This is a genomic window from Aerosakkonema sp. BLCC-F183 (assembly GCF_041929145.1).
Lineage (GTDB): Bacteria > Cyanobacteriota > Cyanobacteriia > Cyanobacteriales > Aerosakkonemataceae > Aerosakkonema.
The window spans coordinates 1-55,936 of record NZ_JBHFNU010000119.1 but is presented as its reverse complement, the minus strand read 5'-3'; the positions used below and the strand labels follow the sequence as shown (position 1 = coordinate 55,936).

Annotated in this window: 59 protein-coding genes and 1 pseudogene; 30 read left to right on the top strand and 30 right to left on the bottom strand. The window is 44.7% G+C overall.

Translation table 11 applies throughout. From position 1 onward, the window contains the following. Positions 1–89: 89 nt before the first annotated feature. Positions 90–1,580 carry a M16 family metallopeptidase gene (locus ACE1CD_RS35240; protein WP_374827765.1) on the bottom strand — a complete coding sequence of 497 codons (1,491 nt, stop codon included), beginning with the start codon at positions 1,578–1,580 and terminating at the stop codon, positions 90–92. Between the two features lie 711 nt (positions 1,581–2,291). On the opposite strand from ACE1CD_RS35240, the gene ACE1CD_RS35235 reads away from it, so the two are divergent. Beyond that, positions 2,292–2,906 carry a TetR/AcrR family transcriptional regulator gene (locus ACE1CD_RS35235; protein WP_374794368.1) on the top strand — a complete coding sequence of 205 codons (615 nt, stop codon included), beginning with the start codon at positions 2,292–2,294 and terminating at the stop codon, positions 2,904–2,906. A 65-nt stretch (positions 2,907–2,971) separates the two neighbouring features. Here the strand turns inward: ACE1CD_RS35235 and ACE1CD_RS35230 are convergent. Beyond that, a pseudogene (locus tag ACE1CD_RS35230) lies at positions 2,972–3,121 on the bottom strand (DUF4332 domain-containing protein); the annotation flags it as partial. 168 nt (positions 3,122–3,289) lie between these two features. Between ACE1CD_RS35230 and ACE1CD_RS35225 the strand changes: the two are divergent. After that, positions 3,290–4,492: an RNA-guided endonuclease InsQ/TnpB family protein gene (locus ACE1CD_RS35225; RefSeq protein WP_374827749.1), complete on the top strand. Its 1,203-nt coding sequence runs from the start codon at positions 3,290–3,292 to the stop codon at positions 4,490–4,492. On the opposite strand, the gene ACE1CD_RS35220 is transcribed toward ACE1CD_RS35225, so the two are convergent. Further along, complete coding sequence (locus ACE1CD_RS35220) at positions 4,472–4,825, bottom strand: DUF4332 domain-containing protein (protein ID WP_374794283.1); 354 nt, start codon at positions 4,823–4,825, stop codon at positions 4,472–4,474. The two genes, ACE1CD_RS35225 and ACE1CD_RS35220, sit on opposite strands and share 21 nt — an antisense overlap. 74 nt (positions 4,826–4,899) lie before the next feature. Here ACE1CD_RS35220 and ACE1CD_RS35215 point away from each other — a divergent pair, with 74 nt between their 5' ends. Then, positions 4,900–6,357, top strand: coding sequence for an aminopeptidase P family protein (locus ACE1CD_RS35215; protein WP_374827748.1), 1,458 nt, complete (start codon positions 4,900–4,902; stop codon positions 6,355–6,357). Positions 6,358–6,487: 130 nt separating this feature from the next. Here ACE1CD_RS35215 and ACE1CD_RS35210 read toward each other — a convergent pair whose 3' ends face one another. From ACE1CD_RS35210 to ACE1CD_RS35200, 3 genes are read right to left on the bottom strand one after another with little or no spacing between them, the layout of a single operon-like run. Next, positions 6,488–7,639 (bottom strand): acyltransferase family protein, encoded by a 1,152-nt coding sequence (locus ACE1CD_RS35210; protein ID WP_374827746.1) that lies wholly within the window; start codon positions 7,637–7,639, stop codon positions 6,488–6,490. Between the two features lie 43 nt (positions 7,640–7,682). Beyond that, on the bottom strand, positions 7,683–7,940 hold the full coding sequence (locus tag ACE1CD_RS35205; protein WP_374827745.1) for a hypothetical protein: 258 nt from the start codon (positions 7,938–7,940) through the stop codon (positions 7,683–7,685). 41 nt (positions 7,941–7,981) lie between these two features. Further along, positions 7,982–8,527, bottom strand: coding sequence for a hypothetical protein (locus ACE1CD_RS35200; protein ID WP_374827744.1), 546 nt, complete (start codon positions 8,525–8,527; stop codon positions 7,982–7,984). Positions 8,528–8,706: 179 nt separating this feature from the next. Between ACE1CD_RS35200 and ACE1CD_RS35195 the strand changes: the two genes are divergently transcribed. The 3 genes from ACE1CD_RS35195 (at position 8,707) to ACE1CD_RS35185 (ending at position 10,044) form a co-directional block, all read left to right on the top strand. Beyond that, a complete protein-coding gene (locus ACE1CD_RS35195; RefSeq protein WP_374794278.1) occupies positions 8,707–9,261 on the top strand; it encodes a hypothetical protein in 555 nt (184 codons plus the stop codon). 202 nt (positions 9,262–9,463) lie between these two features. Continuing rightward, positions 9,464–9,757, top strand: a complete 294-nt coding sequence (locus tag ACE1CD_RS35190; protein WP_374827743.1) for a hypothetical protein — start codon at positions 9,464–9,466, stop codon at positions 9,755–9,757. Further along, on the top strand, positions 9,754–10,044 hold the full coding sequence (locus ACE1CD_RS35185) for a type II toxin-antitoxin system RelE/ParE family toxin (protein WP_374827742.1): 291 nt from the start codon (positions 9,754–9,756) through the stop codon (positions 10,042–10,044). Before ACE1CD_RS35190 ends, ACE1CD_RS35185 begins: the two co-directional genes overlap by 4 nt. A 118-nt stretch (positions 10,045–10,162) precedes the next feature. Here the strand turns inward: ACE1CD_RS35185 and ACE1CD_RS35180 are convergent, their stop codons facing one another. From ACE1CD_RS35180 to ACE1CD_RS35170, 3 genes are read right to left on the bottom strand one after another with little or no spacing between them, the layout of a single operon-like run. Then, positions 10,163–10,432, bottom strand: coding sequence for a type II toxin-antitoxin system YafQ family toxin (locus ACE1CD_RS35180; RefSeq protein WP_374827741.1), 270 nt, complete (start codon positions 10,430–10,432; stop codon positions 10,163–10,165). After that, positions 10,425–10,643 (bottom strand): hypothetical protein, encoded by a 219-nt coding sequence (locus ACE1CD_RS35175; RefSeq protein ID WP_374827740.1) that lies wholly within the window; start codon positions 10,641–10,643, stop codon positions 10,425–10,427. Before ACE1CD_RS35175 ends, ACE1CD_RS35180 begins: the two co-directional genes overlap by 8 nt. 47 nt (positions 10,644–10,690) lie before the next feature. Next, positions 10,691–11,236 (bottom strand): hypothetical protein, encoded by a 546-nt coding sequence (locus ACE1CD_RS35170; RefSeq protein WP_374794277.1) that lies wholly within the window; start codon positions 11,234–11,236, stop codon positions 10,691–10,693. Between the two features lie 182 nt (positions 11,237–11,418). Here ACE1CD_RS35170 and ACE1CD_RS35165 point away from each other — a divergent pair, with 182 nt between their 5' ends. After that, entirely contained in the window at positions 11,419–11,856 is a 438-nt protein-coding gene (locus ACE1CD_RS35165) for a DUF1036 domain-containing protein (protein ID WP_374827739.1), read from the top strand. A 120-nt stretch (positions 11,857–11,976) separates the two neighbouring features. Here the strand turns inward: ACE1CD_RS35165 and ACE1CD_RS35160 are convergent, their stop codons facing one another. Together ACE1CD_RS35160 and ACE1CD_RS35155 are read right to left on the bottom strand one after the other, a co-directional pair. Continuing rightward, the gene (locus ACE1CD_RS35160; RefSeq protein ID WP_374827737.1) at positions 11,977–12,390 is read right to left on the bottom strand and encodes an HNH endonuclease; all 414 of its coding nucleotides are present in this window, start codon (positions 12,388–12,390) and stop codon (positions 11,977–11,979) included. Then, entirely contained in the window at positions 12,391–12,600 is a 210-nt protein-coding gene (locus ACE1CD_RS35155) for a hypothetical protein (RefSeq protein WP_374827736.1), read from the bottom strand. It lies immediately after the preceding gene. A gap of 193 nt (positions 12,601–12,793) precedes the next feature. Here ACE1CD_RS35155 and ACE1CD_RS35150 point away from each other — a divergent pair, with 193 nt between their 5' ends. Further along, positions 12,794–13,156: a hypothetical protein gene (locus ACE1CD_RS35150; protein WP_374827734.1), complete on the top strand. Its 363-nt coding sequence runs from the start codon at positions 12,794–12,796 to the stop codon at positions 13,154–13,156. 322 nt (positions 13,157–13,478) lie between these two features. Here the strand turns inward: ACE1CD_RS35150 and ACE1CD_RS35145 are convergent, their stop codons facing one another. Genes ACE1CD_RS35145 through codB form a run of 3 tightly spaced genes read right to left on the bottom strand, consistent with a single transcriptional unit; the run spans position 13,479 to position 16,363 of the window. After that, on the bottom strand, positions 13,479–14,864 hold the full coding sequence (locus tag ACE1CD_RS35145; protein ID WP_374794285.1) for an AtzE family amidohydrolase: 1,386 nt from the start codon (positions 14,862–14,864) through the stop codon (positions 13,479–13,481). Continuing rightward, a complete protein-coding gene (locus ACE1CD_RS35140; RefSeq protein ID WP_374827733.1) occupies positions 14,864–15,067 on the bottom strand; it encodes a DUF4089 domain-containing protein in 204 nt (67 codons plus the stop codon). Before ACE1CD_RS35140 ends, ACE1CD_RS35145 begins: the two co-directional genes overlap by 1 nt. A 15-nt stretch (positions 15,068–15,082) precedes the next feature. Continuing rightward, the gene (gene codB, locus ACE1CD_RS35135) at positions 15,083–16,363 is read right to left on the bottom strand and encodes a cytosine permease (protein WP_374827732.1); all 1,281 of its coding nucleotides are present in this window, start codon (positions 16,361–16,363) and stop codon (positions 15,083–15,085) included. Between the two features lie 558 nt (positions 16,364–16,921). Here codB and ACE1CD_RS35130 point away from each other — a divergent pair. From ACE1CD_RS35130 to ACE1CD_RS35110, 5 genes are read left to right on the top strand one after another with little or no spacing between them, the layout of a single operon-like run. Next, positions 16,922–18,427, top strand: a complete 1,506-nt coding sequence (locus ACE1CD_RS35130) for a PAS domain S-box protein (protein WP_374827731.1) — start codon at positions 16,922–16,924, stop codon at positions 18,425–18,427. Continuing rightward, positions 18,418–18,891 (top strand): response regulator, encoded by a 474-nt coding sequence (locus ACE1CD_RS35125; RefSeq protein ID WP_374827730.1) that lies wholly within the window; start codon positions 18,418–18,420, stop codon positions 18,889–18,891. Before ACE1CD_RS35130 ends, ACE1CD_RS35125 begins: the two co-directional genes overlap by 10 nt. Before the next feature lie 17 nt (positions 18,892–18,908). Continuing rightward, a complete protein-coding gene (locus ACE1CD_RS35120; RefSeq protein ID WP_374827729.1) occupies positions 18,909–21,701 on the top strand; it encodes a PAS domain S-box protein in 2,793 nt (930 codons plus the stop codon). 51 nt (positions 21,702–21,752) lie between these two features. Further along, complete coding sequence (locus tag ACE1CD_RS35115; RefSeq protein WP_374827728.1) at positions 21,753–23,225, top strand: hypothetical protein; 1,473 nt, start codon at positions 21,753–21,755, stop codon at positions 23,223–23,225. Between the two features lie 9 nt (positions 23,226–23,234). Further along, positions 23,235–23,468, top strand: a complete 234-nt coding sequence (locus ACE1CD_RS35110) for a hypothetical protein (RefSeq protein WP_374794265.1) — start codon at positions 23,235–23,237, stop codon at positions 23,466–23,468. A gap of 321 nt (positions 23,469–23,789) precedes the next feature. Here ACE1CD_RS35110 and ACE1CD_RS35105 read toward each other — a convergent pair whose 3' ends face one another. Together ACE1CD_RS35105 and ACE1CD_RS35100 are read right to left on the bottom strand one after the other, a co-directional pair. After that, the gene (locus tag ACE1CD_RS35105) at positions 23,790–24,068 is read right to left on the bottom strand and encodes a hypothetical protein (RefSeq protein ID WP_374794264.1); all 279 of its coding nucleotides are present in this window, start codon (positions 24,066–24,068) and stop codon (positions 23,790–23,792) included. Between the two features lie 11 nt (positions 24,069–24,079). After that, complete coding sequence (locus ACE1CD_RS35100; RefSeq protein WP_374827727.1) at positions 24,080–24,574, bottom strand: ureidoglycolate lyase; 495 nt, start codon at positions 24,572–24,574, stop codon at positions 24,080–24,082. 116 nt (positions 24,575–24,690) lie between these two features. On the opposite strand from ACE1CD_RS35100, the gene ACE1CD_RS35095 reads away from it, so the two are divergent. Further along, positions 24,691–25,776, top strand: a complete 1,086-nt coding sequence (locus ACE1CD_RS35095; RefSeq protein WP_374827726.1) for a BMP family protein — start codon at positions 24,691–24,693, stop codon at positions 25,774–25,776. Positions 25,777–25,867: 91 nt separating this feature from the next. Beyond that, positions 25,868–27,370 (top strand): ABC transporter ATP-binding protein, encoded by a 1,503-nt coding sequence (locus tag ACE1CD_RS35090; RefSeq protein WP_374827725.1) that lies wholly within the window; start codon positions 25,868–25,870, stop codon positions 27,368–27,370. Between the two features lie 289 nt (positions 27,371–27,659). Here ACE1CD_RS35090 and ACE1CD_RS35085 read toward each other — a convergent pair whose 3' ends face one another. After that, complete coding sequence (locus ACE1CD_RS35085; protein WP_374794260.1) at positions 27,660–28,004, bottom strand: hypothetical protein; 345 nt, start codon at positions 28,002–28,004, stop codon at positions 27,660–27,662. 90 nt (positions 28,005–28,094) lie between these two features. Here ACE1CD_RS35085 and ACE1CD_RS35080 point away from each other — a divergent pair, with 90 nt between their 5' ends. The 4 genes from ACE1CD_RS35080 to ACE1CD_RS35065 all read left to right on the top strand — a co-directional run bounded on the left by ACE1CD_RS35080 (position 28,095) and on the right by ACE1CD_RS35065 (position 31,186). Then, the gene (locus ACE1CD_RS35080; RefSeq protein ID WP_374827724.1) at positions 28,095–28,715 is read left to right on the top strand and encodes a hypothetical protein; all 621 of its coding nucleotides are present in this window, start codon (positions 28,095–28,097) and stop codon (positions 28,713–28,715) included. A gap of 11 nt (positions 28,716–28,726) precedes the next feature. Continuing rightward, positions 28,727–29,791, top strand: a complete 1,065-nt coding sequence (locus tag ACE1CD_RS35075) for an ABC transporter permease (protein ID WP_374794258.1) — start codon at positions 28,727–28,729, stop codon at positions 29,789–29,791. 93 nt (positions 29,792–29,884) lie between these two features. Further along, positions 29,885–30,838: an ABC transporter permease gene (locus ACE1CD_RS35070; RefSeq protein WP_374794257.1), complete on the top strand. Its 954-nt coding sequence runs from the start codon at positions 29,885–29,887 to the stop codon at positions 30,836–30,838. Positions 30,839–31,018: 180 nt separating this feature from the next. Then, positions 31,019–31,186: a hypothetical protein gene (locus tag ACE1CD_RS35065; protein ID WP_374827723.1), complete on the top strand. Its 168-nt coding sequence runs from the start codon at positions 31,019–31,021 to the stop codon at positions 31,184–31,186. Positions 31,187–31,463: 277 nt separating this feature from the next. Here ACE1CD_RS35065 and ACE1CD_RS35060 read toward each other — a convergent pair whose 3' ends face one another. Continuing rightward, positions 31,464–32,786 carry a PQQ-dependent sugar dehydrogenase gene (locus ACE1CD_RS35060; RefSeq protein WP_374827722.1) on the bottom strand — a complete coding sequence of 441 codons (1,323 nt, stop codon included), beginning with the start codon at positions 32,784–32,786 and terminating at the stop codon, positions 31,464–31,466. Positions 32,787–32,863: 77 nt separating this feature from the next. On the opposite strand from ACE1CD_RS35060, the gene ACE1CD_RS35055 reads away from it, so the two are divergent. Beyond that, positions 32,864–33,967 (top strand): acyltransferase family protein, encoded by a 1,104-nt coding sequence (locus tag ACE1CD_RS35055; RefSeq protein ID WP_374827721.1) that lies wholly within the window; start codon positions 32,864–32,866, stop codon positions 33,965–33,967. 251 nt (positions 33,968–34,218) lie between these two features. Here ACE1CD_RS35055 and ACE1CD_RS35050 read toward each other — a convergent pair whose 3' ends face one another. The 3 genes from ACE1CD_RS35050 to ACE1CD_RS35040 all read right to left on the bottom strand — a co-directional run bounded on the left by ACE1CD_RS35050 (position 34,219) and on the right by ACE1CD_RS35040 (position 36,162). Continuing rightward, on the bottom strand, positions 34,219–35,157 hold the full coding sequence (locus ACE1CD_RS35050; protein ID WP_374827720.1) for an MlaE family lipid ABC transporter permease subunit: 939 nt from the start codon (positions 35,155–35,157) through the stop codon (positions 34,219–34,221). 214 nt (positions 35,158–35,371) lie between these two features. Beyond that, positions 35,372–35,551 (bottom strand): hypothetical protein, encoded by a 180-nt coding sequence (locus ACE1CD_RS35045; RefSeq protein ID WP_374794252.1) that lies wholly within the window; start codon positions 35,549–35,551, stop codon positions 35,372–35,374. 38 nt (positions 35,552–35,589) lie between these two features. Further along, the gene (locus ACE1CD_RS35040; RefSeq protein WP_374827718.1) at positions 35,590–36,162 is read right to left on the bottom strand and encodes a Rieske 2Fe-2S domain-containing protein; all 573 of its coding nucleotides are present in this window, start codon (positions 36,160–36,162) and stop codon (positions 35,590–35,592) included. A 386-nt stretch (positions 36,163–36,548) separates the two neighbouring features. Between ACE1CD_RS35040 and ACE1CD_RS35035 the strand changes: the two genes are divergently transcribed. The 3 genes from ACE1CD_RS35035 to glmU all read left to right on the top strand — a co-directional run bounded on the left by ACE1CD_RS35035 (position 36,549) and on the right by glmU (position 40,240). Next, positions 36,549–37,433: a tRNA (5-methylaminomethyl-2-thiouridine)(34)-methyltransferase MnmD gene (locus ACE1CD_RS35035; RefSeq protein WP_374794250.1), complete on the top strand. Its 885-nt coding sequence runs from the start codon at positions 36,549–36,551 to the stop codon at positions 37,431–37,433. Positions 37,434–37,690: 257 nt separating this feature from the next. Further along, positions 37,691–38,806 carry an HD domain-containing phosphohydrolase gene (locus ACE1CD_RS35030; RefSeq protein ID WP_374794249.1) on the top strand — a complete coding sequence of 372 codons (1,116 nt, stop codon included), beginning with the start codon at positions 37,691–37,693 and terminating at the stop codon, positions 38,804–38,806. A gap of 63 nt (positions 38,807–38,869) precedes the next feature. Next, on the top strand, positions 38,870–40,240 hold the full coding sequence (gene glmU, locus ACE1CD_RS35025; RefSeq protein ID WP_374827717.1) for a bifunctional UDP-N-acetylglucosamine diphosphorylase/glucosamine-1-phosphate N-acetyltransferase GlmU: 1,371 nt from the start codon (positions 38,870–38,872) through the stop codon (positions 40,238–40,240). 569 nt (positions 40,241–40,809) lie between these two features. On the opposite strand, the gene ACE1CD_RS35020 is transcribed toward glmU, so the two are convergent. The 6 genes from ACE1CD_RS35020 to tnpA all read right to left on the bottom strand — a co-directional run bounded on the left by ACE1CD_RS35020 (position 40,810) and on the right by tnpA (position 45,419). Beyond that, positions 40,810–40,962, bottom strand: coding sequence for a hypothetical protein (locus ACE1CD_RS35020; RefSeq protein WP_374827716.1), 153 nt, complete (start codon positions 40,960–40,962; stop codon positions 40,810–40,812). A 107-nt stretch (positions 40,963–41,069) separates the two neighbouring features. Beyond that, entirely contained in the window at positions 41,070–42,281 is a 1,212-nt protein-coding gene (locus ACE1CD_RS35015; RefSeq protein WP_374827715.1) for a hypothetical protein, read from the bottom strand. A gap of 765 nt (positions 42,282–43,046) precedes the next feature. Beyond that, a complete protein-coding gene (locus tag ACE1CD_RS35010) occupies positions 43,047–43,649 on the bottom strand; it encodes an IS607 family transposase (protein ID WP_374801097.1) in 603 nt (200 codons plus the stop codon). A gap of 109 nt (positions 43,650–43,758) precedes the next feature. Beyond that, a complete protein-coding gene (locus tag ACE1CD_RS35005; RefSeq protein ID WP_374827714.1) occupies positions 43,759–44,721 on the bottom strand; it encodes an isoaspartyl peptidase/L-asparaginase in 963 nt (320 codons plus the stop codon). Between the two features lie 52 nt (positions 44,722–44,773). After that, a complete protein-coding gene (locus tag ACE1CD_RS35000) occupies positions 44,774–44,920 on the bottom strand; it encodes a DUF2256 domain-containing protein (protein ID WP_374801093.1) in 147 nt (48 codons plus the stop codon). Between the two features lie 61 nt (positions 44,921–44,981). Then, complete coding sequence (tnpA, locus tag ACE1CD_RS34995) at positions 44,982–45,419, bottom strand: IS200/IS605 family transposase (RefSeq protein ID WP_374827713.1); 438 nt, start codon at positions 45,417–45,419, stop codon at positions 44,982–44,984. 85 nt (positions 45,420–45,504) lie between these two features. Here tnpA and ACE1CD_RS34990 point away from each other — a divergent pair, with 85 nt between their 5' ends. The 3 genes from ACE1CD_RS34990 to ACE1CD_RS34980 all read left to right on the top strand — a co-directional run bounded on the left by ACE1CD_RS34990 (position 45,505) and on the right by ACE1CD_RS34980 (position 49,660). Then, complete coding sequence (locus ACE1CD_RS34990) at positions 45,505–46,869, top strand: RNA-guided endonuclease InsQ/TnpB family protein (RefSeq protein ID WP_374827712.1); 1,365 nt, start codon at positions 45,505–45,507, stop codon at positions 46,867–46,869. Positions 46,870–46,915: 46 nt separating this feature from the next. After that, positions 46,916–47,683 carry an RNA methyltransferase gene (locus tag ACE1CD_RS34985; RefSeq protein WP_374827711.1) on the top strand — a complete coding sequence of 256 codons (768 nt, stop codon included), beginning with the start codon at positions 46,916–46,918 and terminating at the stop codon, positions 47,681–47,683. A 96-nt stretch (positions 47,684–47,779) separates the two neighbouring features. Continuing rightward, positions 47,780–49,660, top strand: coding sequence for a serine hydrolase (locus ACE1CD_RS34980; RefSeq protein ID WP_374801089.1), 1,881 nt, complete (start codon positions 47,780–47,782; stop codon positions 49,658–49,660). 193 nt (positions 49,661–49,853) lie between these two features. Here the strand turns inward: ACE1CD_RS34980 and obgE are convergent, their stop codons facing one another. Then, entirely contained in the window at positions 49,854–50,852 is a 999-nt protein-coding gene (gene obgE, locus ACE1CD_RS34975; protein WP_374801087.1) for a GTPase ObgE, read from the bottom strand. Positions 50,853–50,930: 78 nt separating this feature from the next. Continuing rightward, complete coding sequence (locus ACE1CD_RS34970; RefSeq protein WP_374827710.1) at positions 50,931–51,638, bottom strand: Mo-dependent nitrogenase C-terminal domain-containing protein; 708 nt, start codon at positions 51,636–51,638, stop codon at positions 50,931–50,933. 166 nt (positions 51,639–51,804) lie between these two features. Between ACE1CD_RS34970 and ACE1CD_RS34965 the strand changes: the two genes are divergently transcribed. Next, positions 51,805–52,173 carry an EamA family transporter gene (locus tag ACE1CD_RS34965; RefSeq protein WP_374801083.1) on the top strand — a complete coding sequence of 123 codons (369 nt, stop codon included), beginning with the start codon at positions 51,805–51,807 and terminating at the stop codon, positions 52,171–52,173. A 64-nt stretch (positions 52,174–52,237) separates the two neighbouring features. Here ACE1CD_RS34965 and ACE1CD_RS34960 read toward each other — a convergent pair whose 3' ends face one another. Beyond that, complete coding sequence (locus ACE1CD_RS34960) at positions 52,238–53,329, bottom strand: class I SAM-dependent methyltransferase (protein ID WP_374801081.1); 1,092 nt, start codon at positions 53,327–53,329, stop codon at positions 52,238–52,240. Between the two features lie 239 nt (positions 53,330–53,568). On the opposite strand from ACE1CD_RS34960, the gene ACE1CD_RS34955 reads away from it, so the two are divergent. The 3 genes from ACE1CD_RS34955 to ACE1CD_RS34945 all read left to right on the top strand — a co-directional run bounded on the left by ACE1CD_RS34955 (position 53,569) and on the right by ACE1CD_RS34945 (position 55,774). Continuing rightward, a complete protein-coding gene (locus ACE1CD_RS34955) occupies positions 53,569–54,405 on the top strand; it encodes a sulfurtransferase (protein WP_374827709.1) in 837 nt (278 codons plus the stop codon). A gap of 29 nt (positions 54,406–54,434) precedes the next feature. After that, positions 54,435–55,382, top strand: coding sequence for a putative 2-dehydropantoate 2-reductase (locus ACE1CD_RS34950; protein ID WP_374827708.1), 948 nt, complete (start codon positions 54,435–54,437; stop codon positions 55,380–55,382). Positions 55,383–55,522: 140 nt separating this feature from the next. Continuing rightward, positions 55,523–55,774 carry a hypothetical protein gene (locus ACE1CD_RS34945; protein ID WP_374801074.1) on the top strand — a complete coding sequence of 84 codons (252 nt, stop codon included), beginning with the start codon at positions 55,523–55,525 and terminating at the stop codon, positions 55,772–55,774. Positions 55,775–55,936: the final 162 nt, after the last annotated feature.

The window sequence follows — 55,936 nt, the reverse complement described above, 5'->3', positions numbered from 1 at the left end:
TCTTCGGAATTTGACACCCATGGGTGTCAAATTTTCCCGGACTCCAGTTTTTTTGGTTTTCTGCATCAGTTGCGGTGGCATATCGATCGTCACTCTTTCGGCAGAAGACGCCCAATGGTACGATTTTGGGGTTGGAATGTTGCTTGTGCGATTCGCTGGATATCTGCGGGGGTGACAGCTGCGATCGCATCCAGTTGCTTGAACAAGTTTTTCCAGCTACCGGTTTTAACTTCGTATTCCACTAATGCAGATGCCATGCCATCATTGGAATCGAGGGTTCCCAACAAACCCGCACGCGCTTGGGTTTTCACCCGATCCAATTCCTCTGGGGAGACTGGTTCGGTTTTGAGTCGATCGATTTGCGATCGCAACCCCTTCGCCACTTCCTCTACAGTATGACCGGGAGCTGTCAGCGCGTAAAACAGCATCATTGTAGGATACTTATCTCCTGGAAAACCGCTGAAACCCTGTGCGGTGAGTGCGATTTGCTGCTTTTCTACCAAAGATTTGTACAGGCGGGAAGTTCTACCGTCGCTGAGAATGCTACCGATAATCTCGTAAATCGCGTTATCGGGATGATTCATTGCTGGCCTGTGGTATCCTTCTAAATACCAAGGTTGCGAAGGCAGTTGCAAGGTTATTTCTCTGGTTTCCGTTTGGTTTGGTTCCGCAGCTAATGTTTCCGGTGCTGTCGGTTTGGCTTTGTAGCGACCGAAGTAAGTTTGGGCTAATTTTTTGACTTCTGCTGGGTTGACATCGCCGACAATTGCGATCGTCAATTTGCTGGGAACGTAGTGTGTGTCGAAAAACTCCTGCACGTCTTCTCGCGTCAGATTGCGGATATCTCCGTCATACCCGATCACCGGACGCCGATAGGGATGTACTTTGTAAGCTGTGTCGATAAATGCTTCCAGCATTTTACCGATGGGCGAGTTATCGACGCGCAGCCGTCGTTCTTCTAAGATGACATCTTTTTCTTTATAAAATTCTCGCATCACTGGGTCGAGAAACCGTTCCGATTCTAGGGACATCCACAGTTCTAGCTTGTTGGAGGGGAAGCTGTAGAAGTAGCGGGTGGCGTCTGTGGAAGTTGTGGCGTTGAGTCCCTCGCCTCCCGCTTGCTCAACTATGCGACCGAATTCGTTTTGCTTGACTAACTCGGCTGCTTGCGCTTCCACTTTTTTGAATTGGTCTTGTAACTGTGCAACTTCTGCTTCTTTTCCTGTGGCTTTAGCAGCTTGAATTTGTTGCGATAATTTATCGAGATCGTCCAGTAGCGGCTTTTCTGCTGCGTAGTTTTTTGTGCCTATGCGCGTGGTTCCTTTGAAAGCCAAATGTTCCAGAAAGTGCGCTACGCCTGTTTTGCCATCAGGCTCGTTTGCACCGCCGACATCGGCATAGGTGAGAAAGGAAACTACTGGTGCTTGATGTCTTTCCAAAACGATGAATTTCATGCCGTTATCGAGCCGAAACTCGGTGACGCGCTGCATGACTCGATCTAAATACGGCTGAATTGATGCAGCTGCTACTCTGTTTTCGCTACGCGCTAAAGCTGCTTGTGGTTGGAGTCCCAACCACATCATCCCGACACATAAAAATGTGGCGATCGCTTGACGCCACCAGCTTTTTTTTATTTGCATTGTCAACTGAAGTAACCACGCAGGCGATATCATAGATTAGATTGAATTTTTGACTTTACAAAAGATGAATTTGGTCGCTGACGCTTTTTTACCATATTGCACGGACACGCATATGGAATCCTGCATTGAAATTAAGGTACTCGCTCATTATACCCGATCTTAATTAGTTAACGCGAAAATACATTTTTCTACTCTATAATTAGTTATTATCATCTTTAGAGCGAAGCCAAATATATCTAAAATATCCCCGATTAGCAACTAACATTTTCCCTTTCCGATTGTGCATGGCTCGCTGTTAATATTTGATGGGATGCGATTGAAATCGCGGGCGTGGGTTTCATCCCCATGTCTAAAGCCAGGTGCTTTGACGCAGGTTTTCAGGTAAAGAGATGTATAGAAATTTTACAGTTAAGCAAATTTGTTAAGTTACAGGGCTGAGCTAGGAGCCAAAGAAGCAAAAGGGGGATAAGATGAAAAAATTATAGCTTCTCTAAGTGGCGAAACCTGCGGTTGGTGCTGCGTTAGTCTCCAGATGAAATGGAGAAAAATGAGCCGATCGGGTAAAAATTAAGGCGCGATCGCATCTGGGAAACCAGGAAATAAAGCCAATAGAATGACTTCGGGTTGTATACAGGAAACAAAAAGAATTATATGGGAATTTTGCAGCGAACCACTCAGTCAGAAGAAGCGACGCGCACTCGCATCGTCAAAGCAGCGCAAAAGTTGTTTGCCCGTCAAGGTTATGATGGTACGACGACTCGCGATCTAGCGGCGGCGGCGGGAGTGGCGGAAGGAACTTTGTTTCGACATTTTGCCAACAAAAAGGCGATTTTGGTGGAAGTGGCGACAGAGGGATGGGTAGAAATACTGACCGACTTGCTGACAGAACTGAGCGAAATGGGCAGTTACGAAGCTGTGGCGCAGGTAATGCGACGGCGGATGATGAATTTTCACTCGAATGCGGATATGATGCGGGTTTGCTTTATGGAAGCCCAATTTCACCCAGATTTGCGCGATCGCGTACAGTCGGAAGTAATTGCCAAAATGACGGATGTAGCCGAAGCATTCTTTGAAACGGCGATGGATAGAGGTATTTATCGCCGGATGAACCCCAAAATTGTCGCCCATGTGTTTGTGGGAATGTTTGCGATCGCAGGTTTTAGCCACGATACCATTATGGAGCCAGGAGCTTCACCCCAAGCGATCAAGGAAATGGCAGAGGGAATTGCCGACATTTTCCTCAATGGCGTACTGGCTAAAAGTTAGCGCTATTTTAGCAAAATCCAGATCGATCGGCGATGGCAAATAGCAAACAATCCAAAATCCAAAATCTAAAATCTCAAATCCCAAATCGATCGCGCTTGTTGAATCCACAGCGAAACTTGCTCTACAGAGGGACAGAGGTCGCGGCGCTGCATCGTGGCTACCTGGAATCGCAAAATTTGTTGATGTAATCTGTGCGGGGGAATCTGAGCCAGTTGGGTTACCTAAAGAAAATTAGGAGCATGAAAGCCACCGTAATTTATTCGGTGGATGCCATGCGACGGGCGCGAATTTATAATGCCTACGGCACGAAGAAAGCGAACGCCGTCAGACTTGACTAGAAAAAAAACGTTACGCTATTATAACGGCATAAGGAGATTGAGCCAATGCTGGTGTACGAATTTAAACTCAAAGGCAAAGCGCAGCAGTATCGCCTAATTGATGAAGCGATTAGAACCGCTTTGTTTATCAGAAATAAGTGCATTAGATATTGGTTGGACAACTCCAAAATTGGTAAGTATGACCTCAGCGCCTACTGCAAAGTTTTAGCATCTGAATTTAGCTTTGCTAAAAAACTAAATTCAATGGCCAGACAAGCATCCGCAGATAGAGCCTGGGCAGCAATTTCACGGTTTTACGATCACTGTAAACAGAAAATTGTAGGTAAAAAAGGATTTCCTAAATTTAAAAAACGCGGTCATTCCGTTGAGTACAAAACTACCGGATGGAAGCTTTCAGTTGATAGGAAGCATTTAACCTTAACTGATGGCTTTGAGATTGGCCAACTTAAACTGCTGGGAACTTATGACCTGCATTTTTATCAGTTATCAGACATTAAACGGATTAGGTTAGTCAGAAGAGCAGATGGATATTATGCTCAATTCTGTATAGCCTACAACCGTGAAATCGAGACAGAGCAAACTAAAAGGATGATTGGGCTTGATGTTGGGCTGACTCATTTTTATACGGATTCCGATGGAAATAAAGTAGATAACCCTAGATTTTTACGTCGTGCAGAAACAGCATTAAAACGACTACAAAGAAGGGTGTCTAGAAAATTACGTCGGGGTCAGAAGCGATCGAGTAACTACATCAAAGCCAAACAGAAATTAGCTAGATTTCACCTAAAAGTTAGTAGGCAGCGTAAAGATTGGGCTTGTAAATTAGCTCAATGCGTAATTCAGTCTAACGACTTGATTGCCTACGAGGATTTGCAGGTGAGAAACATGGTTAAGAATCACAAACTAGCTTTATCCATTAGCGATGCAGCTTGGTATCAATTTCGAGTATGGTTGGAGTATTTTGGAAGGGTTTACGGGAAAATAACTGTAGCTGTTCCGCCTCAATACACTAGCGCTAATTGCTCTTCTTGTGGTAAGGAAGTTAAGAAAACGCTTAGCACTAGGACGCATAAATGTAGTTGTGGATTAGTGCTGTGTCGTGATACCAACGCGGCGATTAATATCTTGATAAAAGCATTAAGTACGGTAGGGCATACCGGAACTAGGGCGCAAGACGCTCTCAACGCTTGGGAAGAGTTGTCCCTCTATCAAGAATCAGCAATGACTCTAGACAAGGACTCTCGTTGAACCAAGAATCCCCGCATCTTGATTAGCGGGGAGTGTCAAAGAACAAACACCGACGTGCAATAATAGTCCGCAATAATGGCAGCCAACGCTGGGGACGCGAGCCAGATCCGCCAAAGCAACCCATTTATTAACGTACTGAACGTGGATCTGTAACTGATTCGCCAGTGCCTGCCTACTAGCGGGAGAATTGGCCCAAAGAATTAGCTGCCCAGTTGTGGCAATGCCGCATTCCAGCAGTTGAGACTGGTTTTCGCGGCTTAACCCAGGCAGTTGAGCTAGAGGCCAATCCCCAAGCAGCATAGCGCTTTCACAATTGTTGGGTTTAAAAGACATCTTTATTAGTCTGTCGAATTTAGACTCTTTTGGTATTCTGACAAGAGTGAGATGCTCCCGGATTGTACCTTTCTATGATGCAAGTCACGACCGAGATGCCTATTGCCTTGGACATAGCTTCGCTAACGGCGTCGCTAAAAAATTCTCATTCCGACACGCTTGGTGAAGCCAAAACCCTGGCAGACACACTCCGCAAGCGGCGGAAGCGACTTTTCGAGCTGATTGATTTCCCCGTGGTTCTCTGGTCAGGATGCGCCCCATCTCGCAATTATCCGGCAAATAAATTGCCGTTCCGCGCCAGCAGTCACTTTCTCTATTTTGCGGGGCTACCTCTGGAAAATGCAGCAATTCGTATGGAGGCGGGCAGACTGGAACTGTTCGTGGATGACCCGAATCCGGAAGATTCCCTGTGGCATGGAAAACAGCCGACGCGAGAGGAAATTGCTGAGTTGATCGGGGCTAACACAGCTCACCCGATGGGAGAACTGAGGTGGCGATCGCAAGGTTGTGCGACAATTCCAGTGCAGGATGTGATGCTCAACCACCAACAATCTGGTATACTCAATCGCTGGTTGTATTCGGCATCTTCCCTGAGTTGGATAGATTGGGATTTAGCATACGCGATCGTCAAATTGCGCCTTCAGCAGGATGCCGGTGCTTTAACAGAGTTGCGAAAAGCGGCGGCTACTACAGTTGACGCTCATAAATCCGGGATGGCTGGAACGCGCCATTGCAAAACGGAAGCGGAAGTGCGATCGGCAATGGAAAGCGTCATCATCGCTCGGAACATGACTTGTGCTTACAATAGTATTGTCACGGTTCGCGGGGAAGTTCTCCACAACGATCGCTATCACAACCCCCTGCAACCGGGAGATTTGCTGCTGGCGGATGTAGGTGCGGAAACGGCGATGGGTTGGGCATCTGATGTGACCCGCACTTGGCCGGTTTCTGGTAGATTTTCCCCCACTCAACGCGCTATTTACGAAGTGGTGCTGGCAGCTCGCGATGCTTGCATTTCTAAGATACGTCCCGGTGTGGAGTATAAAGATATTCATATGCTGGCCGCAACTACCCTCACCCAAGGGCTGCTGGATCTGGGCATTATGAAGGGGGATGTGGAAGAATTGGTGGAAATGGACGCTCACACGGCATTTTTCCCTCACGGCGTCGGTCATCCGATCGGTTTGGATGTCCACGATATGGAGGATTTGGGAGATTTGGCTGGGTACGAGTTGGGACGAATTCGCAGCGATCGTCCCGGTTTGAAGTTCCTGCGTCTGGATCGACCTCTACAAGCTGGTATGCTGGTGTCGATCGAACCCGGTTTTTATCAAGTCCCGTCGCTTTTGAATTACCCAGACAAACGCGAACAATATCAAGAAGTTGTGGATTGGGATCGTTTGGCTGAGTTTTCCGATGTGCGAGGAATTCGCATTGAAGATGATGTCTTAGTCACCGAGTCGGGTAGCGAGGTAATCACAGCCGATTTGCCGTCTCATCCAGATGCGATCGAGCATTTTATGGGTGGGTGATAGGTAATGGGTAATGGGTAACGGTAAGAAATTTTTACCATTGCCAATTACCTCTTATCTTTTCTGCAAGCTAATTTTTAGCTCATCCACTAACCGACGCTTTTAGACGATCGCGAGCTTAATGCCCAATTTAGATTTCTTGTTTACTGTTGAGGTTTTTTTCTAGTAATCTTTTAGCTATGCTCTGTCTGTAGGCTTCTATCGGTTCTACCAGTAGTTTAATTAACAAAATAGCAAGCCAGGTTGTTAAAAACAAAGCCGCGATTCCTAAAAAGTTATTCAAAATCCAATCCTGTTGCCCTTGGAGTACTTTCTTTAAGAAAGTACTTAATACTATTCTTTCAATTAAAACAATTACAAAAACATGAGCTATGTAGATGGGATAAGATAATTCTCCCAAAAGTCGATCGGCTCTACTTCTTTGGGTATAGATAAACATAAATGGGATGCTCACCATTATCATTATGTAATACAACCATTGTTTGATGATAACTCCTGGCATAAATGGGAATAAAATTGTCAAAGCATATACAAATAAAGTTAAATACAAAAGGTTTTGGTGTTGGAATTTATGGGTTTTAAATTTGCTATAAATTCTATAAGAGATGATTCCACACATAAAAAACGCTAATTCTGTCGGAAAAAACCTATAAGTCCACGGGTCGTAATTTAGACCTACTGAATAAAGGCTTATTCTTAATAACAAACTCAGCGATATCAGTATTACTATAACAAATGAACTTTGCCTTACAAGTAAAGGCGCAATGCAATAAAATAGCAATTCTATACTGAGAGACCAAGCTTGAGGTATAAGCAAAAATGTATGGACTTGAGGTTGAGATTGTGTAAAGTTTGAGGTAAAGAAGAGCCAGCCATCTGGTTGATGCAGCTGCAAAAACATGACAATATCTTGTCCAAATATAAAAACATTAGTAAATAATAAATAAATTTTTGAAAATATGTTTACCGATTGCCAATTAGCCATCCAGCTTTGTAAGAAAAGACCTCCTCCCAGTAAGTAAGAATGCAGTAAAGAAAACATTGCAACCAAAACTATCACCGCCCAATAAGCAGGAAATAATCTTACCAACCTACTTTTCATAAATGCTTTATAAGAACCATTACCGACATATTTTTCAGTTAAAATAAAAGCCATATAAAAACCAGAGATTATAAAAAATGATTGCACGGCTATCTGACCGCCAACAAGCTTGATACCAGCAATTGGATGGGAGTGAAAAATCAGAACGCTAACTGCTAAAATAAATCTCAAAAATCCCATGATTACCTCTTATCTATTGTGTCCATTATTTTTTATCCCAATTCTATTTTCTGCGATCGCGCCAGTCTTCACCACCCGGTAACTTTGCCAAATGCGCCTCAATTAGCGCTGGTAATTCTTTAGCAGAATGGTTATAAGTCAGGTTTTTGATCGAGTGCATCAACAAAACAAGTAAATGAGATTTAATCGTCCGCAAAACAGCTTGTTTACTCATGCCTTCTAATTCATCTACGATCGCCAAAGCATCGCTGTAGCGTTCTTCTAATATACTGGTTCTTAAATCTATCAGTTCTTGGGTCATATTTTTGGCTTTTTCCGGCTTAGTTCCTTAGTTAAGTTTCTCTATTGTAGCCTTTGCTCTACTTCCTCAAGAGGCATATCGAGTACTTGGGCAATTTGCTCTGCCGTTAAGCCAATTTTTATCAATCGCGGTATGGTTTCTAATTTAGCTAGTTTTCGAGCAGTTTCAATATTGTTAGATTTGCCGTTAACAGATGTAGCTTCTTTAACAAAAAATTCAAAATTTCCTAACTCTGATTTTTCATTGGCTTCTGAAGGATTGGGACAGTTATTAATACTACCACCAATAACATAATGACCGATAATTTGACTTTTATATTTAGATTTATCAATTCCTAATCTTTCCACACAAGCCCGAAAATTCGATTTATTCAAATCTTCTCCCAACGCTTCAGAAAGAAGCTGCCAAAGCGCATAAGCTTCATCTTTAGCGTGACCTCGCGTACATTGATATTCTTTGGCAATATCCGCGTATTTCCGACCGTTGATAACGCCTTTAATAATTGCTCTTTGCAGACTATCGAGGTGCTTGCCCGTTTGAGCGAAAACGAGTTCGTCCAAATACTTTAACACCTCTGTTGTGTCCATAGCCGATGACTTGAATCCTAATTTATACGTCATTATCCGCCATTATCCGCCATTATCCGCCTCTTGTAAACATATTTAATAAAACTCCCGTCATTATCCGCCTTTATCCGCCAGTCATAAGTGATGACACTGTTGAGATGCTGGGAATAAAGTAAAAAAGATTACTACAAGGGGAATTTATGCTCAAGAAAGTAACAATCCTATCTTTGGCAATGATAGGTTTCTCGACGGTTCCTGTATCTGCTGATGGTTTGTTTTCAACTTCAAACTTAAAGATTGGCGATGTCAACATTTCAATCAATAATGAAGGTAAAGTACTGACTAAAACTGAGGCAAGTACGGGAAAATGGTTAGGTGAACAGAAGTTCGGGCAGTTTTATGGCATGATGTGGGTGCCTGAGCATAATGTTCTCTTTGTAGCAGGTGTTCTGGAAGGTGGTAATCGACCTGTATTGGTCAAAATTAAATCCACAGGCGGCGGTGGGCGAAATATGTTTGGTGTGAAACCAGATGGCGGCTCAGTTTCTGGGTATAATTATCGATTGGGTTCGCAGTTCGTACAAGTCAAGAATATGAGCTACAACGGTAGTTTGCAAGTTGACAACGGTTCGGGGGTTGTCTACCGGATTGCAGGTGTGGGTGGTGGTGGATACAATATGTTTGCTCTTGTCAACGAAACAACTTGTCAGAGTCTACCAAATTATAACTATTTTAAGGGTTGCAGTTACTATTAATAGCAGGGAGATCGTTCTCCCACTCACTCTACCAACAGAAGGAGGCGATCGCTTTTATTTTATCTCGCATCAGATGCGATCGCACTTCACTCCCGTCCGACATGGGTTTGGAGTTTAATACCGTTCATTAGCTCGTTATCAAATTAATTGTAAGTTGGCTTTGCTTCCACTATAATAATAGAAAAAGTTAAAAATTCGGATTATGAGCCAAACTACTGCTTCAATCAACACTAAATTGATTGACTCCCTTGCTCAAATTATCCTTTCTCTTACCGAAGAGGAACGGCGAATTTTAGCGCAAAAAGTTCAGTATCCATCCTTGTCTGATGAGGAACTTCAAAATAAATGGGAAGCTTTACAGCGTGACATCGCAATAGGTATGGAACAACTTAAAAATGGAGAGTACGCTGAGTATGATGATTCCACACTACCCAATTTGCTGGAAACTATCAAAATACGGGGCAAACAGCGACTAGAGCAGGAGAAATCCGAGTGAACCGCTACCGTTTATCATGGCAGGCAGAGCGAGATTTAGAAGATATTTGGGTTTACCTAAAACAGCAAGATGAACTCTTAGCTGACAAACAGATTGCCCAAATTTTGGATCGGCTTCCCATGTTATCTCAGTTTCCTAATATAGGCAACCAACGCGACGATCTGGTGGCAGGGCTTAGGAGTTTTCCTGTCAAGCCATACATTATCTTTTACAATAAAATTGCAGATGGTATTGAAGTTGTCAGAGTTTTACACCAAGCGAGAGATATTGACAACTTGTTTCCATAATTTAACTATCAAAGCGATCGCATTACCAGAAGTGGAATCCCTCAGTTAAAATCGAACAATATGCACCTCGCTCACCTGACGATCGCTAACTTAGTGTGATGTTTGAGCCTAGAAATTGTTAGTAAACTTCATCGTGAGTTCCAAGATCGATTAGTAACACTTTGCTGTCTGAGATAAATTTAAAGACAAGGCGATGCTCGTATGTAATACTCAATGCCCAGTAACCTTCCAGATTTCCACTTAAAGTATGCGTTTTCAAAGATGGATGAAATGGCTCTTTGATAAAAAGAGATAGCTTTTCCTGAAATCTTTCAACCAATTCAGGATGTTTCTTTCGCCACTTTTTCAATATTCGTAGAAATGCCTCATCCCAAATAATTTCAATCATTGCTTGAATACTTCATCAAATCTTCAACTGTACCAGTTTGAACATTGCCCAATCTATAATTTTCTTCAGCTTCTGAGCATCTTAAGGCTATTTGGTTTCTTCTCAATTCGATCATCCGTTTGCTAAGAATTTCAGCAATATAAAACTGTTCTTCAAGAGCGAGGTCAGATATGGCTTGCAAAATATCGTTTACCTGAGTCGATGTTTTCATGGCTTTGGTCGCTTGCTTAACTCAATCTTCAATCTCTATCTCTATTATCACATCTTTTCCTGTACTTCCTCCAGGGGCAAATCGAGTACTTGGGCAATTTGCTCTGCCGTTAAGCCAATTTTTATTAATCGCGGTATCGTTTCTAGTTTAGCGAGCTTTCGTCCGGTTTCGATATTGTTAGACTTGCCGTTAACAGGGGTAGGAGTTTCTGAAATTATTGATTCTAAATTTTCTAATTGTGATTTTTCGTTGGCTTCTGAAGGATTAGGGCAAAAGTTAATATTACTACCAACAATAGAATGACCAAATATTTTACTTTTATACTGAGAATTATAAAAACCTAATCTTTCCACACAAGCCCGAAAATTCGATTTATTCAAATCTTCTCCCAACGCTTCAGAAAGAAGCTGCCAAAGTGCATAAGCTTCATCTTTAGCGTGACCTCGCGTACATTGATATTCTTTGGCAATATCCGCGTATTTCCGACCGCTGATAACGCCTTTAATAATTGCTCTTTGCAGACTATCGAGGTGCTTGCCCGTTTGAGCGAAAACGAGTTCGTCCAAATACTTTAACACCTCTGTTGTGTCCATAGCCGATGACTTGAATCTTAATTTATACGTCATTATCCGCCATTATCCGTCATTATCCGCCCCTTGTAAACATATTTAATATAACTCCCGTCTTTTTCCGTCTTTTTCCGCCAGTCAGATGTGATGACACCGTTGAGATGCTGGGAATAAAGTAAAAAAGATTACTGGATTTTACTTGTTATATGTTGAAGAAGTTGTTAATTTCGTCGGCTAGTATCTTAATTTCGTCGGCTGCTTTGATGTTCGCTACTCCAGCGCGTGCAGATTTTGTTGTTTGTAACAAGGCGGCTGGGAGAGCTTATGTTGCAATATCGTGGACAGATCAACAAGGGCAAACATGGTCTAGAGGATGGTTACAGCTTGACCCAGGAAATTGTGGTTCAGCTTTCAGAGGAAGAGTTAGCAATGCAGAGATAGGAGTTTATGCAGAAACTCCCACTGGAGTAGTTGCATCGGGTAATACTCGTAGATGTGTCATCTGGGTGCAGGTTCAAGCTTCATGGAATATACGGGATGCTGCTAATTCAAATCGCTGTAAAGGAAACGGAAGAGAAATGAAGGCTTTCGAGACGATCCGGACTGGTGGCAGTCCTGACTACACTTATGAGGTATACGATTAGATAAAATAATAAGCAAATTTACTGCAAATTTTAGGGAATCGGGAGCGATCGCACTTTACTTACTTTACCAACAGAAGGAGGCGATCGCGAAAGCTGAAGGGAAGCGATCGCTCGACTTTCTCAAGGTGGTGGGTGACGACCGAGAAGTTCCTCCTCTGACCGAATTGCTAACATAATTGCACGATTCATGTTGAGTGCCTCAATGGTCGCTCGTCCCGTAGCTGTTAATCCAACAACTCGCACGCCATCCCAACGGAAGTGTTCTTTCCAAACTTGTTGGCGAGGATTAAAGATTGGTACTACCTCGCCCGTTTCTGCATCTTCAACCGTTTGTCTAGCACCCTTTCGTAGCGAACAGGATACGCAGGCAAGTGCTAAATTCTCTGCGATTGTTGCGCCACCTGCGACGACAGGAGTGATATGGTCTATATGAAATGTAGCTGCTTGCCCTGCTTGAGACAAACAGCAATACTCACAGCGTTCGCCTGCTCTTTGAACCACCAATTGACGTAAGGAAGCGGGAATTGTTGACATTTATCCTTGCTTAATAATACGCTGCGACCTTAAGCGAAGTAGAGATAAAAATTCTGCCAATTCAACAAGCCCTTCTGCTTCCTCTCGCTCCGTTTGAGTTAGTTGTTCGCCTGCATCTTGGCGATCGAGTAAGAATTGAAGACGTTCTTGGACAGCTTCAGGAAATTGAAATTTAGTTAGTTCAGCCGGGATTTCAATTATCTCAGGCATATAGTGAGTGAGGAACTATGTCCTAGTTTTGTTCAAATCTTCAAAGCCGATGCTTGAATTATACTATAATTTTAATCAAGTCTTCAACCTTACCCAATATGATAACTTATTTTTTTATGACAATGCTTAGGTATTTACACATTGTTAACATTTATCCTTATTTAAGGTCTAGAACATGGGTGAGCAAAAAACAATGAATAAATTACTCTTTTCCGGTGTGCTTATAACTACAATTTTTTCAGTGCAATTTTCATCTTTTGCACAATCATTGCCCAGACTGCGGCGAAACATGAATTACGCGCAAGCCAGGACTCTCTTAATTCAGCGAGGGTGGCGACCTATACCTAACTCGGAACAAGTAAATAATCCAAATCGCACCGGTGTGATTGATTCTTTAATCAAAAAAGGCTATTCAGAAATTGTGGATTGTTCTGGAACGGGATTAGGGCTTTGTTTGTTTCAATTTAGAAATGCCAGAGGACAAACTCTTTTTGTATCAACGGCAAATAACGAGCCTAAAGAACAAAGCACGATCTATGACTGGAGGATCGAATAAACAGATTACTCCCTTCCTACCACAAAATTATGTATCATTTGTATCATTCTTTTTCCCCTCCGATCCTAACTCCCCTCCCCGTAGACGGGGAGGGGTTGGGGGTGGGGTGACCCTTTGCGGTGTCATAGATATTCTTTGCGCGGGAAAAGAGTAAATGCGATCGCCCTTCTCATTATACATCTCCATCTCCTCCAAAAGAATCTCACTCGTCAGGCAGGATGCCTACCCCACAAGAATTTCTGGAGATATCTATTAGACATATCCAGAAAAGAATCTCACTCGGCAGGCAGGATGCCTACCCCACAAAAATTTTTGGAGATATCTATTGAACTACTGGCGCAGTGACAATTCCTTGCGCTTCCAAAAATGCCGCTACTCGTAAAACTAACGCTTCGTTGTAAGGTGCGGCAATAATTTGCACTCCCAAAGGCAGATTCCCTTCACGCTGAATGGGAACAGAAATAATAGGTAAACCGATAAATGATAAAGGTTGGGTAAATCTACCCAAATTGGGACGAACTAACATTTCTTCCCCGGCAATTACCATTTTTTCTTGTCCGATGGGAGGTGCAATACAGGGTGTTGTGGGGGCGAGAATTATATCGACATTTTCAAAGATTTCCCGAACGCGATCGCGATACCACTGCCTAAACCGCTGTGCTTGAATATACCAGCTTGCCGGCATTAACGCACCTGCCAAAAAGCGATCGCGTGTTGCCGGATCGAAATCGTGCGGGCGCGATCGCAAATCTTTTAAGTGTAAATTAGCACCTTCACTAGCCGTGATTACAAACGCTGCTGCCCTTGCCCTCTCTGCTTCCGGTATCGTCACCGTATCTTTCACACCCAAAGCACTGGCAACTTTTGCTACCGCATCTAACGCTTCTAGTTCCGCCCCTCCACTAAAATAATCATCTGCCACAGCAATTCGCAAATTCTCAATCCCCAGATTTAGCTGCGGCAAACAGCGTTCTGGCGGACGAGTTGTACAAACCGGATCTGCCGGATCTGCGCCTTGAAGCACGTCAAAAACTGCGGCAAGATCGCGCACCGACCGAGCAAACGGCCCAATATGGTCGAAACTGCCCGCAAATAATACCGCTCCCGCTCTTGACAAACGACCGTAAGTAGGCTTCAAACCGAAGATGCCGCAAAAAGCTGCGGGTACGCGAATGGAACCGTTGGTATCGGAACCGAGACTAATGGCCACTAAACCGGCAGCAACCGCAGCGGCAGAACCGCCAGAGGAACCGCCAGCGACTCGGTTGAAATCGTGGGGGTTATGGGTAGCACCGTAATGGCTGTTTTCGGTCACAAAGCCGTAAGCGTACTCATCCATATTAGTAGCGCCCACCAGTACGGCACCGGCTTGTCTGAGTCTGGCGACGGCGGTAGCATCGCGGGTAGCAGGAGGTTTTGCGGTGTTAATTTTCGATCCTGCTAAGGTAGTTATACCGGCGATATCCAATAAATCTTTAACTGCGATCGGCACACCTGCCAATACACCTGGGTCTTTGCCTTGGGCAATTTGGCGATCGATTGTTTCTGCATCTGCCAAGGCGCTATCTGCCATCACAGTAGTAAAACAATTCAACCTCTGATTGCGATCGGCAATTCGACTTAATGCAGCTGCAACGATCGACTTGGCGGAAACTTCCTGCCCCCGCACTACAGAGGCAATTTGAATGGCATCCGGATAGGCTTGCATCATGGTGTAAATATTGTAGCGGCTTCGATTTCTTCGGGCAGGGGAAATTCGTTGACCAGTTGGGCAACTTGGGCAATTCGAGTCATGTTGGCGATTATACCCGGTCGGTGTTCCGGATCGATGGGCAAATCGATTAACTCTGCCATGCGATCGACATATTCAGCTATTTGGCGATCGGGTATAAGGGATGGAGAATCGGGCATAGGGTTTGAGGAATTTCAAGATGATAAATAAGCGATGATTTTACTGGCTAAAAAGTGAATGATTATGGCGGCGACGATGCCGTTGATGGGTTTAATGCCGGGAGAAAAGAGAGCGATCGCACTTGCTACCCCGTAAGCAGAAATCCCCGCCCAATTAAATGCCGATCGCGCTTTTTCTGGGTCGGGAAACTTGCCTTGATGAACTAGCCAGTAATCGGACACAATCACGCCGCCGATGGGTGGAATAAAAGTTCCCAGTAAAATCAGATAAGGAATCAGCATTTTGTATATGCCTCCCAAAGATAGCAGCAATGCTAATATTGCACTGCCCACAAAAAAAGCCATTCGCTTATTTCTGTGGAATACCTCAGCACTTATTGCTGAGAAAGCAGCGATCGCGTTATCTTGTGTTGTCCACATATTGACAAACAACAGCAGCAAACCTGCAAATAACAATTCCTGATTGCCGATCATCTGTACAATATCGACATTGTTGTAAAACAGCGCATTAAAAGCACAGCACAGCATTAAAAACCCATTCGCAAAGAAGAATGCCACTATCACGATGATGACATCTTGAATTCGGATTTTAGGGAAATAAGGATTTTGATAAATTTGAGTAGCACCTGCAATAAACAGACCGATAACAAAGGTTAATATCTGACCGTATGCTAATTGTCTTGCTGGTGCGAGCGCTTGTAAACTTTCCATCCCGCCGACTTTAGTCATGACGATCGCCACACTCCAGAACATGGCAAAAAGTGCTGTAGAGAGGGCAATACGGCTGAGCCAATCCATGACTCGATAGCCGATATAAGCCGTAATGCAAAACAAATAAGTACAAACTAAAATAGTTAACCAATTTAAGAAAATGGGTATACCCAGTAATTTATTTAGCAACTGAGCAATTATAGCTGAACCCCACACATACCAGCCAATTTGCGTGAAACTCAGCATAAACTCAACCCACTGAGAACCGACCTTGCCGAAACTAAACCTTGCCATCAGCGCCGTGCTGAGTCCGCTTTTGGCAGCAATGTAAGCGAGTGCGGCAGCATAGATACCCAAGATCGAGTTACCGATCGCGATCGACCCTAGCAGATCCGTCCAAACGCTGTATTCTGGGCCAACAAAGATTCCTGCGAATAAGGTGCCTGAGTATAAGGTAAAACCCATCAGCAAGAGTGCCAGCGACCACATAGGCTTACGCACATCCCACCCAAAGGCTTTGAGGGGGTGGTCTTCATTGGCTGGCGATGGCGCAAGCAAGTTTTGTTCTGATTTTTTACTCACCATCTGACTTGTTAGGTTAGATGCACTTAAATGCACTTAGATGGCGCGTCGCGCCAGATCAAGGGTATTTTGACATACTTTCTCACCAAATCAAAGATGATGGTACTTAACTTTGAACTGCGATCGCACAAGATAGCATGACTTCCCAATCAACCCGAAGCATATGGGTGTGGGTTTGGCGCGATCGCTTTGGCACCCTTATCACTATTTAGTTGACGGAAATAATCTTCTCAATTAATTTCGATCGCACCCGTTCTCTGCCGCTTAATTGGGTAACAATTAATCTGAAGAAAGCTACCAACTATAGTTAGCTGGTAGGCCAGTAATCAAGCAAATAACACCGCGATTTTAGGTGATCGCGAATCAAAAAAACTTACAATATTATCACGTTATCGCAAACAAACAACGAGATTTTCAACAACTTTCGATATCTGCCCAAAGATCCATCTGAAGAATTAATTAAAATATAAGCCGTAGGGTTAATGCCAAACATAATTCATCCACCTTAAGGTAAAAAAAGTTTTGTTAAAGGTGGATATATTATTCCAATCAGAGAAATTCATGTCAAATATAACACGATCTCAGATTCAGCGCTACGGGGTAGCAGTGCTGGCTGTTGGGGTTTCGCTGCTGCTGATGCTGCTGCTAGACTCCTGGGTAACCATGAAAAAGACACCTTTTCTGCTGTTTTATGGGGCTGTCATGATAAGCGCCTGGTACGGTGGTATGAGGCCGGGATTGCTAGCCACCTTTTTGTCAGCTGTACTTAGCACTTTTTTCTTCTTACATCCCATCTCTCCCTTGACTCTGGATGTGAACAACAGCGCCAGACTGCTATTGTTTGCAGCGCAAGGGATACTGTTTAGCGTGTTGTGTAATGCGCTACAAACGGCTAATTGGCGACTCTCCGTAAACTTGATGAAGCTACAAGCAAGCGAGGAACGGTATCGTCGTCTGGTAGATACTGCCAACGAAGGCATTTGCACAATAAATCGGGAAGGACGAATAGACTACGTTAATCAGCGTATGGCAGAAATGCTGGGCTACAGGGTAGAGGAAATACTCGATCGCTCTGTGTTGGAGTTTATGGAAAAAGAATCGCGGCTGGAAGCACAGGAGAAGGAGTGGCTATCTAAACAAGATCGCACACAACAACAGGATATTTGTTTTTGGCGCAAAGATGGTACGCAACTATGGGCGATTGTCTCCACCAATGTTATTGTGAGCGAAAACGGCGAGTGTTTGGGTAGACTGCTGACGATCGCAGACGTGACCGATCGCAAACAAGCAGAAGCCGAAATCAAACAACTCACCGAAAATTTGGAACAAAGAGTAAAGGAGCGTACCGCACAACTGGAAGCAACTAACAGCGAACTGGAATCTTTCTCCTATTCTGTCTCTCACGATTTGCGTGCGCCGCTGCGCCATATTAGCGGTTTTGTAGAGTTGCTGCTGAAACGAGTTAACTCCACAGGAACTATAGATGAAACCAGCCAGCGCTATCTCAAAACTATAGCAGAAACATCAAAAAAAGCGGGAATCCTCGTAGATGACTTGTTGGCATTTTCCCGCATGGGGCGCACGCAAATGCGCTACACCTTAATTGATATGAATCAATTGGTTAAAGAAGTTAAACGCGATATAAAAATGGAAACCAACGGACGCACTGTCGTTTGGCAAATTGAGGAATTACCCGCAGTACAAGGCGACCTTTCCATGTTACGCCTAGTTTTACAGAATCTGATTGGCAATGCAGTTAAATACACCCAGACACGCCAGCAAGCCGAGATAGCCATTGGCAGCATCAGCAAAGAAAATGAAGTTGTGTTCTTTGTCCGCGATAATGGTGTAGGATTCGATATGCGTTACGTACAGAAACTTTTCGGTGTGTTTCAACGCTTGCACAGTGAGGAAGAGTTCCAGGGAACTGGCATCGGATTGGCTAATGTCCGTCGAATTATCCATCGTCATCGAGGACAAACTTGGGCGGAAGCTACACCAAATGAAGGTGCTACCTTCTATTTTTCCTTGCCAAATCTAACGGCACAGGAGGCTGAATGGAATTAAAGCGAATTCTCCTAGTTGAAGACAGCCCGCAAGATGTAGAGCTAACCTTGGCAGCGCTAGCTGAAAATCATTTAGCGAACGAAGTAATCGTGGTGCGCGACGGTGAGGAAGCGCTAGATTATCTTTATCGACGGGGAATTTTTAAGCTGCGTTTGGAAGGCAATCCTGTCGTGGTGTTGCTGGATTTGAAATTGCCCAAAGTGGACGGGTTGGAAGTGTTAACACAGTTGAAGTCGGATGCGACTTTGAAAAAAATACCGATAGTGATGCTAACTTCTTCCCGCGAGGAAAAAGATTTGCTCAGAAGCTACGATTTGGGAGTAAATGCTTATGTAGTCAAGCCGGTAAATTTTGCCGAATTTGTTAACGTTATTAAAGAAGTAGGGCTTTTCTGGGCTGTGGTAAATCAGCCGCCACCCGGTTCCATGCCTCCCGTATCCAATGTTCAGCAATTAAGAGCTTGAAGATAGGTTGGTGTCTCGTGAAAGTACTGCGTATTCTCCTGCTAGAAGATAGTCTGCTAGATGCAGAACTAATTGATGCCAATCTGAAAGATGCTGGTATTGATTGCGATTTGGTGCGCGTAGAAACGCGGGCTGACTTTGTGGCGGCGCTGGAAAAAAACTGTTTCGATCTGATTTTGGCAGACTATGCCCTGCCAGCGTTTGATGGGATTTCGGCTTTGGAAATTGCTCGCACTACTTGTCCGCAAGTGCCGTTCATCTTTGTATCTGCTACTCTGGGTGAGGAACTGGCGATCGAAACTCTCAAAAACGGCGCTACAGACTATGTGCTGAAACAACGGTTAGGAAGGCTTGGCCCATCGGTACGTCGCGCTCTCAACGAAGCTAGAGAACGCGCTAACCGCTTAAAGGCAGAATCTGCACTGCGAAATGCTCTGCAAAAACTCACTTTTCACGTGGAAAATTCACCGCTGGCAGTCGTAGAGTGGGATCGCGATTTTCGCATATCTTGGTGGTCGAAAGAAGCGGAAAGAGTATTCGGTTGGTCAGCGGTGGAAGTAATAGGGAAAAAATTTTATGAGTGGGAATTCATTTATAATGAAGATATTGAAGATGTTAATAGTGTCATCAATAATTTAATCAATGGCATCTCAGAAAGCAATACTTCACACAACCGCAATTATACAAAAAATGGAGATGTTATCTATTGCGAATGGTACAACTCGGCGCTCTTAGATGAATCGGGAAATTTAGTTTCTGTGTTGTCTCTTGTTTTGGATGTGACCGAGCGCAAGCGGGCAGAAGAAGAACGCTACCGTCGCGAACAAGAGTTTAAAGCTTTGGCGGAAAATTCGCCCGACATTATTGCACGCATCGATCGAAGTTTTCGTCACGTTTATGTAAACCGGGCAATCGAAAAAGCAACGGGAATGCCGCCAGAAGTATTCATCGGTAAAACTCACGCCGAACTGGGATTTCCCAAAGAAATTTATACTGACTGGCAAACGTGCATCAAAGAAGTATTTGAAACGGGGACTGATAAGACTTGGGAATTTAATTTCCCGACACCGAATGGAACACGTTACTATCAAGCTCGCCTGGTGCCTGAGTTGGCTATGGATGGTTCGATCGAATCTGCACTTGGCATTACCACTGATGTGACTGAGTACAAGCTAACAGAGCAATCACTGCGTCAAAGCGAAGCGCGATTCCGAAGTGTGTTTGAATCAAAGATGATCGCGATGGGTTTTTGGGATAAAAACGGTTACGTCACTGATGCGAACGATGCTTTTTTGGAGTTAATAGGATATACGCGGTCAGATTTTCTTGATAAAAAATTGCATTGGAAAGATATCACGCCACCAGAATATATTGCTAGGGAAGCGCAAAAAAGTAAAGATATTTCACAGTTTGGTTCTTGCGGTACTTACGAGAAGGAATACATTCGCAAAGATGGCAGTTATGTCCCGGTTTTGCTTGGTGGTGCCTGTTTTGAGGATACTTTGTCAGGTGGGGTTTTCTTTGCGATCGATTTGACAGAGCGCAAGAAATTGGAAAATCGCTTACGGCAACAAGCGGAGGAATTAGCGCAAGCAAATCGGATTAAGGATGAGTTTTTGGCGGTGTTGTCTCACGAGTTGCGCTCGCCTCTCAATCCGATTATGGGTTGGGCAAAGCTGCTGCGAAGTCGCAAGTTTGATGAGGAAACCACTGCTAAAGCAATTGAAACGATCGAACGCAATGCTAAGATACAAACTCAACTGATTGAAGATTTGCTAGATGTTTCCCGCATCATGCAGGGAAAAATCAACTTAAATATATGTTCTGTTAATTTAAAATCGACTATCGAAGCGGCGATCGAAACCGTAAGCCTTGCGGCTCAAGCCAAGTCAATTCAAATCGAGCGTGCGATCGATCCCAACGTCGGCTTAGTTTCGGGCGATCCCAGCCGTTTGCAGCAAGTTGTCTGGAATTTGCTCTCGAATGCAATTAAATTTACACCAGAAGGAGGTCGCGTCGAAATTCGACTGGAGGAATTGCAAATAGAAAATCAGAATACTGCTTTGACCGCAAATGAGAAATTAGATCGATCTAAAATCTTAAATCTGAAATCGGAAATTTCCTATGTCCAAATCAAGGTAAGCGACACGGGGAAAGGTATCAGCGCTGACTTTCTGCCTTATGTTTTTGATTATTTCCGTCAAGCGGATTCTTCTACTACCAGAAAGCACGGCGGACTGGGACTTGGTTTGGCAATTGTGCGCCGCCTACTGGAGTTGCACGGTGGAAGTGTCTGTGCAGAAAGTCCGGGAGAAGGACTGGGAACAACGTTTACCGTCAAGCTACCCTTGCTCAAACAGCTCGTTCCACTCACTCCCCAGTCGCCAGCCAAAACTCCCCAGTCGCCAGCCTCCAGTCCCCTCAATGGTTTGCGGGTACTTGTAGTTGATGATGATGCTGACTCTCGCGAATTTCTGACTTTTGTACTGGAAGAATATGGTGCCCAAGCGACGACTGTAGGGTCGGCGGCGGAAGGGTTGGAAGCTGTTTGTCAGTGGAAGCCGGATGTACTGGTGAGCGATATTGGGATGCCGGGGGAAGATGGTTATAGTTTAATCCGCAAGGTGAGGGCGTTGGATGCAAAGGAAGGGGGAGAGACACCTGCTGTTGCTCTGACGGCGTATGCTAGGGATGAAGACTGCAAACTAGCTCTGAAGTTAGGGTTCCAGATGCACGTAACCAAGCCTGTTGAGCCAGCCGAGTTAGTTAAAGTGGTGGCAAAGTTAGGTGGTCGCGCTGAAAATTTGTGAGTTTGGCGATCGCTTTAATCTAAAAAATATAAATATGGGGAGTATTTACAATTGAAACTGGGAGTATTGTGGCAATATTTGGGTTGTTCGGCAGTTTACTATCCCAAGCTGGCTAAAGTTACTGGCGGCGTTACGGCTGCTATTTTATTTTGGCATATTTTCGAGCGGCAATCTCAATTGGAAAATCCCGATGATTGGGTAAAAATTAATGTTGATGAGGTTGAAGAAAAAACAGGTTTAAATAGTACCGAACAGAGACTGGCAAGGAAAAAATTGTTGGAGCGATCGCTCCTCAAAGAACGACTGGTTAGCGATGCCAACACTGTAGAATATTGGGCAGATATTGATGCTCTTGAAGCGCGATGGGAGGAATTTTGTCAACCAGATTCTCGCGTTGATTCAGATAATCAAGACAAGGTTGAAGCGATATCTCCAAACAACGGTAACTCAACCAAAACAACGGCTGTAGAAGGTTCGTATATTCTTGGTATACATATTAAAAATGATAAATTTTTCCCCACACAACGTCAGCCGATCGCAGTCAAAGTTACAGATGATTATCGGTTTAATGGCCCTTGGGAATCTCCAGAACAATTTGAAGAATTTCAAAGAGCTTTATTGACATATTTCAACAAGCATGGAGTGACTAACCCTAGCGCATGGGTGTTTAGAATTGTTGATGGATTAACGAAAGGTTTGATATCTCCATTTTGGGATGAATTTGTGTCTGGATTACCGCTAGGCTCGACTCAAAATCCTCTTTTTGTCAAAAACGAAGATTACAATCAATATAGGGTTCCTTGGCAATCCGCCGAGCAATTCCAGTTGTTTCAGCGAGCATTGTTAGAATATGCTAAAACGGAGGGATTTGAAAACCCTTCGGGATGGGTTTATAAAATTGTTGATAATATCAGAAAAGGGGAAGTTTCTCCATTTTGGGATGAATTTATTAGAGGAATTCCACTGGGAGAAAGTCAAAAAATCAAACGCGATTGGGAAATTGAAGCGGGTGTACCTTATCCGGCGTTTGAGGAAGAACGCATTCAATATTACGTTCAAAAAGGAGAACCGCTAGAACAAGCAGTAGCGAAAGCGCGTGCCGAATTGAGAGATCCGGTGTTGGGAAAAGATTTGTGGGAGGGTTTTTTGAGAAAGTGCGATCGCATTGCGGATGAAGCAATTAAAGCGAAAAATTTAGGAGTGACAACGCCATATCTGCCACCATCTTTCTCAGAGAAACCGCAAATTACCAAAGCAAGTGTCATGCAGAAGCTGAATGCGATCGCACCTCAATTCTCCATCTCATCATCTAGCTACAATTCTCTGACAAACTTGAGTTTAGAACAGCAAAAAGTTGAGGATGAAGAATCGGATACCGTTGCCGATATTCCCAGTCTTACTTCTTTACGATCGGCTTACAAAACTGCAATGGGTCGAACTCTCGTAGAAAGGCAAATTGCGGAACATCCAGAATGGGGATACGGTATTATTGATGGAGAAGTTGTCGATCTATTTCCTTTCTAGTGTGCTAAAATGAAACGAATTGGTGACATTGATGCCTTTAATTTAGGACGCCCTATTCCTTCAGACAAAGAAAGAGAAAACTCGCGTAAAGATAGACTTGTACAACAAAGAGAAAATGGATATCAACAGCTAGCAGAACTTTGTCGCTTAGGCGAATATGATGCCGCCAAACTACTTGCAAACCAAAATCCTCGCTGGGGTTATGAAATAGTTGGCGGGTCAGTCATAGAAAGAGAAGATTGAATAATCTCATATCAGCTAACATCACTTCCCTAAAAAACTTGCCATCTTATCTGCGTTTATCTGCGTTTATCTGCCTACATCTGCGGTTAAATTTTAACCAATGACCCCAACAAAAAATCCATCACATTATTAATGTATTACCGATGCAACTGGATATATGAATTGCAATTGAGTGAGATCCGATTATTCGCACCCCCACAAATTATTCTTTTTTTTACCGCAGATGAATGCAGATAAACGCAGATGAACGCAGATGTAGGGTGTACCAAATCCGACTGCAATTTCCTATAATTCATGAATTATCCCTACAGCCAAAAGCCTTTATTGCAAAAATTCTAGTAATTCCCAAAAAGTCATATCGTTGTTTTGTATCCAAAATTGAGCGAGATTGCTTTGGCGGAGGTAAATCAGACAATCATGAGGCAGAAACCTAGCGTCAAGTTCGCTGAGAAAATTATCCCAATTTTGCTCATACCAGGGAACGGCTTGCAGCTTTGAAGCTCTAATTATTTCGGCTTCGTTAATTTCCGCAAGAGTATTTCCCCCTAACGGCGGGAGGTTTAAAAGCTTAGCTAACTTTCTCGCTTCAAATAAATTCATTGTATGTGGATTTAAACAATTTCAAACTCTATGCGATCGCTTGACAAAAAATTGTGAGTGAAATGATCGACCACATTTGTATCGCTAAGTTCTAAATTGTAGAAATCGACAAAATCTCCGTCAAAATATGGGCCAGCGTGCCAAGTACCCACCTCTAACTTGATAAAGCAATCCCCTGGAATGCGGAAAGCGGCAATTTCCTCTAAATTCGGTCGATCGATCTCGCGATTGGGAGGCGCAACTGCAATCAACCAATCTTTACCTTCCAGAGAACCGAGACATTGAGTGCATTGCTGGTGGCGCGTGATTTTGTGGAACTTGCGCCCTCTGCGGTGCAGCCTCATAATGTAAAATCGAGGAATGCCATTGTGGAGGTTTAACTGTGCATCCTCTGCATCGAAAGCTTTGCCGTCATTACTTGCAGAAATAACTTGACCGTAAGGACGAAAGCTTTCTGGGGTAATGGATATAGCCTGTAATTGTTTTAATAAGATTGATTGAGTCATATACTTGAATAAGCTAATAACTTTTTTTAGTGTATCTTAAAATACGATCTGCTACAATACAAACATTTATTTATATTAATGATGAGCGATCGCACTCAATCCGCACAAAAACCTCTATGTCTGGAATCTATCGTCGGCGTCAATTCCTCATTTACGGTTCAGCCGCTTTTGGCACCAGTCTGCTGCTGAAAGCTTGCGCTAACAGTTCGACTTCCTCATCTAATAGTGCAGGCGAGACGCCTGCACCACAAGAGTCTGCGCCACAAGCGAAGCAGAATTTTAAAGTGGCAATTGCCTTACCGGGAATTATCACCGATAAAGCTTGGAATCAAGCAGGTTATGAAGGGGTGAAGGCAATTGAAAAAAAATTGGGAGTGGAAACAGCATATGTTGAAAATGTCGCGCAAGCAGACCAAGTAGAAGTTTTGTCAGACTTTGCGCGACGGGGTTACAATTTAATATTCGCTCACGGCGGACAATTTGATGACGCAATTCGGCAGGTGTCGCCGCAATTTTTTCCCGATACTTACTTTGTCGGCGTCAATGGTACGATTAAGGAAAAAAATAGAGCATCTTTGCGGATCGATCACCTGCAAACAAGTTATATTTGCGGCATCATTGGCGCTACTATGACAAAATCAAATAAATTGGCATATTTGGCGGCGCAATCTTTTCAAGCCACTGATGAAGAATTGCGGGGATTTCAGTTAGGCGCTCAATCTGTTAAACCGGATATTAAGATAACGAGCAGTTATACTGGTGATTGGAACGATGCGGCTAAGGCGAAGGAAGCAACCTTGGCGTTGATTTCTACGGGAGTAGATGTGATTTATCAATGGTTGGATAATGCTTCTCCCGCCGTGCTGCAAACGGCTGCGGAGAAGGGAGTTTATACCTTTGGGAATACAACAGATCAATTTGATATAGCACCAAAGTCGGTGTTAACAAGTGCGGTGAAGCGGATCGATTTGGGGATTGCTTATTTGGCGGATTTGGCGATTAAGGGTAATCTCAAAGGCGAGATTTATCAGATTGGTTTGGAAAACCCGAATATTCTTTATCTCGGTAAGTTTGGAGCGATGGTGCCAAAGGATGTGCAGCAAAAGGCAATGCAGGCAAAAGATGCGATTTTAACTAAAAAAATTAGATTTGAAACTTGTCAGGAGAAGGGGAAATTCACTCGCTGTTTGAAGAAAGCTTAACAACATTAGGAAGGCAAATTCGGAAAACCTCAAGTTCCGTCTTTTCAAGGCAACGCCAATCCAAAATCCAAAATCCAAAATCCAAAATCGAGTGACTTATTTACGTCTGGAAGGTATCACCAAACGCTTTGGCAACTTTATTGCCAATGACAATATCAGTTTGAGCGTCAGTCGCGGCTCAATTCATGCCATGTTGGGCGAAAATGGAGCCGGTAAAACTACTTTAATGAATATTCTCTGCGGACTTTATCAACCAGATGCGGGTGACATTTATCTGGAAGAAAAACTGGTAAAAATTCACTCTGCTAATGCAGCAATTGAGTGTGGTGTTGGGATGATTCACCAGCATTTTATGTTGGTGTCGCAACTGACGGTAACGGAAAATATTATCCTGGGAACTGAGTTGGATTGGCGCTTGAATTTGCAGGCTAAAAGTAAAGCGATCGCACAAATGGCTCATGCCTATAATTTAGATATTGAACCGTTAGCAAAAGTAGAAAATTTACCAATTGGTTTGCAACAAAGAGTAGAAATTCTCAAAGCACTTTACCGCAAGGCAAAATTGTTGATTTTGGATGAGCCAACAGCCGTATTGACTCCCCCTGAAGTTGAGGTTTTAGGTGGAATTTTGCGGCAATTGGCGCGGGATGGACACACGATTATTTTCATCAGCCATAAGTTAGAAGAAGTGATGAATATCTGCGATACTGTTACCGTGTTGCGGCGGGGAAAAGTTATTGCAACCATGAAAACGGCAGATACAAACAGTCATGAATTAGCTAGATTAATGGTAGGTCGAGAAGTATTATTTCAATTGGATAAATCGGCTTGTGACTGCGGGGATGTGGTGTTAGAAGTCAAGAATTTGCAAGTGCGGGATGAGAGGAATTTGCTTGTTGTGAAAGATGTTTCTTTTCAACTTCGCGCTGGTGAAATATTGGGAATAGCTGGTGTTGATGGGAACGGACAGCGAGAATTGGCAGATGCGATCGCACTTTTGCGTACTGTCTCTGGGGGAAGTATTCAGAGATACCAGTCACACGCGGAGGAGGGAAGAGGAAAAAGTATTGCTTATATTCCCGAAGATAGGCAGAAAATGGGTTTGGTGATGAAGTTTAGCATTGCCAAAAACCTGATTCTGAAAGCTTTTAATTTGCTGCCATTTTGCCGTCGTTGGTTATTGCAATATGGGATAATTAATAACTACGCTGTTGAAGCAATGGAAAATTTTGATATTCGTGCAGAAAACCCATCTATTAAAGTTAGTCAATTGTCTGGCGGAAATCAACAAAAAGTGGTGCTTGCACGCGAACTTTCTGGCAATCCCGCTTTAATTGTGGCGATGCAACCTACACGCGGTTTGGATGTGGGTGCGACGGAGTACGTGCAGCAATGCTTGTTAGCTGAAAGGCAAAAAGGAGCGGCAATTTTGTATATTTCCACTGAATTGGAAGAGGTGATGGCGATGAGCGATCGCATCGCTGTTATGTACGAAGGTCAATTTGTTGATATCCTGGATGCAGCGACTGCGACGGTGGAACAGGTTGGTTATTTGATGACTGGTGGTAAAGTTTCGACAGGCGTTATGGAATAGCGATATTGGATGATATCATGACTGACGATCTCATATTATCTGTGGGAGATCGGGGGTTAAATTTTTACCGCAGATGTGGGCAGATAAACGCAGATGAACGCAGATAAGAAGGCATTTTTTTAGGCAACCGATGCTACCGGATATGATATGACTTTAAAACATAATTACGCCCAGAGCAAGCCTCGATATCGACGAAGATTTTACAACCGATTGCAATCGCTTGTGGTACACTTTTCATCTGCGTTTATCTGCGTTTATCTGCACTCATCTGCGGTAAAAAATAAATAATTTATGGTGTTGCTGCTGGTGTTGGCGTGGGAGTGGGTACAGTCGTAGAGGTGGGAGTGGTGGGAGCGGCGGTACAATAAGCAGGAGGCCAATTTTGGATTCTGGTGCGAGATCTGGCTAAAGTTTGCATTTGGGTGCGATAGCTGACCAGTTGGCTTTCCATTTGCGGTACTCTCGCCCTCATCCGATCTAAAATTTGAATCGCCTGTCGCCACTGTTGGGCGCAGACAGCTTGTTTGAGTTCTGCGTTGAGTTGTGCGTTGAGGTCAGTTTGAGATAAACTCGGATTTATCGCTAATCCGGTCATGGAGATGAAGGTTGCGATCGCTAAAATCCTGACTCTCATAGTTTCCACTGGCAAAGACGTGAAATACTTTTTTTAATATAAAGCATTTGTGTCATTTTCAATATAAACCTTTGCGAAGCTAAGACAGCTATGCCTTCCATCAACTCCTTGCGTTTTGATACCTCGAAATGGGAAGCGATCGAACAGTTAGACGATCGCATTATATGGAAAAACGATACAGCCGATCGCTTATCGCTGCACTTCTTTCCCATTCCCCCCGATCTTCCCGCTCCTTTAACTAACTTAACCAAACTGCGGAATTTTTATCGCCAAAATGTCATCCAAGCTGGCGGCGGTATTATATCTATAGATATTGGATCGGTAAAAAAGGTATCCGCAATCAAAACTATCTTCAAATTTCCGATGAAATCAACAGGTATGAGGTATATCGGTTCCCTCACTTTTCCCTTTGCCAATTTCAGTTATGTAATTAAGATTGATTGTCCGGAATCCGGGATGACAGGATTACGAGACTCTCTCGTTCATGCGCTGGTAATCAAAGATTTCGATCCTAAAGATCCGTTTAAAGGATGGTTTGAAGACCCCTACGATAAAACTCGCCAAGATGCAGTGATGTGGAGCAAATCTGACGATGAAAAATACGATAGCCAATTCCCCGATCACCCACTATCGCGAGCGCGTAAATATTTAATCGAAATCCCCACAAACCTTGAATTTACTAACGAAGTATTGCGGGCAAAACCATTTTAAATTACCCTTCTATGCGCGATGAAAATTCCCGGTTATTGTTAATATTATCCCCCATCGTGGCGATCGCATCCGCCCTCCTCCTGGGTGCCATCTTAATTTCCCTCGCCGGAGCGAACCCGGTAAAAGCTTATACCGTCCTCTTCTCCGAATCCCTGGCAAATTACTACGGTTTTGCCAATACCCTCACCAAAACAGCCCCCCTGCTGCTGGCAGGTTTGGGCGTGCAAGTGGCGCTGAAGGCGGGGCAATTCAATATTGGCGGGGAAGGACAGATTTACATGGGCGGACTCGGCAGCACTCTCGTTGGGTTATCTTTGCAAGGATGGCCTGCGTGGATTCACGTACCCTCAGCCCTGCTGGGGGGATTTCTGTTTGGCGCTGTTTGGGGTGGCATTCCGGGATATTTGAAAGCGGTACGAGGTGTAAACGAAGTCATCACCACCTTATTACTCAATTATATCGCTATTAACTTGGTGGCTTATCTCGTCAACGAACCGCTGCAAGAACCGAACGCGCCGACTGCGTATTCTCGCTTAATTTTTGAATCGGCTTGGTTGCCAATTATACTGCCAAAAACCCAAGCCCACGCCGGAATATTGGTAGGGATAATCGCGGCGGGGATAGTGTGGGTGGTCTTAGCGCGATCGCCTCTAGGATACCAAATCGAGGCAGTGGGATTAAACCCGATTGCCGCACGCTACGCCGGAATGTCGGTAAAACGAACAATTATAATTGTGATGGCGCTAGCGGGTGGATTGGCGGGGTTGGCAGGTTCTTCCGAGGTAATGGGATTGAAACATCGCTTATTCGAGCAATTTTCCCCCGGTTACGGATATGATGCCATTGCGATCGCCTTTCTCAGTCGCGGTAACATTGCCGGTATAGTGGCGACATCCCTCTTTTTCGGCGCTATCCGCAGCGGCGCAAACGCCATGCAACGGGGTGCGGCTGTTCCCGTGACCGTAGTTTACGCGATTCAGGGGTTAACCGTGTTGTTTATTGCCATCAGTTTTGCGATCGAAAGGCAACTTAAAAAATCAAAACCGAATTTATTTTTTAACGCAAAGGTACGCTAAGGTTTACACAGAGGTACGCAGAGAGTTAATCTAACTTTGCGTTCCTTTGCGCTATCCTTTGCGTTCCTTTGCGTTAAAAATATTGCTATAACTATGACTGAAGTAGGAAGTATTAACAATTTAACATTTTTTACCGATTACTTAATTGCCAGTTTGCGCCTCTCCGTCCCGTTAGCATTTGCGGCGTTGGGAGGACTTGTTTCCGAACGTTCCGGTGTGTTGAATATTGCTTTGGAGGGAATGTTATTATCCGGTGCGTTTGCTAGCGCGGCGGGAGCGTTTTTTACTGGTAATGTTTGGTTAGGGATGCTGTCAGCAATTGTCGTCGGGGGAATGGTGGGATTGCTGCACAGCTATCTTTGCGTTACTTTACGAGTCGATCAATTAGTATCCGGACTTGCTATCAATCTTACTGCTGCTGGATTGACTTCCTTTTGGTCGCGGATACTGTTTAATAGCAATCAAGCGCAACAATTACCGAGTCTCAAAACTGTGGCAATTCCCATATTGCAAGATATCCCCATTATCGGCGATCTGATTTTCAACCAAGACCCGCTAATTTATTTCCTCTTTCTATTAGTTCCTCTCACCGCTTATCTATTATTTCGTACCAGTTTGGGATTGTCTTTGCGTGCGGTAGGAGAATATCCCCGCGCCGCCGATACTGCGGGAGTTTCCGTTAATTTAGTGCGTTACGTAGCGGTAACAATTAGCGGTTGTTTGGCAGGTTTGGGAGGTGCTTATCTGGCATTAGTTCACGTCAAATATTTTGCGGAAGGGATGAGTGCGGGGAAAGGATTTATCGCTCTCGCCGCCTTAATTTTCGGCAAATGGCATCCCATCAGCACCGCTTTTGCTTGTCTGTTATTCGGTGCAACGGAAGCTTTGCAATTGCGAATTCAAGCTTTTAATTTGAATATTCCCTATCAATTTTTAGTGATGTTACCTTATCTAATTGCGCTGTTAGCGTTAGTGGGGTTAGCGGGTAAATCGACACCCCCCGCAGCACTGGGAATTCCCTACATTCCAGAAAGTCGCGATCGCTAACACTCATTTCCAAAATGCGATCGCACCTTCACCAAATCGCGCTACGCATTACACCCGTGTGGGATAAATCGCGCTACCCATCTCACCCGCGTGGGATTCAAATCCCACGCTAATAGCGCAAGTCCTCTGAAAGAGGACTGTTAATCGCAAATATTCAGTCCACTTCAGTGGACTTTAGCTATGAGCCTGGGGTTTGAACCCCACGCGGGTGAAAACCGTAGCGCGTCAACCCCAGGTGGGTGTAATGCCCAATCAAAAATCTCTGATGAATTTATTTTAATGATCGATCGCACTCCCACCCTCACCCCATCACAAAATGCGATCGCTCCTCATCAGAGACAGACTTGACAAAAGAGACATTTTATCGTAGACATACCAGTCTACATTTACATCTGCGTTCATCTGCGTTCATCTGTTAATATCTGCGGTAAAAAATCTTTTAAGATATTCTGCGAGGTTTTTGGCTAATTTTTAACCGCAGATGAACGCGGATGAACGCAGATTTTGGGATGATTTCTGTCTGTTGTGCAAGATTTTGGTTAATTTTTGAACGCAGATGAATGCAGATGAACGCGGATGAACGCAGATGTTTTTTTTGTCTGTCGCGGATGTTTGGGATAATTTGTTATGGTTGGTAAGTAACCCGATAAATCCGGTTGTTGGCTTCCTCGGTAAATAGCAAACTACCATCTGGCAGAACTAAGACACCGACGGGACGCCCCCAAGTTGTGGGTGCTGAAGGGTCAAGCAAAAACCCGGTGACAAAATCTTCGTAATATCCCAAAGGGCGATCGTTATCGCCGAAGGGAACAAACACAATTTTATAACCAGTACCTCGATCGCGATTCCAAGAACCGCGAAAAGCGACAAAAGCACCGTTGCGATATTTTTCTGGGAACGTCTTACCATCGTAAAACTGAATTCCCAAAGCAGCTGAGTGCGCTTGAAAAAGCACATCCGGCGATTTTGTTTGCGCTGCTAAGTCAGGACGATCGCTCTTTCCATCTTTGACACGACGCGGGTCGAGTTGATTGGGAGTCAGGTAAGCATAAGGCCAACCGTAAAATTCTCCCTGCTGTATGCGCGTCAGATAATCGGGAACCAAGTCATCGCCCAAACCATCTCGTTCGTTGACAGTCGTGTAAAGTTCTCCCGTTTTGGGATGAAAATCCAGTCCGACCGGGTTACGCAAACCAGACGCGAACGTTTGACGGTTGGAACCATCCAAATTCATCACCTGCACCGAAGCGCGAGGTAGTGGTTCTTCATCCACATTAGAACTGGAACCGATCGAAACATACAACTTTTTGCCATCCGGCGCAACCACCACATTCCGCGTCCAATGTTGGCGATACCCTCCCGGAGTCAGTTCGGTAATTTTTTCTCCCGTTCCGGAAAGTTGCTCTTGCCCTCTAGTATAAGGAAAGCGCAGAACTTCTCCCGTATTGCCAACGAAGAAGTATTTGTCTGCAAAAGCCATGCCGAAGGGAATATTTAACTTATTTTGCGATGTCGCGAATGTTTTCTTCACATCCGCAACGCCATCCCCGTTCGTATCCCGCAACAAACTAATGCGGTTTTGTCGAGTTTCCGTCACCAACACATCGCCAGTCGGAGTCATCGCTAACCAACGCGGTGCATCTACATTATCCGCAAAAACGTTAACTTTAAACCCAGGCGGTACGCGCAACGTCGGGTTATTCGGAATTGCGACAACTTTCGGAGACTTAGACGCGCTTTGGGTAGCGAAAGGTGGCGGTAAGTTAGCAGAGTTGATGCGGATGGGTGTCGGTGAGAGGGGTGTCGATCGCACCGCAGAGCTGCTAGGATTAGCAGCGCGTTCTCCTAATTGCGCCGTATCTCCCCGATTTGTGGAAGCGCGAGTCAAGTTACACGCACTTGCTGCTGTCAGCAATAAAACTAACGTTACCCAGTGCAAAAATTTCATGCCTAATCGACGATCGTAATTTCTCCAGCCCCGATGCTTTTTTTATTTTGACTTTTGACTTTTGACTTTTACCTCCCATGCGTTTGACTTCACTCGATGTCTTTCGAGGCATTACCATTGCAGCCATGATTCTTGTCAATATGGCTGGCGTCGCTGACAAAGTTTATCCCTTCCTCGAACACGCTGACTGGAACGGCTGCACCCTCGCCGATTTTGTCTTTCCCTTCTTCCTGTTTATCGTCGGTGTAGCGATGGCCTTCTCCCTCTCTAAGTACACCAAAGCCAAACACCCAACTGCCTCTGTCTATCGGCGGATTATCACTCGCAGTCTGATTCTCTTCCTCCTGGGATTGCTGCTCAACGGTTTTTGGAATTACGATTTGAGCAATATCAGAATTATGGGGGTATTGCAGCGCATCAGTCTCGCTTACCTGCTAGCTGCCGTCGCCATTCTCAACTTACCGCGAAAAGCGATCTGGGTGCTAATTTTACTTATACTCGTTGGCTACTGGGGGGCGATGATTTATATTCCCGTTCCCGATTACGGTGCTGGCGTATTTACGCGAGAAGGGAATTTTGGAGCGTATGTCGATCGTCTCATCATTCCGGCAGCACATTTATATAAAGGAGATAATTTCAACTCGATGGGAGACCCGGAAGGACTCTTCAGCACCTTACCGGCAGTTGCGACCACACTCGCTGGCTATCTGACCGGCAAATGGCTGCGAGACGAACCGATTACCAGCCGCACCAGTATCAATTTAGCATTAATTGGCATCATTTGTCTAGTTCTCGGTTGGGATTGGGGTTTCTTCTTCCCCATCAACAAAAAACTGTGGACAAGTTCCTACGTTCTCTACAGCGCCGGTGCAGCGATGCTGTTACTCGCAGCTTGTTATGAATTAATTGATATCCGCGAACTCCGCCGTTGGGGAAAACCTTTTGAAGTGTTGGGATTGAATGCTATCTTCATCTTTGTCGCTTCCGTTTTGGCAATTAAAATCATGGTAAAAACCCATATCGGTACTGGCGACAATGCACCCACTACCTACAATTGGATTTACGAACATCTTTTTGGCGGTGGGATGAATGGTTCTCTCTTATTCGCCACAGTCACATTGCTATTTTGGTTGGCAATTGCCTATCTCATGTATTGGCGGCGTTGGTTTATTAAAGTTTGACACACCTTTGCATCTGTACTGCATTTTTATGATGTAGTTTAGGGTGCGTCAGATATGTCAGTTTATCCGATAATTTTCACTTGTTTGTCTGACGCACCCTACACCGATAATTAGTAGTTTAAATACCAAACAACTTACATCATATCCGGTTGCATCGGTAGCCGCAAAAATTTGCGATACGTGCTTCGCACACGCTTCGCGATCGCATCTGTTTTCATCTGTGGTAAAAACTTCACCACCTATTTTTCAATTCATTTAATACTCAACTCATTAAATATCGCGAGGGAGAGAACGAAATCGACTATAAAAATACACACCCAGCTAGTCACAACTGCTGCTTTGGTAGAAGCACTCACACCCTTTGCGCCGCCTTTAGTAGTGAGTCCCCAACCGCAACCGATCATCGCTATAATTCCGCCAAAAACAAAAGCTTTGATAACCACACTTAACAAATCTTTTAAACCTAAAAAATCCCGCACAGAATCCAAAAACACATCTACAGGTAAATGGTAAAAATAGAAGGCGACAAACACACCTCCACCTATGCCTGCAAACAATGAAAAAACACTTAAAATAGGTAACATCAAACAACAGGCGATCGCACGCGGAATCACTAAATAATCAATCGGATTTGTTCTCAACATATATAAGGCATCGATTTGCTCTGTTACTTGCATTTCTCCTATTTCTGCGGCAAAAGACGCACCCACTTGTCCCGCTACTACACTCGCTGTTAAAACTGGTGCTAATTCCCGACAAAAAGCTAAGGCAAATGCACCTCCCACCGCCGAAAGCGCCCCATAACGAATTAATTCTCGCGCCGATTGAATTGTAAAAATCATCCCGGCAAAATAGGCGATTATCAATACTGAATTTAGGGAACCGAGTCCTACATTTGCCATATGTTCCATGATATGGCGGCTATCAATTTTACCTTTGAGCAAGCGCACAACTACTTGACCCATTAATAATAAGGTTGCTAAAAATCTTTCTCCCCATTGATGTGCAAAATTATCTTCCCAATTTGCTGAATTTATAGATAAGTTTTTGGTTTTTACATCGGTGTTATTACTTTTTTTGATTGGTTGACGATCGCTTTCATCGATTTTTTTTAAATAAACTTTATTTGGTCTGGTTAAAGTTAGTTTATTTCTCCACTTTGCTCCCTGATGCCTGCGAGATTTTACCATTTAAGTTTCCTTGTCACAGATTTTGATAACTATGTCAAAATAGATTACGTTATTGTTCCCATCTCACAGGCTAAAAGTAACGTAAATTTACCAATTTTCTGCTAGAGCGTCCCATTGTTGCAACGCGGCGACAAGTTCCATAAAATTCTCTGAAAAAATACCCAAAACCGCATACCGTAATAATGCGAGGCGCGTTTAACTTTGCTGCTAATTCTCAAGTTTCTCTAAGGTGACGATCGCAATGAAGAGGGTGGAATTCGTGCATCGCATACGCCTGTACTGCGGCAATTTGATATTGGCGGATACCGTTCCACTTCCCAGTTTCTCTAATCGCCAAATGAAGCCGCTCTGAAAAGGATTTTTCCGGTATGGAATCTTCCCAATATGCCAGCACGAAATGCGTTTAAATTCCTCCCTCTCCTCTTCTTTTCATCATCGACGCGGATCTGTTGCCGGTGCGCGATCGACTAACAGTACATCGTCCTCTTGAACTAACACTGTGATTAATGGTAAATTGCGTCTGGCTGGCCCTTTAGTTACCTTCCCTTGGGCATCAAATGTCGCACCGTGACAGGGGCAAACAAAAACATTTTTTTCCGTCTTCCATTCCACAGTACATTTGTGATGGGGACAACTGGGATTGATGGCGTAACCGGCTAGTTTCGGCCCTTCATTAATCACCAAATATGTTGCTCTCGGCAATCCTTGTACCAGCACCGGACGACCCGCTACCGCACTTGCCAGCAAAGTACTTTCCTGTAAGTGTTTGCCGTTGCTATCCAGCGCAGGTACGCCGCGAAGATAATTTTGACAAGCTTCGCTGTTCCGGTTTTGAGTGCAAGGTGTGGTAGTATTTCTTCGTTCGTGGCTTAAACTCTTCTCCGGTAGCATCCAGCCAAGGGCAACAGTTCCAGCCGTGCCAAATACCATATATTTTAAGAATTCTCGCCGATTTTTATCGCTATTTTTATTTTCCATGTATTCTCCTGTTTGCCGCTTATTCAAATTAGCATTTTATGCTTTTATACGCTATCATATTTGCCGATAAAAGTAAAACGATTTTACATAAATTTAATTTTCTTGGATTGTGCGATCGAGCAAAAATAAGCAGATATTAAAGCGCTGGATATCCAGTGAAAAACGCCAATAGCAAAAATCCGATATTTTTGAAATTAAAAAAAGTATTTTAATCGGAAACGATCGCGCTTGCGGCCAGAAAAATCATCAACTATATTAGACACAAAAGCGGGATTTTAAAGTTCCCGCCAAACATTATCTATATCAATCCCTCGCAGCGCAGTTAAAAATGTCGTGCGATCGCCTATGGCCCATACCCTCATATCCTTTCGATCGAACAAGAAACTCAGATCGTCATTATTCCCAAGCAAACAATGGCAGAGAGCAGCATTTTTTCACCCCTACCCACAGAAGATGGCTCCTTTACCTTCTTTTCCGCTGAATTTGGGGAAACCTTTCACAGTGCGTCAGGCGCGATTGAGGAAGCCGAACTTAAATTTGTCAATCCTGTGCAACTGAGATCCAAAGCTGTGCAACCAAGTTTGCGGCTGTTGGATATTTGTTACGGTTTGGGTTATAACACAGCTGCTGCCTTGGCAGCTATTTGGGAAGTTAATCCCAGTTGCCGCGTAGAGCTAATGGCACTAGAGTTAGACCCAAGAGTACCAAAAGCGGCGATCGCACACAACTTAACTGACACCTGGCTTCATCCCATTCCGCAAATTCTCGCCGAGTTAGCTGCCGATCGGCAAGTAAAAACAACCCAACTGCAAGCAAACTTGCTGATTGGTGACGCCAGAATCACAATTGAGCAAATCTGTCCCAGCTTCCAGGCAGATGCCATTTTTCTCGACCCTTTTTCCCCTCCCAAGAGTCCCCAACTGTGGACGGTAGAATTTTTGGGATTAGTAGCCAAATGCCTCAAACCAGAAGGTATCCTCGCTACCTATTCTTGTTCTGCCGCAGTGCGATCGGCATTGATGGCTGCTAATTTGCAAATAGGTTCCGCACCACCAGTAGGGAGGCGCTCTCCTGGTACAGTGGCTGCTAGGCGCAGGTGGCAAACACCTTCTTACCTACCGCCACTCTCCCAACAAGAACTAGAACACTTACAAACTCGTGCTGCCATTCCCTATCGCGATCCAAATCTTTGCGATCGCGCCGAAACAATTGTACTCCGGCGTAAAATAGAACAAGGAACTTCTTCTCTAGAATCAACCGCTCAGTGGAAAAAACGCTGGTTATCTACCCAAAAATAAGTTACCGTATTCCACAAGCCTGACTCCACAGGCAAGCGGAAGATTTGCGATCGAGATCGCAGCTACCCCAATCGCTTATCACAGCTTTAAGGTTAGTTATATGCTGGTATAGGGTAAGGGTTCTAGCATTCTATGTTTTACCCAAATAAATCATCGAATTCTGTAGTCTACAGAGCAAATCATCCCTTGCTCTTTGTGAAATAGTTGACTTACTCTTCAGATACAGTGAAAATCCTCGAACTATTAGGAAGGCAACTGTGGCCTTGAGTCCTCGTTTTGATACTGATTCCGGCTCGTGTGGCGGTAATATTTTTAAGCCGCCGCATGAGCCAACAATTTTCGATTCATTGGGCGCTTCAACGTCTTTTAGTATATCTTCGCCAACCCCAGATAGCGGCGAATCGGAACAGCCAAAAATTCTGGTGGTTGATGACCATCCCGCCAGTCGGATGACAGCAGCTGCATTACTGGCGGTGGAAGGTTATGAAGTTTTAGAAGCAGAGAATGGACCTGCCGCCCTAAATATGGTTTTGGAATCCAAACCAGATGTCATTTTACTGGATGTAATGATGCCGGGGATGGATGGGTTTGAAGTTTGCCGACAGTTAAAGCAAGATGAACAAACACGCTTAATCCCGGTAATTTTTATTACCGCGCTCAATGATAGACGATCGCGCATCCGAGGTATAGAAGCCGGGGGAGACGATTTTCTCACCAAACCTTTCGATCGCTTAGAACTGGCAGCTCGCGTCAAGTCGCTGGTACGCCAAAAGCGTCTCAATGAAGACTTAGACCACGCAGAACAAGTCGTTTTCTCGATCGCACGGGCGATCGAAAGCCGCGACCCCAACACCGGCGACCACTGCGAAAGGTTAGTGGATATGGGTAAAGCCTTCGGCGAATATCTCCACCTTTCCCGCGCAGATATTCGGGACTTGATGTGGGGAGGTTACCTCCACGATATCGGCAAAGTGGGCATTCCCGATGCTGTGTTGCTCAAAAAAGGAAAATTTACTCCTGAAGAACTGGAGGTAATGAAGCAGCACGTCATTATCGGCGAAAAAATTTGTCAACCGCTGCGGACAATGCGGGGCGTACTCCCGATTATCCGCCATCACCACGAACGCTGGGATGGGACAGGTTATCCCGATCGCCTTGCAGGTAATGATATTCCCTTGCTAGCTCAAGTATTTCAAATTATCGATATTTACGACGCCCTCACCAGCGAACGTCCTTACAAAAAAGCATTTACGCCAGCCGAAGCACTGGGAATTATTGACGAAGAAACAGCCAAAGGGTGGCGCAATCCCAAACTTGTGGCTCAATTTACGGAATTTATTCACATTATTGGTCAGAGAAAAACTCAAAGGTAATAGTAGTAACAGAATGACTCCAAGCGCGGTATACTCCGTGGGGAGTAGACTGACTCAAGAAAAATGGTAGCGGTAGCAATTTTAGCGGCGGGACGCGGGACGCGGATGAAATCGGTACTGCCCAAGGTACTGCATTCCTTGGGTGGGCGATCGCTGATTGAAAGAATTCTCCTCACAGCTTTGGAGATCGATCCGAAAAGATATCTGGCAATTGTCGGATATCAAGGGGAAAAGGTGAAAGCAGCTCTGGAACATATCCCAGATTTGGAATTTGTCGAACAATCGGAACAATTGGGAACGGGACACGCTGTTCAACAATTACTGCCCCATCTGGAAGGTTTTCCAGGTGACTTGCTGGTTTTAAATGGGGATGTGCCTTTGCTGCGATCGCAAACGCTCAAACATCTGATCGAAACTCATCAGCAGCATCGCAATGCGGTCACTTTGTTAACGGCCCATGTACCGAATCCGCAAGGGTACGGTCGGGTATTCTGCGACGGTCAAAATCTGATTAAACAAATTGTCGAAGACCGGGACTGCAATGCAGCTCAAAAGCAAAATCATCGCATTAATGCGGGAATATATTGTTTCAATTGGCCTCTATTAGCAAAAGTTCTGCCCCAATTGCAAGCTAATAATGACCAAAAAGAATATTACTTGACTGATGCTTGTAATTTGATGGAACCGGTGATGGCGGTCGATGTGGAAGATTATGAGGAAATTTTGGGGATAAACGATCGCAAGCAATTGGCAACAGCTTACGAGATTTTGCAAGAGCGCGTTAAAGATAAGTGGATGGCTGCGGGTGTTACTATTATTGACCCAAAGAGTGTGACGATCGATGATACGGTGCTGTTGGAACCGGATATTATTATTGAACCTCAAACTCATTTGCGCGGTCAAACTGTGATTAAATCGGGTAGCAGAATTGGCCCTGGCAGTTCGATCGAAAATAGTCAGATTGGGGAAAATGTCACTGTTCTTTATTCTGTTATTAGTGATAGTGCTGTACAATCGGGCAGTAGGATTGGCCCTTACGCTCACCTGCGCGGTCATGTTGAGGTGGGTAATGGTTGTCGGATCGGCAATTTTGTCGAACTGAAGAATACTGTTTTGGGCGATCGCACTAATGTGGCTCATCTATCATATCTGGGAGATACTACCGCCGGGGAGCGCGTTAATATCGGTGCGGGTACAATTACTGCTAATTATGATGGGGTGAACAAACATCCTACCAAAATTGGCGATCGCACTAAAACTGGTTCTAATAGCGTTCTCGTCGCCCCACTCACATTAGGATCGGATGTCACTGTCGCCGCCGGTTCGACTGTGACCGAAGATGTGCCAGATGATAGTTTGGTAATTGCCCGCGCTACTCAAGTGGTTAAACCTGGTTGGCGGTTGAAAACTAATGGCGACTCGCAGGTGACTTAGAGATACTGTGGGGTTAGACCCTAACCCCGATTCTTGTCTCTGTCCCGGCCTAAAACAGAATAGTTCTTCCTTATCGATTCCACGATAACAAAAAATTTTAACCTTGTCAAGTGGTTACAAAAAAATTTTTGATAGAGTGCCAGTCCACTAGAATAAATCGATCGTCACAACGAAATATGTATGAAATATGTATTATGTAGGGGCTTTCGCATTCGGGCGACAATCGATCGCTATCTACAACAATTTTTATATCCGAATGCTTTTGTATGAAATATGTATTATGTAGGGGCTTTCGCATTCGGGCGACAATCGATCGCTATCTACAACAATTTTTATATCCGAATGCTTCGCCCTGCCGAGGTGCTTATGTTTAGTTCCCTCTAGCACTACAGCGACTGTCTTGCTGACACGATAGTTATTCCTTATCGACAACAGCATAACAAAAAAAAATTTAGCTGTCAAGAGGTTGTTTCCATCTCTTTTCCGACTATTTTTCCTTCCCTTCCCTTCCCTCTAGTCGGTCTCGACAGTTCTGACTGATGCTATACCCGTTTGCGTTCGGCAAAATCTTATAGTAGCGCCACTACATTAAATCGATTAGCGGTGATAAATTGGTTAGCTACTTCTTCTATATAATTATCTGTCGATGACCATATCCCAGACAAAGGTAATTGACCGGATGAAGATTTCTTTGATGTGATTTTCGGCAATTGGGGTAACATTTTACTTCCCCAAGCGGCGGGTTTTTTGACTTTTGGTTGGGGTTTATATCTTTGACAGAAACCGCGATATTTTTTCGCACATTCGTCTAAAGATTTGGATTTGGGGTTTAGGCTAGTTGGATGATGGTGGTGGCGACTGGTGTCAACAACCCATGGGGATTACCCTCATACCCATACCCCAACACTCCAGGCAAATCATCATCCACGTCACACGTCCCCACCTCCGCCCCACCCCTATCCTCGTTTATCAACTCTACCATCTCCTCAAAATGATTCAAGAAGGTTTGGTTCTCCTCCTTCCCGCCGCATCTCAAAGCACTTTCATAGACAATTTTCCATTTTACACTATCTACCTCCTCATCTTTTTTCCACTTATTTATCATCCCTTCCCAATTCGATATTTCCTTTGAACTCCCGATATACACTTCTATACTCGTCTTCTGATGTCGACTCTTCAACATCCACGACGTTGACGTATCCCCCGTATCAGTAACCCCCGAGGATAATTTCACCACATTGCCCGTCCCGTCGGCTATTGTGCTGTTGGTTATTTCATCAACAGCTCCATTAACATTTATAATTTGGTTTTCATGATCATATTCCACTTCCATTCCCTCGTGCTTCCAGCCCCACACACCTTTGTATTTATTCAGATAGGCTTGGCTCCATGAGTTACAATGATCGAGAGTCCACCAATCCAAAACCAAATTTCCTTTGTCATCTATGCCTTGGGTCTTTGCTTCTAACAGTATATCAGCTGGCTTCACCCACTCTGCGTAATCAGCCAGCAACTTTGTAGTAGTTGAGTCTGCGTCAAGAGCAAATAAGTCAGCTACTTCATGCGCTGCTTCGGCGATTATAACTGACTCATCACTCTGGCTCTGGTCTACATCTACTCGTTGCTCAAGATCGTTATAATCATTAAGTAATTCTCCAGCGTCTGTTGGCTTTGGGATTGAGTGGAGTTGGAAGTTCATAAAGTCATGGAAATTTGAGATAAAATCCCCATAGGTGTGAGTAGCGTTTGTCGTCTTGGTAGCATATATTTCATGTAGGTCGTAAGCGATCGCGTTTGTCGTCGAAGTATCATCATATATTTCCATAAGGTCGTAAGCGATCGCTTCGTTCTTAAAGTCTGTTTCTACTATTGTTTCGTCCAATTTGTCAAGGGAACTTATTTCATCTTGCACATTATCAGTCAAACCCTGTGGGTCTTCTATCTCCACGAAATCAGTTAACAAATTATCGAAGTCTGTATTGCTTGTGTCACCTGTTTCTTCCGTAAACTCACTCAACAGAGTTTCTTTACTGAGTGTCATCTTTTTTCACCCTGTCTTACTTTTGTGTAACTTTAAATCTATCTAAAGATAGATCTTTCCATTTTCTCCCTTAATGTACATCAGTAACATTACTTGACTTCTGAGAAATTGTGCCAAATTTCGGATTACACCGCTTTTTCTACCTTTTCTCTACCTGACTCACCTTCGCAGCTTAATTCCTTCACAGCTACTTCACGTGACTTTCCATTCCTTCACAACTACTTCACACGACTAGCATCTAGTAGTTGAGTGTTTGTACTGAAATTTGTGGGGGAGAGGGGAATGGGGACAAATGTGTTGTACAATCCAATTCCAGATAATTCCAGATCCTCGATAACGCAGAATCAGTCGGTCATCTCAGTTCAAAATAAAAAATGCGATTCGCCGCTTGACTTACTTCCTTTTTTGGTGTATTTTTTAAATAATGGGAATATTTTCAATTTTAAGTATAATAAAATAGTTCTTCCTCATCAAAAATAGCATAACAAAAAATTTTTATCTTGTCAAGTACTTTCTCCCTCTTTTTTGATACGTATGCGGATAGAAACCTCGGCTCGGGCGTTGCATATACCTGCCGGCAGGCGATGCCTACGCGATGGCGATTGTGGCCCGTATATGACTCTGACGCACCCTACTGAACATAACGAGGTAAAGATTAGGTACGTTAGTTGGGCTTGACGCCTCTTATTCGAGGGATAAGAGGCGTCAAGCCCAACTACATACCTACATACCCAGAGGGGCTAAAGCCCAACTACGTACTCAGTTTTAAATTTTAGTAGCAAGGTCTCTTAACTCCTCTAGAACTTTCTTGTTTTTCTGACTGCGGCTTCCGTACAAACGGGCGGAGAAAACAGTAATTATTTCTAACACATCTTTGGCTAAATCTTCTTCATAACTAGCATCTTCTGTCCGATTAATAATTACTACTTCTGTCCCGAAATGTTCGCAGAGAGAAAAAATTAGCTCTGAGCCAAATCTCAGCAACCTATCTTTATGGGTTAACACTAATCGTTCGACTTGATTATCTGTAATCATCCGAATCAATCTTTGTAATCCACGTTTGCTGTAATTTAGCCCAGAGCCTAAATCTTCAATAATTTGATAAGTCCATCCATGTTGAGCGCAGAAAAGTTCGAGGACTTGCTTTTGAGTTTCCAATTCACTCTTTCGATCGTGAGTTGAGACTCTAGCATAACCGACTGTGATAGAATTATCTGGCTTTACTCCCAGTAATTGCGCTAAATCGTAACGTCGATGGCCATTAGCTGTGCGCTCTGGAATTAGCTTTCCTTCTGCCTCCCACCTTCTCAGGGTAGAGGTAGCAACGCCTTTAAGTTTTGCTGCTTCAGATATGGTTAACTTACTCATACCAATATTATAGCTCACATATTGAGTAGATATGAGTAGGATTAGTTAATTTTTTTGAAGCAAAAACTGACCGACCCGCACCAAGTCAGCGGGGGGAACAGGAAAGCGGCTACGAGGGGCAAAAACCGGTTAATTCATCACCAATCCATTCCAGAGTGTCACCCATCTGTTCCCCAGTATGATACGCAGCGAGAAGAACCTCGCTAGTTTTGCCCCAAACGATCGCACCGGTAGCATCAAGAGCGATCGCACCCAAATCTCGCCCGCGATCGCGCGATTCCGAAAAACTGCGATTCATCGCCGCCACCAAAGACATCCCATCCGTCACCCGCACCACAATTCGGGCTGCCAGACACTCCTCAATAATATCTTCCCCAATCCCCGTACAGCTAACACCTGCAAAAGCATTCGCATAATTCCCAGCAGGCATAGCCGAATCGCTCACCCGACCAATTCGTTCAAACCCCTTACCACCAGTCGAAGTGCCAGCCGCCAAACAACCCTGACTGTCCAAAACCACCACTCCAATAGTACCGCGTCCGGCATTACTTTCCGCCACCAATTCTTTTTCCGCCACCACCCCAGCCATTTCCTTGACAAAATTCTCATCCCGTTCCTGCATCCACTCCTTTAAGCGAATATCCGTCAAAGGATTGTAGATGGGAACTTGCAACTCCCGTACCAACTCAGCCGATCCGTAATCCGAGAGTACGCGATCGCCAGAAGATTGTAAAGATTGGGCCAAAAAAATCGGATTTTGGACTCGCGATACATTAATCACACCGCTGAAACGCTGCATCGCCCCATCCATCAACGAAGCGCTCATCCGAATTTGACCGTCAGATTGTAACACAGAACCCGTCCCAGCATTAAAGCGAGGGTCATCCTCCAACAACTGGCAACCGCGAATCACAGCTGCACTGGCGCTTGCGCCCGCCAACAGCATCGGATAAACTTCCTCCAATACCTGATAGAGTGATTTGCGGACTGCCTCAACACCTCCTTTGCCCTTCAGAGAGCTACCTGCACCACCGTGAATAATCAGCTTAGGTTTTACCTTGTCAGTAGTCATTTGTGAATAGTCAGTTGTCAATTGTGAGTTGTCAGTAGTCAGTTGTGAGTTGTCAGTTGTGCCGGCGACGGCGACAACGTTCCGAGCAATACTTCACATCATCCCAGCAATCAGCCCATTTTTTCCGCCAAGCAAATGGACGCTGACAGACAGGACAAACTTTTGTGGGTAAATCCGACTTCAAGCGCTGACGTGCCATATTTAACAAAACCGCGAAATTCCCCATCCTCTTAGTGGTGGGTATGGATAGCCGGGAAAAGCTAGGGGGTCGATCCTCCTAGCTTTTCCAATCTACCACCTGATTGGTTGCAAATATAATCTTTGACTATTTGTAATGAAGCGCCGCCACAGGAAACTATGCACTTGGAATCATGCCATAATTTCGCCTTACCCCAATAATACTTGTCAATTTCTGACTTGTACTTTTCCCTCAAAATTCTACTACTTGCAGATTTTAGAGATGCCACCAGATGGGAGATATTGTTATCTGGATGTAAATCTACCAGCAGATGAACATGGTCAGGTTCTCCATCGCAATCTTCTAATCTTGATGAATTTGCCGTTAGGACACGCTCAAAAACTTCCTTCATATCCTCAATCATAGATACGGTAAGCACTTTACGTCTGTACTTGGTTACAAAAACAATATGCAAGTGAATAGAGAAAACAACGTGCGCTCCACTACGTAGATTGGTCATAGAATTTTCTAGCCATATTCACTAACTGTGCTACAGTAATTGTAGCCTAAAGTTCTAGTCATATAAACGAGGGGGTGAGTAACGCTTGACCACAAGAAGACAGACATTTCGACTGTACCCAAATAAAACTCAAGAAAATCAACTATTTGAGGCACGTCGCAATCATGCCTACTTATACAATGCTTGCGTTGCTCATCGCCGTTATGAGTGGAGGGCAAATAAGAAAATCGTCACCTATCTCGAACAGCAGAATTGTTTACCAGCTTTCAAAAAAGAATGGGTTGAGTTTGCTTATCTCCACTCCCAATCTTTGCAAGCTACTGTAAAGCGTGTTGACTTAGCTTATGGCGCATTCTTTCAAGGTTTGAGAGGATTACCAAGGTTTAAATCAATTCGGAATTACTCAGGTTGGAGTTATCCAGCCAAATCTGGATGGAAAGTTAACAGTAACGGTAAACATGGTAGTGTCACCCTTAACGATTTAGATATCACGCTTAAAATGCGTGGCCAAGCTAAACAGTGGGGAAATCCTACTACTTTGACCATCGTTTATAAACCAAGTAGAAATCAGTGGTTTGCATCCATAACTGTTGATATTCCTGCATTTGAGTGCAAATTTTGTGAGCAATCAAATTTGAGTTACGAATCAATAGTTGCTTTTGACTTGGGAACCGAAACGGCTATAACTCTCTATGATGGAGAGAAATTCACGGAAATAGAAAATCCCCGTTTTACCCAAAAGGCAGAACAGGAAATCAAGCAGAAATCTAAAGCTTTACGCCGTAAAACTGCGCCAAATAAAAACAAGAAGGTCAAAGGCTCTAGACGCTGGAAGAAGGCTAGAAAACAAATATCTAAACTACAGAGAAAAGTTTCTAGCCAGCGCTTAGATTGGCAGCACAAGGTCACATCAGATATAGCTAGTCGTTATGACATCGGTGTGACGGAACAACTTAATACCAAAGGGATGACGCGCAAGGCTAAGAAAGGTAGTAAACGCAAAAAACAGAAAGCCGGATTGAATAAATCCATCCTTGCAGTTGGTTTTGGAGCGCTCAATCAAATGATTGCTTACAAGATCGAACAGAAGGGAGGTTTGTTGCTAACGTTACCTACAAAACAAATAAAACCATCACAGCGCTGTCCTAAATGCGGAGTAGTTCACAAGCACTGGGCAGAATTGTCAAACAGATATCATATCTGCGATGCTTGTGGGTTTGAAATACCTCGCGATAAAGGCTCTGTGATGGTTATGTACAATGTTGTAACTAATCAGCAACCGGGGTTGGGAACCAGCCTCGTAGATTGTGGATGTCTAAGCTCTACCAATTTGACTGGCAAGCGCAAGCATACTGGCTCGATGCGGCAACTTGGGCAGATGAAACGTCAAAAATCTAGCCGTAAATCGGATGGGGATTTAGAAACCCCGCCCGTCTTTACGGCGGGGTAGTTCATTCAAATTTTACGTTTTACCGGAACCAAGAACAGACACACTAATGGAAGAGACAGCCTTAGCGCAAGTGCGAATAGTGCTGGTGAGACCGATCGGCCCCTTAAACGTAGGTGCAGTCGCCCGCGTGATGAAAAATATGGGCCTGAGTCAGCTAGTATTGGTAGATCCAAAATGCGAGCATTTAGGCGACCAAGCCAGGACTGTGGCACTTCATGCCGCAGACATATTAGAATCCGCGCAACTGTTCACCAGCTTACCCGAAGCCTTGCAAAGCTGTACCAGAGCGATCGCCACCACAGCACGCGATCGAAGATTATCCCAGCAACTAGAAGCACCCCGCACCGCCTTACCCTGGCTGCTAGAAGGAGAGCCATCGGCCTTAATTTTTGGCCCGGAAGACCGAGGCTTGAGCAACGAAGATTTAAAATATGCCCAGCGATTTATACGCATTGCTTCCAGCGATGCCTATCCCTCATTAAACTTGGCGCAGGCAGTCGGAATTTGCTGTTACGAACTTTACCAATCGATCGGAGAAAGAGAAAAGGATATCACCCCCCAACCTTTTGCAGAAGAAAACAGCCCAAACTTAGAAATGCTAGAAGAGTACTATCAGCAACTAGAATCAGTCCTATTAAAAATAGGTTATCTTTACCCGCATACAGCAACATCGCGGATGGCCAAATTTCGGCTACTATTCAATCGCGCCCAGCCATCCACAACAGAAGTAGCTATGCTGCGAGGCATTCTCAGCCAGATAGAATGGGCCTTATCTACCCATTCTGCCAGGATGTCAACTTCAGAAAAATCTTAAAACTCAGTCATAGCTTCCCTGATAAGAATACACCTGGGATGTAGTACAGTTTTTTGGGTCTAGTATCGCGAGTTAACTTTCTAAGAGGTGTCATCCGTGGCAGCGTCCGAGAAGGGCCATCCCCGTCGCCGGCGGCGACGGCAGCTTAAACAACAGCAAGTGCCACAGCGGCAGGAAATAGCCCGGACACCAAGCGATCGGTCTGGGTTATCGAAACCCCAAAAATCTATAGTCAGCGGTTCTTCTGCATCACAGCGTCGATCGCCCAGGACTCAAGGGCAAAATCGCGATCGCTTGCACTGGTGGGAAAAACTGTTCGGTCAACGCGATCGCGAAGCCGCAATCCCAGCCAAAAAGCACAAAGGCAGCAAAGTTGTCAAGAAGGGTAATATCTCCCATCTTTCAACCGCAAACGATGACTTGTGGGACGGCTTAAATATATTGCCGCCCCAGTCACCCGATCGAAATAGCGTTGGTTTAACTGCTGTCCCCCCCGTCCCACCACCCAGAGACAGAATCAGACCCAACCCTATCCCCCCCTATCCCCAAATGGGGACGAGTAGGAATAGCAAAGATATTCCCCAACTCAAAAGCCAACAGCGAAAATTGAGAATGCAGAACGATCGCAGCCGTCGTCCTCCCCAAAAAAGCTTAGTAGGCTTACCGCCGTCAGGTCGGCAACTAAAGAGTCCCATTCTGAAGAACGATCGTCGTCAAGAGAGCAAAAAAGCAGGACTCGAAAGAGTCAGAAAATCCCCTCAGCGGTTTCGTTCTCCAGATTCTGCCATCATCGCCTCTATCCATCCCAGACGAAATCCAGTTAAGAAAATCTCGTCACCACAGCAACGCCGCAACTTCCCCTCCACCCTAGTTTACGGAACGCGCTTACTCATTTTGGGAATAGGTCTTGGTGTCGTTGTCGGCACAATGCTATCGATTTGGAACCCAGTAAACCGCCAGCCAGGTGGAGTTTCCAGCACGCCCAATCCTTCCCACAATAGTAATGTTGTGGCAGATATTAGTTTGAAGCCAGCCTCTACGTTAGGAGATAATCTCATGACGCTGAGGCTGACCCAAGAAATACCGCCGCTGCGGAATGCAATACAGTCCATAATGACTGAGTATTCACAATTAGCTCCCGCAATATTTATCCTCGATCTGGATACTGGAACTTATCTAGACTGGAAAGCGACTTCCCCCAAAGCGGCAGCTAGCACGATTAAAGTACCGATTCTAGTAGCCTTTTTCCAAGATGTAGATGCTGGCAAAATCCGCTTAGATGAAGAACTGACACTACGAGAAGAAGATAGAGCCGATGGTTCCGGTAAAATGCAGTATAAGCAGCCCGGAACAAAGTTTAGCGCTCTGGAAACGGCAACTCAAATGATTATCCACAGCGATAACAGCGCCACCAATATGCTGATCGCTCGCTTGGGAGGTTCGCAAGTGCTAAATCAGCGTTTCCGAGAGTGGGGACTGACAGCAACCGAGATTCGCAACAAACTACCGGATATCGAAGGAACGAATACCACAAGTGCCAAAGAGTTAGGAACATTGATGGCGCGGGTAAATCAAGGCGAGTTGGTCTCCTTGCGATCGCGCGATCGTCTTCTGGATATCATGCGAAGAACGGCGAACAACTCTCTCCTCCCACGCGGACTCGGAAAAGAAGCCACAATTGCCCACAAAACCGGTAATATTGGTTCCATGCTCGCTGATGTAGGCTTAATCGATTTACCGAGCGGCAAGCGTTATATTGCATCTGTGATGGTTCAACGTCCCCGCAACGATACGCGAGCAACACAACTGATCAACAAGATCTCTCGCGTAACCTACCAATACTTCAGCAAATCGATCTCTACTCCTAAGTTGCCCATTGGAGATGGGTCTGCTCCCGATACTTCTATTCCTTCTCCCGCTACCCCCACCAATCGGCTGGAAGACACCCAGTCTGTTAATGCTCGCAATCGGGATTAGCAAAAGTCAAAAGTCAAAAGTCAAAAGGCAAAAGGCAAAAGTCAAAAATGGGCTAGAAAGTTAGTTCAGCGATGACATTGACAAAAAAGATAGTTTGTGTTGTTTGTGAAAACCCGATCGGGGTGAAGCAGACGCTACCGACAAAAAAATCTTGCCTTATTTTTGACTTTTGACTTTTGACTTTTGACTTTACCTATCCCCTCTCTTCCAGCATTTGCCAAATTTCCTGTAACATAGACTCCAATCCGATATGACTGACAGCGGAGATCCGGAAAACAGGAACCTGACTGATATCTTCGAGTTTAGATGCGATCGCTTCCACATCGCGATCGTCTCCTACCGCATCCATCTTGTTAAGTGCGAGAATTTGCGGGCGTTGTGGCAATCCTCTACCGTATGCTTGCAACTCCTGCTCGATCGTTTCATAATTAGCCACCGGATCGTCTGCGGTAGCATCAATCAAATGCAGCAGCAAACGAGTGCGCTCGATATGGCGCAAAAAATCGTGACCCAAACCCACCCCCAAGTGGGCACCCTCGATCAGTCCCGGAATATCCGCAAAAACGCAGCCATCGCCGTCAGGCTTGCGTACCACACCCAAATTCGGCTCCAACGTTGTAAACGGGTAATCTGCTATTTTAGGGCGAGCTGCTGAAATAGCTGAAATTAAAGTAGATTTGCCTGCATTCGGCAAACCGATAATTCCCACTGAAGCTAACAATTTCAATTCCAGACGCAGCAGTCTTTTTTCTCCCTCCAGTCCCGGTAGAGCATATTCGGGAGCGCGGTTGCTGTTACTGAGAAAATGCTGGTTTCCCAGTCCGCCTTTACCGCCTTTAGCGACACAAAGAATTTGCCCCGGTTCTACCAAATCGCCTAGAATGTCCTCAGTTTCCGTATCGTAAACAACTGTACCGCAGGGAACTTGGATCGTGCGATCGCTTCCATTGGCCCCAGTCCGATTATTCGGCCCCCCACGTCCCCCATCTTCCGCCTGGAAACGATGATGATATTTAAAATCCAGCAACGTTTGCAGGTTTTCTGTCGCTACTAAAAACACAGAACCGCCTTTGCCCCCATTGCCGCCCGATGGCCCGCCAGCCGGAACATACTTTTCTCGTCGGAAAGCGACAATACCATCGCCTCCCTTCCCAGCCTCTACTTCAACTTCTGCTCGGTCAATAAATTGCATAATTGCAAATTAATAATTAGCCATTAGTCATTGGTCATTGCACAGTTAATGCTCACAATCACCGATGACCGATGACTGCTAACAATATTGCGACACATCTTCACCGCACTTATCTGCCAAATAGGAGAGCGCCCGAAAACGCAAACCCACCAGTTGATCGTAAAGTGGATTGAGCTTACACAGCGGTGGAATGTGGACAACCTTGTGGTCAAAGAGCGTCACATCTCGCTCAAAAGGACACTGGGAGGGAATCATTTTGCACAAAAAGCGAGCCACTCTGGGATCGCGAACATCCAATCCGTCTAGCCAGTTCCGCACCGGTTTGAGCGCATCCCCTGGCTGTTTGGGCAGTTGGTAATCCGTTGCTAGTGGTGTCTTGCCATCAGGCTCCTCACTTATCGGTGTCTCTACCTGCTCTTCATAGAGTGTATGACGCAGAGACTCTAAAATTTCATCCTTTTGACCGAGAGCCTTGCAAAACTGGTGTAGCAGTTCATCCTCACTACTAGAATAAACGCCATCTGCCAATGCCACCATAAAAGCAGTTCGCAAGAAATTTTCAGCCGCATGGGTTTTTGGCCCCAAAATGGCTGCTAATTCTGCCGGCGTAATTTGTGCCAAAGACCCCAAATCAACTTTGGGAGAAAGTTCATTCTGAGTCAGGGAGGCAATTAACTGCTGTTCTTGTTCGTCAAAGTTGCCGTCAGCCCAAGCAATAGTGAGCAAGCCGCGCAGCCAAGCTGCAATTTGTTCGCTTGTGTAGGGAGATTTCACAACGCTGGTCATGATACCTGTTTATGCCTATACTCGCATCGATTTTAACTCTGGTGCTAGTGCTAGTGCCTATAAATCGATCTTCATTTTGCCAATCCCCAGCCACCTACAATTCAATCTAAAATCTAAAATCTAAAATCTAAAATTGTACGAGATGTTCGCACGGGAATTATAGGTTGTGACTTTTTCAGAGTTTGGGCTGTTTCTCATTTCGATTTTAACAAGTGTGGCAGGGCAATTTTTCCTCAAAGCAGGCGCATCCAAGCTAGGAAAAGTCAACGCCAGCAACTGGCTTGGCCATATTATCGGCATTATTACCACTCCAGAACTACTGTTTGGCCTTGCTTGCTATGGTTTGGGAGCCTGTGCTTATATTTTGCTACTGACGCGAGTCAAACTTAGCGTTGCTGGGCCAGCAGTGGCGTTAGTTTACGTTTTCGCCCTGCTGCTGGGCTACTTTATTTTTAAAGAAACAATCCCCCTCAGTCGAATTGCGGGTTTGACTTTAATTGTGGGTGGTGTTGTTTTAGTAATCTGGAACAAATGATCTGCCAAAAAATTAAAAATTAAAAATGAAAAGTTTTTTCTGTTTCATTTTTAATTTTTAATTTTTAAAGGCGTTTGCACAGAAGCCAGCGTAGTTCCATCGGTGGCTTACCGTTAACGATCGGGAATAAGTCTCGACCTGTTGACCAGTTAGCAAACCATCCTGTGGGAGGCCATGCCTCTGGGGGCAAGTGTTGCTTCTCGTATTCAAACACAGATTCATCGGAAATGAGTTCTAGCGGCAGCCCTTCCATTGCCAAAGCCAGATCCGATCGCGTAAAAATAGCCGACCAAGCCACTTCTGACATTTGCCGTACTGCTGGAGGGGGTTCGTAACCATCTACTGTTAAGAAACTGTTAAACAATAACAACCCACCAGAGCGAAGCACATCGCACATTTTGGCAAGTAACAATCGCAGTTGATCTGCATCTCGGAAATGAGAAATCACTTCGGAAACTATTGCCATTTTGTAGTGTGCGGGTCGCATTCGCACCATCGGATCGAGGATATCACCTGGGGTAACTACTACAGGTAAACCTTCTACTTCTACAGCAGCTTGTATTTGCTGGACAAAAGCAGGGGTTAATTCGATCGCGTGAACTAAATAGCCGAGCCTAGCTAGAGGTAAAGTATTGCGACCGGTTCCCGCTCCCACATCCAGAACTGGTGTAGAGCCGGGATCTTGCCCTAATTCAGCCGCTACGTTTAAAATTTTAGCATCTGCATGAGAACCGAACAAAGGTGGTTTTCTGGTTTCAACCCAGTTTTTGTATTGGTCTGCAACCGATGAAACGGCGGTGGAAAGATTGCAAGTTAAACCTACATTAGGCGGCTTAGCTGGCTCGTACTTGAGTATGATATTAGAATGGGGCGAAGCGCTAAATCCTTCTTGCAACCTGCGTCCCATAACTTGACGCAACTGCTCCAGTTCTTCCGGAGAAAAGGCTCTGCCAAGTGTCTCGAACAGTATTTTCAGTCGCTGTACATAATGATCCAGCATGGCGGGTACGCAAGGCATTACCAGTTCGCCACGAGGATAGATGCGACTGTTAAGCTTGTTGATGATGATTTGCTCCAGTACAGTCGGGTCTGTCACCAAAGGCAGTTGTTCTGTCTTCGATAGCATATCTGCTGGTGTATCTTTAGAGGCAACCAAATTCTCAGTCTCCGTTGCTTGAGATCTGTGGGATCGATTTTAGATTCTAACCAATCGGCACGGGAAGCCCCACAGTATCAACCCCGATTTTGGTAATATAGCTAGGGGTTAGGGGTGAGGGCGTCGGGAAGAGGAAAAGCAAGAATTAAGAACGTCCTAACTAACGCCTCATCGCTTGCCAGACGGCTTCCTGGGAACTCTGGCTTCTATCTGCCATAACCACTTTATCGAAATCTCTAATGACTGAAATCCCGTTTGTAGTTTCCCCAGAATGGCTATCGGAACACCTCAACGACCCCCAGGTAGTTATCGTTGATTGTCGTTTTTCTCTAGCAGATCCCGAATTGGGACGCCAACAGTATAAAACAAGTCACATTCCGGGGGCGCACCATCTTGACCTCAATCGCGACCTTTCTTCGCCTGTGGGTAAGTATGGCGGACGTCATCCGCTGCCAAATCCAACTGAGTTAGGGGCAAAATTAGCGGCTATCGGGATAAATTGGCAAGAAACTTTAGCAGTCGCCTACGATGATTCCCGCTTTGCTTTTGCTTCTCGGTTTTGGTGGCTGCTGCGCTATCTGGGACACGACAAGGTAGCTTTACTAGATGGCGGTTGGAAGTCATGGTTATCGGGTGGTTATCCGGTCACAGATGCGCTTCCTATGCCCAAACTGGGGAAATTTGTGCCAGAAGTTCGATCGCGCCTTGTTGTAGATATTGATGCGGTCAAATCCCGTCAAGTACCACCACAAGTGATTTTAGTCGATTCGCGGGAAGCCGATCGCTACCGAGGCGAACGAGAACCGATTGACCCGATTGCGGGACATATCCCAGGTGCGGTTAATTATCCCTGGCAAGATGTCACAGACGAATTGGGTAGGTTACGATCTGTCACAGAGCAAAAGCAGCGCTGGTCAGGCGTTGAGTCCGCTGAAGAAATTATGGTTTATTGCGGTTCTGGCGTGACTGCCTGCGTGAATTTATTATCGCTGGAAATCGCTGGAATTAATACGGGCAAGCTTTATGCTGGTAGTTGGAGCGATTGGTGCGCTAGAATATTAGATCCCGCACAGTAGGATGTCGCAAGTCGATTGAGGAAAAGTTGATGGTGTCATTTTCCGATCGCACCTATGCCATACTCGGTACTGGTGCGCTGGGCGGGTTCTACGGTTCCCGCTTGCAAAAAGCTGGTGCGGATGTGCATTTCCTGCTGCACAGCGATTACGAATACGTTAACAAGCAAGGTTTAGTTATCGAGTCAAAAGATGGCGACTTCACGCTTCCCGATATCCGCGCTTACGATGACGTGCAGAAAATGCCGCCTTGCGATGTGGTAATCGTCGCCTTCAAAACCACTCACAATCACCTGCTACCAAAATTGCTACCCAGCGTTGTCAAGGATGATGGTGTGGTTTTGGTACTGCAAAACGGATTGGGAGTAGAGGATGAAGTCGCCGAAATTGTCGGTGCCGCAAGAGTGATGGGCGGATTGTGCTTTCTGTGTTCCAATAAAGTAGGGCCGGGACATATCCGTCACCTAGATTACGGTGAAGTTAAGTTTGCCGAATATGCTGTCGGTTATCACTCACAGGGTATCACAGCACGGATGCGTCAGATTGCGGGTGATTTCGATCGCGCCGGTATTGCAATTAAGTTAGCGGCAGATTTGCTGCTGGCACGTTGGCAGAAGTTAGTGTGGAATATACCGTACAATGGGCTTTCTGTGGTTCTCGATGCCAGAACTGACGAGCTGATGGCAGATACCCATACACGCGCTTTGGTGGAAGAGTTAATGTGGGAAGTGGCGGCGGGGGCAAAAAGTTGCGATCGTATTATCGCCGATAGCTTTATTGAAATGATGCTGGATTGGACTGTCAAAATGAAGCCGTATCGCACCAGCATGAAAATTGATTACGACGAAAAGCGACCTCTGGAAGTAGAAACTATGTTCGGCAATCCTTTACGTCTGGCACAGCAAAAGGGTGCTGATTTACCTAAGATTACCATGCTTTACCAACAGCTGAAGTTCTTGGATGCCAGAAATTCTCACTGATAACGAACAACTAACCACTGACAGCTATTGAGTATTTAAACCTAAGTAGTTTCTGTGGAGATTTTTGACTGCTTTCGGTATATACTCGGAAGTAGATGACGTTAGTTTTCCATATCTTTATGGTGTGACGAAGTGGAGCGATGGCTGTGTGTTTCCCGTTTGATGACGAAGCTAATCAAGAAGAACTGCAAATACTTTGGGGTGATAGGTTGACAGCCCTAACTCCAATGCAAAGACAAATGGTAGTGGAAATTTTGCGACAAACCAAAAGATACTCAAAATCCCAGCATAATCGCAGCCAAAGCAGCAGTATTGCCACTAATCGAGGAGATTTTTACAAGATAGCCATTATTTCCCTCTTCCCTCTTCCCTCTTCCCTCTTCTTTCTCTAGCCCCGACGCCCTAGTCCCTAACCTGGGGGGGAGACAACAATCGGTCAACCCCTTACTGCGTGCGGGGTTGACCGATTGTTGTCAAAAAAAAATAGGTCTGCTATTCTCAAGTAGACCTAACTAATGAAAAAAATGAATTTAATACCTTCATTTTACACCCAA

What these genes read in the sequence shown, in the direction of transcription:
- ACE1CD_RS35240 (WP_374827765.1), bottom strand. Translation starts at nt 1,580, where the DNA reads ATGTGGTTGGGACTCCAACCACAAGCAGCTTTAGCGCGTAGCGAAAAC.
- ACE1CD_RS35235 (WP_374794368.1), top strand. Translation starts at nt 2,292, where the DNA reads ATGGGAATTTTGCAGCGAACCACTCAGTCAGAAGAAGCGACGCGCACT.
- ACE1CD_RS35225 (WP_374827749.1), top strand. Translation starts at nt 3,290, where the DNA reads ATGCTGGTGTACGAATTTAAACTCAAAGGCAAAGCGCAGCAGTATCGC.
- ACE1CD_RS35220 (WP_374794283.1), bottom strand. Translation starts at nt 4,825, where the DNA reads ATGTCTTTTAAACCCAACAATTGTGAAAGCGCTATGCTGCTTGGGGAT.
- ACE1CD_RS35215 (WP_374827748.1), top strand. Translation starts at nt 4,900, where the DNA reads ATGATGCAAGTCACGACCGAGATGCCTATTGCCTTGGACATAGCTTCG.
- ACE1CD_RS35210 (WP_374827746.1), bottom strand. Translation starts at nt 7,639, where the DNA reads ATGGGATTTTTGAGATTTATTTTAGCAGTTAGCGTTCTGATTTTTCAC.
- ACE1CD_RS35205 (WP_374827745.1), bottom strand. Translation starts at nt 7,940, where the DNA reads ATGACCCAAGAACTGATAGATTTAAGAACCAGTATATTAGAAGAACGC.
- ACE1CD_RS35200 (WP_374827744.1), bottom strand. Translation starts at nt 8,527, where the DNA reads ATGGACACAACAGAGGTGTTAAAGTATTTGGACGAACTCGTTTTCGCT.
- ACE1CD_RS35195 (WP_374794278.1), top strand. Translation starts at nt 8,707, where the DNA reads ATGCTCAAGAAAGTAACAATCCTATCTTTGGCAATGATAGGTTTCTCG.
- ACE1CD_RS35190 (WP_374827743.1), top strand. Translation starts at nt 9,464, where the DNA reads ATGAGCCAAACTACTGCTTCAATCAACACTAAATTGATTGACTCCCTT.
- ACE1CD_RS35180 (WP_374827741.1), bottom strand. Translation starts at nt 10,432, where the DNA reads ATGATTGAAATTATTTGGGATGAGGCATTTCTACGAATATTGAAAAAG.
- ACE1CD_RS35175 (WP_374827740.1), bottom strand. Translation starts at nt 10,643, where the DNA reads ATGAAAACATCGACTCAGGTAAACGATATTTTGCAAGCCATATCTGAC.
- ACE1CD_RS35170 (WP_374794277.1), bottom strand. Translation starts at nt 11,236, where the DNA reads ATGGACACAACAGAGGTGTTAAAGTATTTGGACGAACTCGTTTTCGCT.
- ACE1CD_RS35165 (WP_374827739.1), top strand. Translation starts at nt 11,419, where the DNA reads ATGTTGAAGAAGTTGTTAATTTCGTCGGCTAGTATCTTAATTTCGTCG.
- ACE1CD_RS35160 (WP_374827737.1), bottom strand. Translation starts at nt 12,390, where the DNA reads ATGTCAACAATTCCCGCTTCCTTACGTCAATTGGTGGTTCAAAGAGCA.
- ACE1CD_RS35155 (WP_374827736.1), bottom strand. Translation starts at nt 12,600, where the DNA reads ATGCCTGAGATAATTGAAATCCCGGCTGAACTAACTAAATTTCAATTT.
- ACE1CD_RS35150 (WP_374827734.1), top strand. Translation starts at nt 12,794, where the DNA reads ATGAATAAATTACTCTTTTCCGGTGTGCTTATAACTACAATTTTTTCA.
- ACE1CD_RS35145 (WP_374794285.1), bottom strand. Translation starts at nt 14,864, where the DNA reads ATGCAAGCCTATCCGGATGCCATTCAAATTGCCTCTGTAGTGCGGGGG.
- ACE1CD_RS35140 (WP_374827733.1), bottom strand. Translation starts at nt 15,067, where the DNA reads ATGCCCGATTCTCCATCCCTTATACCCGATCGCCAAATAGCTGAATAT.
- codB (WP_374827732.1), bottom strand. Translation starts at nt 16,363, where the DNA reads ATGGTGAGTAAAAAATCAGAACAAAACTTGCTTGCGCCATCGCCAGCC.
- ACE1CD_RS35130 (WP_374827731.1), top strand. Translation starts at nt 16,922, where the DNA reads ATGTCAAATATAACACGATCTCAGATTCAGCGCTACGGGGTAGCAGTG.
- ACE1CD_RS35125 (WP_374827730.1), top strand. Translation starts at nt 18,418, where the DNA reads ATGGAATTAAAGCGAATTCTCCTAGTTGAAGACAGCCCGCAAGATGTA.
- ACE1CD_RS35110 (WP_374794265.1), top strand. Translation starts at nt 23,235, where the DNA reads ATGAAACGAATTGGTGACATTGATGCCTTTAATTTAGGACGCCCTATT.
- ACE1CD_RS35105 (WP_374794264.1), bottom strand. Translation starts at nt 24,068, where the DNA reads ATGAATTTATTTGAAGCGAGAAAGTTAGCTAAGCTTTTAAACCTCCCG.
- ACE1CD_RS35100 (WP_374827727.1), bottom strand. Translation starts at nt 24,574, where the DNA reads ATGACTCAATCAATCTTATTAAAACAATTACAGGCTATATCCATTACC.
- ACE1CD_RS35095 (WP_374827726.1), top strand. Translation starts at nt 24,691, where the DNA reads ATGTCTGGAATCTATCGTCGGCGTCAATTCCTCATTTACGGTTCAGCC.
- ACE1CD_RS35085 (WP_374794260.1), bottom strand. Translation starts at nt 28,004, where the DNA reads ATGAGAGTCAGGATTTTAGCGATCGCAACCTTCATCTCCATGACCGGA.
- ACE1CD_RS35080 (WP_374827724.1), top strand. Translation starts at nt 28,095, where the DNA reads ATGCCTTCCATCAACTCCTTGCGTTTTGATACCTCGAAATGGGAAGCG.
- ACE1CD_RS35075 (WP_374794258.1), top strand. Translation starts at nt 28,727, where the DNA reads ATGCGCGATGAAAATTCCCGGTTATTGTTAATATTATCCCCCATCGTG.
- ACE1CD_RS35070 (WP_374794257.1), top strand. Translation starts at nt 29,885, where the DNA reads ATGACTGAAGTAGGAAGTATTAACAATTTAACATTTTTTACCGATTAC.
- ACE1CD_RS35065 (WP_374827723.1), top strand. Translation starts at nt 31,019, where the DNA reads ATGAGCCTGGGGTTTGAACCCCACGCGGGTGAAAACCGTAGCGCGTCA.
- ACE1CD_RS35060 (WP_374827722.1), bottom strand. Translation starts at nt 32,786, where the DNA reads ATGAAATTTTTGCACTGGGTAACGTTAGTTTTATTGCTGACAGCAGCA.
- ACE1CD_RS35055 (WP_374827721.1), top strand. Translation starts at nt 32,864, where the DNA reads ATGCGTTTGACTTCACTCGATGTCTTTCGAGGCATTACCATTGCAGCC.
- ACE1CD_RS35050 (WP_374827720.1), bottom strand. Translation starts at nt 35,157, where the DNA reads ATGGTAAAATCTCGCAGGCATCAGGGAGCAAAGTGGAGAAATAAACTA.
- ACE1CD_RS35035 (WP_374794250.1), top strand. Translation starts at nt 36,549, where the DNA reads ATGGCAGAGAGCAGCATTTTTTCACCCCTACCCACAGAAGATGGCTCC.
- glmU (WP_374827717.1), top strand. Translation starts at nt 38,870, where the DNA reads ATGGTAGCGGTAGCAATTTTAGCGGCGGGACGCGGGACGCGGATGAAA.
- ACE1CD_RS35020 (WP_374827716.1), bottom strand. Translation starts at nt 40,962, where the DNA reads ATGTTACCCCAATTGCCGAAAATCACATCAAAGAAATCTTCATCCGGT.
- ACE1CD_RS35015 (WP_374827715.1), bottom strand. Translation starts at nt 42,281, where the DNA reads ATGACACTCAGTAAAGAAACTCTGTTGAGTGAGTTTACGGAAGAAACA.
- ACE1CD_RS35010 (WP_374801097.1), bottom strand. Translation starts at nt 43,649, where the DNA reads ATGAGTAAGTTAACCATATCTGAAGCAGCAAAACTTAAAGGCGTTGCT.
- ACE1CD_RS35005 (WP_374827714.1), bottom strand. Translation starts at nt 44,721, where the DNA reads ATGACTACTGACAAGGTAAAACCTAAGCTGATTATTCACGGTGGTGCA.
- ACE1CD_RS35000 (WP_374801093.1), bottom strand. Translation starts at nt 44,920, where the DNA reads ATGGCACGTCAGCGCTTGAAGTCGGATTTACCCACAAAAGTTTGTCCT.
- tnpA (WP_374827713.1), bottom strand. Translation starts at nt 45,419, where the DNA reads ATGACCAATCTACGTAGTGGAGCGCACGTTGTTTTCTCTATTCACTTG.
- ACE1CD_RS34985 (WP_374827711.1), top strand. Translation starts at nt 46,916, where the DNA reads ATGGAAGAGACAGCCTTAGCGCAAGTGCGAATAGTGCTGGTGAGACCG.
- obgE (WP_374801087.1), bottom strand. Translation starts at nt 50,852, where the DNA reads ATGCAATTTATTGACCGAGCAGAAGTTGAAGTAGAGGCTGGGAAGGGA.
- ACE1CD_RS34970 (WP_374827710.1), bottom strand. Translation starts at nt 51,638, where the DNA reads ATGACCAGCGTTGTGAAATCTCCCTACACAAGCGAACAAATTGCAGCT.
- ACE1CD_RS34955 (WP_374827709.1), top strand. Translation starts at nt 53,569, where the DNA reads ATGACTGAAATCCCGTTTGTAGTTTCCCCAGAATGGCTATCGGAACAC.
- ACE1CD_RS34950 (WP_374827708.1), top strand. Translation starts at nt 54,435, where the DNA reads ATGGTGTCATTTTCCGATCGCACCTATGCCATACTCGGTACTGGTGCG.
- ACE1CD_RS34945 (WP_374801074.1), top strand. Translation starts at nt 55,523, where the DNA reads ATGGCTGTGTGTTTCCCGTTTGATGACGAAGCTAATCAAGAAGAACTG.